48 protein-coding genes are annotated in these 55,841 nt (G+C 63.1%); 22 read left to right on the forward strand and 26 right to left on the reverse strand.

Features of this window, described 5'->3' with window-relative positions; all coding sequences use genetic code 11:
* Window positions 1–264 precede the first annotated feature (264 nt).
* From acs to BLR77_RS22100, 3 genes are all read left to right on the forward strand, one after another.
* Entirely contained in the window at window positions 265–2,226 is a 1,962-nt protein-coding gene (gene acs, locus BLR77_RS22090) for an acetate--CoA ligase (protein WP_074681923.1), read from the forward strand.
* 201 nt (window positions 2,227–2,427) lie between these two features.
* A complete protein-coding gene (locus BLR77_RS22095) occupies window positions 2,428–4,059 on the forward strand; it encodes a methyl-accepting chemotaxis protein (protein WP_074681925.1) in 1,632 nt (543 codons plus the stop codon).
* Between the two features lie 51 nt (window positions 4,060–4,110).
* Entirely contained in the window at window positions 4,111–4,890 is a 780-nt protein-coding gene (locus tag BLR77_RS22100) for an EAL domain-containing protein (RefSeq protein ID WP_074681926.1), read from the forward strand.
* 61 nt (window positions 4,891–4,951) lie between these two features.
* On the opposite strand, the gene BLR77_RS22105 is transcribed toward BLR77_RS22100, so the two are convergent.
* The gene (locus BLR77_RS22105) at window positions 4,952–5,629 is read right to left on the reverse strand and encodes a DUF4197 domain-containing protein (RefSeq protein ID WP_074681928.1); all 678 of its coding nucleotides are present in this window, start codon (window positions 5,627–5,629) and stop codon (window positions 4,952–4,954) included.
* A gap of 117 nt (window positions 5,630–5,746) precedes the next feature.
* Between BLR77_RS22105 and BLR77_RS22110 the strand changes: the two genes are divergently transcribed.
* Window positions 5,747–6,148: a hypothetical protein gene (locus BLR77_RS22110; RefSeq protein ID WP_074681929.1), complete on the forward strand. Its 402-nt coding sequence runs from the start codon at window positions 5,747–5,749 to the stop codon at window positions 6,146–6,148.
* A 74-nt stretch (window positions 6,149–6,222) separates the two neighbouring features.
* On the opposite strand, the gene BLR77_RS22115 is transcribed toward BLR77_RS22110, so the two are convergent.
* From BLR77_RS22115 to BLR77_RS22125, 3 genes are read right to left on the reverse strand one after another with little or no spacing between them, the layout of a single operon-like run.
* On the reverse strand, window positions 6,223–7,623 hold the full coding sequence (locus BLR77_RS22115; protein WP_083366113.1) for an efflux transporter outer membrane subunit: 1,401 nt from the start codon (window positions 7,621–7,623) through the stop codon (window positions 6,223–6,225).
* 4 nt (window positions 7,624–7,627) lie between these two features.
* A complete protein-coding gene (gene tmexD, locus BLR77_RS22120) occupies window positions 7,628–10,762 on the reverse strand; it encodes a multidrug efflux RND transporter permease subunit TMexD (protein ID WP_074681931.1) in 3,135 nt (1,044 codons plus the stop codon).
* 15 nt (window positions 10,763–10,777) lie between these two features.
* Window positions 10,778–11,950 (reverse strand): efflux RND transporter periplasmic adaptor subunit, encoded by a 1,173-nt coding sequence (locus tag BLR77_RS22125; protein WP_074681933.1) that lies wholly within the window; start codon window positions 11,948–11,950, stop codon window positions 10,778–10,780.
* A 172-nt stretch (window positions 11,951–12,122) separates the two neighbouring features.
* Between BLR77_RS22125 and BLR77_RS22130 the strand changes: the two genes are divergently transcribed.
* The gene (locus BLR77_RS22130) at window positions 12,123–12,674 is read left to right on the forward strand and encodes a TetR/AcrR family transcriptional regulator (protein WP_074681935.1); all 552 of its coding nucleotides are present in this window, start codon (window positions 12,123–12,125) and stop codon (window positions 12,672–12,674) included.
* Window positions 12,675–12,701: 27 nt separating this feature from the next.
* Here BLR77_RS22130 and BLR77_RS22135 read toward each other — a convergent pair whose 3' ends face one another.
* The 6 genes from BLR77_RS22135 to BLR77_RS22160 all read right to left on the reverse strand — a co-directional run bounded on the left by BLR77_RS22135 (window position 12,702) and on the right by BLR77_RS22160 (window position 18,168).
* Entirely contained in the window at window positions 12,702–13,412 is a 711-nt protein-coding gene (locus BLR77_RS22135) for an SDR family oxidoreductase (protein ID WP_074681937.1), read from the reverse strand.
* Window positions 13,409–13,942: a DUF3833 domain-containing protein gene (locus BLR77_RS22140; RefSeq protein ID WP_074681939.1), complete on the reverse strand. Its 534-nt coding sequence runs from the start codon at window positions 13,940–13,942 to the stop codon at window positions 13,409–13,411. Before BLR77_RS22140 ends, BLR77_RS22135 begins: the two co-directional genes overlap by 4 nt.
* An 8-nt stretch (window positions 13,943–13,950) precedes the next feature.
* Complete coding sequence (locus BLR77_RS22145; RefSeq protein ID WP_074681941.1) at window positions 13,951–14,496, reverse strand: chalcone isomerase family protein; 546 nt, start codon at window positions 14,494–14,496, stop codon at window positions 13,951–13,953.
* Window positions 14,497–14,627: 131 nt separating this feature from the next.
* Complete coding sequence (locus BLR77_RS22150) at window positions 14,628–16,406, reverse strand: acyl-CoA dehydrogenase C-terminal domain-containing protein (RefSeq protein WP_074681943.1); 1,779 nt, start codon at window positions 16,404–16,406, stop codon at window positions 14,628–14,630.
* A 209-nt stretch (window positions 16,407–16,615) separates the two neighbouring features.
* Complete coding sequence (locus BLR77_RS22155; protein ID WP_238380611.1) at window positions 16,616–17,308, reverse strand: SDR family oxidoreductase; 693 nt, start codon at window positions 17,306–17,308, stop codon at window positions 16,616–16,618.
* Window positions 17,305–18,168 carry an MBL fold metallo-hydrolase gene (locus BLR77_RS22160; RefSeq protein ID WP_074681947.1) on the reverse strand — a complete coding sequence of 288 codons (864 nt, stop codon included), beginning with the start codon at window positions 18,166–18,168 and terminating at the stop codon, window positions 17,305–17,307. The genes BLR77_RS22155 and BLR77_RS22160 overlap by 4 nt, the downstream gene beginning before the upstream one ends.
* A 102-nt stretch (window positions 18,169–18,270) precedes the next feature.
* Between BLR77_RS22160 and BLR77_RS22165 the strand changes: the two genes are divergently transcribed.
* The 3 genes from BLR77_RS22165 (at window position 18,271) to BLR77_RS22175 (ending at window position 21,499) form a co-directional block, all read left to right on the forward strand.
* Entirely contained in the window at window positions 18,271–19,170 is a 900-nt protein-coding gene (locus BLR77_RS22165) for a LysR family transcriptional regulator (RefSeq protein ID WP_074681949.1), read from the forward strand.
* A gap of 80 nt (window positions 19,171–19,250) precedes the next feature.
* Window positions 19,251–20,612 carry a putative bifunctional diguanylate cyclase/phosphodiesterase gene (locus BLR77_RS22170; protein WP_074681951.1) on the forward strand — a complete coding sequence of 454 codons (1,362 nt, stop codon included), beginning with the start codon at window positions 19,251–19,253 and terminating at the stop codon, window positions 20,610–20,612.
* 230 nt (window positions 20,613–20,842) lie between these two features.
* Window positions 20,843–21,499 (forward strand): TIGR04211 family SH3 domain-containing protein, encoded by a 657-nt coding sequence (locus BLR77_RS22175; RefSeq protein ID WP_074681953.1) that lies wholly within the window; start codon window positions 20,843–20,845, stop codon window positions 21,497–21,499.
* Between the two features lie 56 nt (window positions 21,500–21,555).
* On the opposite strand, the gene BLR77_RS22180 is transcribed toward BLR77_RS22175, so the two are convergent.
* The 6 genes from BLR77_RS22180 to ubiM all read right to left on the reverse strand — a co-directional run bounded on the left by BLR77_RS22180 (window position 21,556) and on the right by ubiM (window position 26,623).
* On the reverse strand, window positions 21,556–22,461 hold the full coding sequence (locus tag BLR77_RS22180) for a LysR family transcriptional regulator (protein ID WP_074681955.1): 906 nt from the start codon (window positions 22,459–22,461) through the stop codon (window positions 21,556–21,558).
* Between the two features lie 12 nt (window positions 22,462–22,473).
* A complete protein-coding gene (locus BLR77_RS22185) occupies window positions 22,474–22,728 on the reverse strand; it encodes a hypothetical protein (RefSeq protein WP_003462120.1) in 255 nt (84 codons plus the stop codon).
* Between the two features lie 30 nt (window positions 22,729–22,758).
* Window positions 22,759–23,532, reverse strand: a complete 774-nt coding sequence (locus BLR77_RS22190; protein WP_074681957.1) for an SDR family oxidoreductase — start codon at window positions 23,530–23,532, stop codon at window positions 22,759–22,761.
* Between the two features lie 106 nt (window positions 23,533–23,638).
* Window positions 23,639–23,872 carry a cbb3-type cytochrome oxidase subunit 3 gene (locus BLR77_RS22195; RefSeq protein WP_074681959.1) on the reverse strand — a complete coding sequence of 78 codons (234 nt, stop codon included), beginning with the start codon at window positions 23,870–23,872 and terminating at the stop codon, window positions 23,639–23,641.
* Window positions 23,862–25,295: a cytochrome-c oxidase, cbb3-type subunit I gene (gene ccoN / locus BLR77_RS22200; protein ID WP_074681961.1), complete on the reverse strand. Its 1,434-nt coding sequence runs from the start codon at window positions 25,293–25,295 to the stop codon at window positions 23,862–23,864. Before ccoN ends, BLR77_RS22195 begins: the two co-directional genes overlap by 11 nt.
* 155 nt (window positions 25,296–25,450) lie before the next feature.
* Complete coding sequence (ubiM, locus tag BLR77_RS22205) at window positions 25,451–26,623, reverse strand: 5-demethoxyubiquinol-8 5-hydroxylase UbiM (RefSeq protein ID WP_074681963.1); 1,173 nt, start codon at window positions 26,621–26,623, stop codon at window positions 25,451–25,453.
* Between the two features lie 320 nt (window positions 26,624–26,943).
* On the opposite strand from ubiM, the gene BLR77_RS22210 reads away from it, so the two are divergent.
* From BLR77_RS22210 to BLR77_RS22245, 8 genes are all read left to right on the forward strand, one after another.
* Complete coding sequence (locus BLR77_RS22210) at window positions 26,944–27,906, forward strand: glucokinase (RefSeq protein ID WP_074681965.1); 963 nt, start codon at window positions 26,944–26,946, stop codon at window positions 27,904–27,906.
* Window positions 27,907–27,962: 56 nt separating this feature from the next.
* A complete protein-coding gene (locus BLR77_RS22215; RefSeq protein ID WP_074681967.1) occupies window positions 27,963–28,697 on the forward strand; it encodes a response regulator in 735 nt (244 codons plus the stop codon).
* A complete protein-coding gene (locus BLR77_RS22220; protein ID WP_003462113.1) occupies window positions 28,687–30,129 on the forward strand; it encodes an ATP-binding protein in 1,443 nt (480 codons plus the stop codon). Before BLR77_RS22215 ends, BLR77_RS22220 begins: the two co-directional genes overlap by 11 nt.
* 199 nt (window positions 30,130–30,328) lie before the next feature.
* Window positions 30,329–31,582 carry an ABC transporter substrate-binding protein gene (locus BLR77_RS22225; RefSeq protein ID WP_074681969.1) on the forward strand — a complete coding sequence of 418 codons (1,254 nt, stop codon included), beginning with the start codon at window positions 30,329–30,331 and terminating at the stop codon, window positions 31,580–31,582.
* Between the two features lie 160 nt (window positions 31,583–31,742).
* Window positions 31,743–32,651, forward strand: coding sequence for a carbohydrate ABC transporter permease (locus BLR77_RS22230; RefSeq protein WP_074681971.1), 909 nt, complete (start codon window positions 31,743–31,745; stop codon window positions 32,649–32,651).
* Window positions 32,644–33,513: a carbohydrate ABC transporter permease gene (locus BLR77_RS22235; RefSeq protein WP_074681973.1), complete on the forward strand. Its 870-nt coding sequence runs from the start codon at window positions 32,644–32,646 to the stop codon at window positions 33,511–33,513. Before BLR77_RS22230 ends, BLR77_RS22235 begins: the two co-directional genes overlap by 8 nt.
* 24 nt (window positions 33,514–33,537) lie before the next feature.
* On the forward strand, window positions 33,538–34,683 hold the full coding sequence (locus BLR77_RS22240) for an ABC transporter ATP-binding protein (RefSeq protein ID WP_074681975.1): 1,146 nt from the start codon (window positions 33,538–33,540) through the stop codon (window positions 34,681–34,683).
* A 144-nt stretch (window positions 34,684–34,827) separates the two neighbouring features.
* A complete protein-coding gene (locus BLR77_RS22245) occupies window positions 34,828–36,066 on the forward strand; it encodes a maltoporin (RefSeq protein WP_074681977.1) in 1,239 nt (412 codons plus the stop codon).
* Window positions 36,067–36,262: 196 nt separating this feature from the next.
* Here the strand turns inward: BLR77_RS22245 and mapR are convergent, their stop codons facing one another.
* Both mapR and ccoG read right to left on the reverse strand, forming a co-directional pair.
* The gene (gene mapR / locus BLR77_RS22250; RefSeq protein WP_074681979.1) at window positions 36,263–37,675 is read right to left on the reverse strand and encodes a GntR family transcriptional regulator MpaR; all 1,413 of its coding nucleotides are present in this window, start codon (window positions 37,673–37,675) and stop codon (window positions 36,263–36,265) included.
* 247 nt (window positions 37,676–37,922) lie between these two features.
* Window positions 37,923–39,335, reverse strand: coding sequence for a cytochrome c oxidase accessory protein CcoG (ccoG, locus tag BLR77_RS22255; protein ID WP_074681981.1), 1,413 nt, complete (start codon window positions 39,333–39,335; stop codon window positions 37,923–37,925).
* Window positions 39,336–39,675: 340 nt separating this feature from the next.
* Here ccoG and BLR77_RS22260 point away from each other — a divergent pair, with 340 nt between their 5' ends.
* From BLR77_RS22260 to BLR77_RS22280, 5 genes are all read left to right on the forward strand, one after another.
* Window positions 39,676–41,343 carry a nitrite/sulfite reductase gene (locus BLR77_RS22260; protein ID WP_074681983.1) on the forward strand — a complete coding sequence of 556 codons (1,668 nt, stop codon included), beginning with the start codon at window positions 39,676–39,678 and terminating at the stop codon, window positions 41,341–41,343.
* Window positions 41,340–41,861: a DUF934 domain-containing protein gene (locus tag BLR77_RS22265; RefSeq protein WP_074681985.1), complete on the forward strand. Its 522-nt coding sequence runs from the start codon at window positions 41,340–41,342 to the stop codon at window positions 41,859–41,861. The genes BLR77_RS22260 and BLR77_RS22265 overlap by 4 nt, the downstream gene beginning before the upstream one ends.
* Entirely contained in the window at window positions 41,858–42,211 is a 354-nt protein-coding gene (locus BLR77_RS22270) for a CidA/LrgA family protein (protein ID WP_024308941.1), read from the forward strand. The genes BLR77_RS22265 and BLR77_RS22270 overlap by 4 nt, the downstream gene beginning before the upstream one ends.
* Window positions 42,208–42,891 carry an LrgB family protein gene (locus BLR77_RS22275; protein ID WP_074681987.1) on the forward strand — a complete coding sequence of 228 codons (684 nt, stop codon included), beginning with the start codon at window positions 42,208–42,210 and terminating at the stop codon, window positions 42,889–42,891. Before BLR77_RS22270 ends, BLR77_RS22275 begins: the two co-directional genes overlap by 4 nt.
* A gap of 297 nt (window positions 42,892–43,188) precedes the next feature.
* Entirely contained in the window at window positions 43,189–44,796 is a 1,608-nt protein-coding gene (locus BLR77_RS22280; RefSeq protein ID WP_074681989.1) for a malate:quinone oxidoreductase, read from the forward strand.
* Window positions 44,797–45,252: 456 nt separating this feature from the next.
* On the opposite strand, the gene BLR77_RS22285 is transcribed toward BLR77_RS22280, so the two are convergent.
* The 8 genes from BLR77_RS22285 to BLR77_RS25305 all read right to left on the reverse strand — a co-directional run bounded on the left by BLR77_RS22285 (window position 45,253) and on the right by BLR77_RS25305 (window position 53,836).
* Window positions 45,253–45,966: a S1 family peptidase gene (locus BLR77_RS22285; protein ID WP_074681991.1), complete on the reverse strand. Its 714-nt coding sequence runs from the start codon at window positions 45,964–45,966 to the stop codon at window positions 45,253–45,255.
* A gap of 227 nt (window positions 45,967–46,193) precedes the next feature.
* Window positions 46,194–48,677: a glycerol-3-phosphate 1-O-acyltransferase PlsB gene (plsB, locus tag BLR77_RS22290; protein WP_074681993.1), complete on the reverse strand. Its 2,484-nt coding sequence runs from the start codon at window positions 48,675–48,677 to the stop codon at window positions 46,194–46,196.
* Window positions 48,678–49,121: 444 nt separating this feature from the next.
* Window positions 49,122–49,964, reverse strand: coding sequence for an EamA family transporter (locus BLR77_RS22295; protein WP_074681995.1), 843 nt, complete (start codon window positions 49,962–49,964; stop codon window positions 49,122–49,124).
* A gap of 130 nt (window positions 49,965–50,094) precedes the next feature.
* Window positions 50,095–50,487 carry a hypothetical protein gene (locus BLR77_RS22300; protein WP_074681997.1) on the reverse strand — a complete coding sequence of 131 codons (393 nt, stop codon included), beginning with the start codon at window positions 50,485–50,487 and terminating at the stop codon, window positions 50,095–50,097.
* 500 nt (window positions 50,488–50,987) lie between these two features.
* The gene (locus tag BLR77_RS25300) at window positions 50,988–51,404 is read right to left on the reverse strand and encodes a DUF3617 domain-containing protein (RefSeq protein WP_139203072.1); all 417 of its coding nucleotides are present in this window, start codon (window positions 51,402–51,404) and stop codon (window positions 50,988–50,990) included.
* Between the two features lie 862 nt (window positions 51,405–52,266).
* The gene (locus tag BLR77_RS22310) at window positions 52,267–52,542 is read right to left on the reverse strand and encodes a hypothetical protein (RefSeq protein ID WP_074682001.1); all 276 of its coding nucleotides are present in this window, start codon (window positions 52,540–52,542) and stop codon (window positions 52,267–52,269) included.
* Window positions 52,543–52,708: 166 nt separating this feature from the next.
* Window positions 52,709–53,029: a putative signal transducing protein gene (locus tag BLR77_RS22315; RefSeq protein WP_074682003.1), complete on the reverse strand. Its 321-nt coding sequence runs from the start codon at window positions 53,027–53,029 to the stop codon at window positions 52,709–52,711.
* A gap of 468 nt (window positions 53,030–53,497) precedes the next feature.
* Complete coding sequence (locus BLR77_RS25305; RefSeq protein ID WP_139203073.1) at window positions 53,498–53,836, reverse strand: hypothetical protein; 339 nt, start codon at window positions 53,834–53,836, stop codon at window positions 53,498–53,500.
* Window positions 53,837–54,428: 592 nt separating this feature from the next.
* On the opposite strand from BLR77_RS25305, the gene BLR77_RS22320 reads away from it, so the two are divergent.
* Window positions 54,429–55,451, forward strand: a complete 1,023-nt coding sequence (locus BLR77_RS22320; RefSeq protein WP_083366114.1) for an IS110 family RNA-guided transposase — start codon at window positions 54,429–54,431, stop codon at window positions 55,449–55,451.
* Window positions 55,452–55,841 lie beyond the last annotated feature (390 nt).

Genomic DNA, 55,841 nt, shown 5'->3' on the forward strand with positions numbered 1-55,841 from the left:
TGCCGAATCTGCTCGGCATGTAGCCGCTCAAACCAACGCTGCTACTTCGGTACCTCGTGTACCCACTCCGCCCGGCCTTAGTGCCGGGCTTTTTATCCGCGCACCTCGACGTATCCATGGCGCTGCCATATTGGCTCGGCATGCGCCGGGCAGGGCCTCGAGACCATGGTCTTAGAGCGGTAAGACCATGGTCGAATGGCCTCACGAAGGGTCGGGGGATACAAAAGGCACCATACAAAAACAACTCCCCGTCGAGGTGATTCCATGAGTGCTGCGTCTCTTTACCCTGTGCGTCCCGAAGTGGCCGCGCGGACCCTCACTGACGAGGCCACCTACAAGGCCATGTACCAACAGTCCGTGGTCAACCCCGAGGGTTTCTGGCGCGAGCAGGGCAAGCGGATCGACTGGATCAAGCCTTACAACAAGGTCAAGCAGACCACCTTCGACGATCACCACGTCGACATCAAGTGGTTCGCCGACGGCACCCTGAACGTTTCCTACAACTGCCTCGACCGTCACCTGGAAGAGCGCGGCGACCAGATCGCGATCATCTGGGAAGGCGACGATCCGTCCGAGCACCGGGAAATCACCTACCGTGAATTGCACGAGCAAGTGTGCAAATTCGCCAACGCCCTGCGTGGTCAGGACGTTCACCGCGGCGACGTGGTGACCATCTACATGCCGATGATCCCGGAAGCCGTGGTGGCCATGCTGGCCTGTGCGCGTATCGGTGCGATCCACTCCGTGGTGTTCGGCGGTTTCTCTCCCGAGGCGCTGGCCGGGCGCATCATCGATTGCCAGTCCAAGGTGGTGATCACCGCTGACGAAGGGCTGCGTGGCGGTAAGAAAGTGCCGCTCAAGGCCAACGTCGACGACGCGCTGACCAACCCCGAGACCCGCAGCATCCAGAAAGTCATCGTGGTGCAGCGCACCGGTTCAGAGATCAAGTGGAACCAGCACCGTGACATCTGGTACGAAGACCTGATGAAGGTGGCTGGCAGCGTCTGCGCACCCAAGGAAATGGGCGCTGAAGAAGCCCTGTTCATCCTCTACACCTCCGGTTCCACCGGCAAGCCCAAGGGCGTGCTGCACACCACCGGCGGCTACCTGGTATATGCGGCGCTGACCCATGAGCGCGTGTTCGACTACCGTCCGGGCGAGGTCTTCTGGTGCACCGCCGATATCGGTTGGGTCACCGGCCACACCTACCTGGTCTACGGACCGCTGGCCAACGGCGCCACCACCGTGATGTTCGAAGGCGTGCCGAACTATCCGGACGTCAGCCGCGTTGCCAAGATCGTCGACAAGCACAAGGTCAATATCCTCTACACCGCCCCGACCGCCATTCGCGCCATGATGGCCGAGGGCAAGGCCGCGGTCGAAGGCGCCGATGGTTCCAGCCTGCGTCTGCTCGGTTCGGTCGGTGAGCCGATCAACCCGGAAGCCTGGCAGTGGTACTACGAGAACGTCGGTCAGAGCCGTTGCCCGATCGTCGACACCTGGTGGCAGACCGAAACCGGCGCCTGCCTGATGACCCCGCTGCCGGGCGCTCATGGCCTCAAGCCGGGCTCCGCCGCACGCCCGTTCTTCGGCGTACAGCCGGCGCTGGTGGACAACCTGGGCAACATCATCGAAGGCGCTGCCGAAGGCAACCTGGTGATCATCGATTCCTGGCCGGGTCAGGCGCGTACCCTGTACGGCGACCATGACCGCTTCGTCGACACCTACTTCAAGACCTTCCGTGGCATGTACTTCACCGGTGACGGTGCGCGCCGCGACGAAGACGGCTACTGGTGGATCACCGGCCGCGTCGATGACGTGCTCAACGTCTCCGGCCACCGCATGGGCACCGCCGAGATCGAGAGCGCCATGGTCGCCCACTCGAAAGTGGCCGAGGCTGCAGTGGTCGGTGTACCGCACGACATCAAAGGGCAGGGCATCTACGTCTACGTCACCCTCAATGCTGGTGAGGAAGCATCGGAGCAACTGCGTCAGGAGCTGCGTAACTGGGTGCGCAAGGAGATCGGCCCGATTGCTACGCCGGACGTGATTCAGTGGGCCCCCGGTCTGCCGAAGACCCGTTCGGGCAAGATCATGCGCCGTATCCTGCGCAAGATCGCTACCGCCGAATACGATTCTCTCGGCGACATCTCCACGCTGGCCGATCCTGGCGTGGTGCAGCACCTCATCGACACGCATCGCCAGATGCAAGCCGCCTGCGCCTGATCGGTAACGGCAAATAAAAACCCCGCCCGGCCAAAAGCCTGGCGGGGTTTTTCGTTTCCTGGTGTCAGGATTTGCATAAAGTTGTACATGAATGTTTATTTGTACAATTGTTGTATCGATATGCATAATGGCGCAATGCCAGTTGGTGCGCTCGAATAACGCACCTCTGTCCGTTAATCCCTGACGACTCAGAGGTCCTCCATGCTTGCCAATCTCAACATCTCCCAGAAGCTCTACGCGGGTTTCGGTGTCGTCCTGCTGATCATTCTCATGCTGGTGCTGTCCACCTGGCGTGGCTTCGATCAGGTCGAGCGCACGGTGCGGCTGAATATCCATACCTATGATGTGGTCAACGAGGCGGCCGATCTGCTGGTCAGCCTGCTCAACATCGAAACCGGTGCTCGAGGATTCGTCATCACGGGGGCTGAGCAGTTTCTCGGCCCCCTGGAGGCTGGCGAAAAGGATTTCCAGGTTCACATGGCCGAACTGCGTCAGCTGACCCGTGACAATCCCGCTCAACAGCGGCGCTTCGCCGAACTGCAGGCGCTGCACGACCAGTGGTTGAGCGAAGACATCAATGGATACATGGAGCTGCGCCGTCAGGTCAGTGCCGGGACGCAGCCTTTCGATGCCGTGATCGAACGTATTTCGGCAGGGGGCGCCAAGGTCAAGATGGATGCCATGCGCCGCATCCTGAGTGAGATACAGGCCGAGGAACGAGTCTTGCTGGAACAGCGTACGGCGTCGATGAATGCCGCCAAGTCCCTGTCCCTGTGGCTCCTTTGGATCGGTGGGCTGATCGCTGCGGTGCTCGCGATTAGTGTGGCTTTCCTCCTCTCGCACAGCATTGCCGGGCGTTTGCGGCAGGTGGTGGAGGTGGCGCGCAATGTTGCCCAGGGACGCCTCGACTCGAATATCGAGCGGGCCGGCCGTGACGAGATCGGTGTGCTGCTGGATGCCTTCGCCACCATGCAGGAGCGCCTGCGCGAGATGATCGGGCAGATCCGTGCCGGTGCGGTGCAGTTGGTTGAAGCTGCGCAGAACATCTCCAGTGCTTCCACCCAGTTGTCAGTTTCCACCCAGGAGCAGTCGCAGGCCGCTTCGAGCATGGCGGCGACGGTGGAGGAACTGACCGTGAGCATCAATCACGTCGCCGACAACGCCAACGAGGCGCACGGCCTTTCCAGTGATTCGGGGCGGCAGTCTGCCGAGGGTGGGGCGGTGATCCAGGAAACCCTCGCCAGCATGCAGCGCATCGCTGACACGGTGCAGGGCGCAGCGGTGCAGATCGCCGAACTCGGCCAGCATTCGGATCAGATCTCCTCGATCGTCAACGTGATCAAGGAAATTGCCGACCAGACCAACCTGCTGGCCCTCAATGCGGCCATCGAGGCGGCGCGCGCCGGCGAGCAGGGCCGCGGTTTCGCCGTGGTGGCCGACGAGGTGCGCCTGCTGGCGCAGCGTACTGCCAACTCGACCCAGGAGATCACCGAGATGATCAAGAAGATCCAGCTGGGGACGCGCAGCGCGGTGAGCAATATGGAAGTCGGCGTGCAGCAGGTCAGCAGTGGGGTAGAGCAGGCCAGCCAGGCCGGTGATGCCATCGTCGCCATTCGCCAGGCTTCCGCCAGTGTGGTCGGTGTGGTCGATCAGATTTCCCTGGCGCTGCGCGAGCAGACAGTCGCCAGTCAGGACGTAGCGCGCAATGTCGAGCGCATCGCGCAAATGTCGATGGAGAACAGTGAGGCGGTGGCCGATACATCGCGCACCGCACAAGGCTTGCAGCAACTGGCCTTGTCGCTGGAAAAACAGGTGGCTTCGTTTCGATTTTGACTAGGCTGAGAGCAGGGATGCCCCCACGCCTTGTTTCTGAAGGAAGCGCCTATGAGCAATGCCAGTCCGAGCATCTTTCCCCAGCCGTTTCGTGCTGTGGGGTGTGCCGAATGCCGTAACGTCGAGGCCCTGGGTTTCGATTTCACAATGGCTTTTCAATTGATCGTCGATATCGAGGAGCAGCGGCCGTTCGCCTATGAAGCCCTGGTGCGGGGCTGCAATGGTGAATCCGCCGGGGAAGTGCTCGGGCGGGTCAACGATGGCAACCGCTATCGTTTCGATCAGGCCTGCCGGGTCAAGGCCATCGAGCAGGCCGCCAAGCTCGGGCTGCTCGACATCCCCGATTGTCTGCTCAGCATCAACTTCCTGCCCAATGCGGTGTATCGCGCCGAGACCTGCATTCGCGCCACGCTGGAGGCCGCGCAGCGCTTTGACTTCCCGCGCGAGCGGCTGATGTTCGAGGTGACCGAGGGCGAGCAGATCCATGACGCCGAGCACCTCAAGCGAATCTTCGCCGAGTACGGCAAGCAGGGGTTCACCACCGCCATCGACGATTTCGGCGCGGGCTACTCCGGGCTCAACCTGCTGGCCGAGTTCCAGCCGCACGTGCTCAAGCTGGACATGGCGTTGACCCGCGGCATCGATCAGGACCCGGTGCGCCAGGCAATCGTTGCCGGTATCGTGCTGGTCGCGCAGCGCCTGGGCATTCGCATCATCGCCGAGGGCATCGAAAGTGTTGGTGAGCGTGATGCGCTGATCGAGCTTGGTATCCGTTACATGCAGGGCTTTTTCTTCGCCCGGCCGGCACTGGACCGGCTCTGTCTACCCTGAGTGGAAAAGAAAACGCCCCGGCAGCAGCAAGCCACCTGGGCGTGTCGGCTGGTGCCGTTTCTCAGAGTGCGCCGAACACCTTCTTCGCCAGGCTGGTAGCGGCTCCGGCCGGGTTCTGGCGGATGCTGGCTTCCTGTTGGGCGATCATCTCGAACAGGCCATCAAGCGCCTGTTCGGTCACGTAGCTTTCCACCGTGCTGCTCTTGGCATCGACCACGCCAAAGCTGGCGGCCTGGCCGGCGAAGGTGTTGTACTGCTGGGCCAGGCCGACCTGGTCGGTGGCCTGCTTGACGATGGGCAGGAACTTGGCGCGGATCTGCTCGCGGCTGCTCTTGTTCAGGTACTGGGTGGCCGAGTCCTGCGGGCCGCTGAGAATCGATTTGGCATCGGCCACGGTCATCTTCTTCACCGCGTCGACCAGCAGCGCCTGCGCCTGCGGTACGGCGGCTTCGGCGGCCTTGTTCATGCTCGCTTCGAGCTGATCGACCTGGGCGCCCATGCTCATCATCTTCATGGTCTTGGCTGCCTTGCCGAGTTTGCCGGGCAGCTCGATGCGCACGTCCGGGTTGTTGCTGAAGCCGCCGGGCGTGCCCAGTTGCTTGACGGCCACCTGAGCGCCCTGAATGAGCGCGTCCTTGAGGCCGCCACTGGCGTCCTGCTGGCTCAGGTCGGAGAGGGACAGGGCGAAGACGTTGGCCGAAAGCAGCAGGCCAGCGGCAAGAGTAGTGAGGCGCAGCATGGTGTTCATCCTTGCATCGGGGGGAAATGCTGTGAGCTTAACGGAGTCTGCCGCCCTGACAAGCCAGGCGATGGGCGTGGATGGGCAGCGCGCATGGCTATGGCTATGATCAGGGCCATGAATTCACCATTGCCCCTGCGTACTCCTTGCCCACCGGGTGCCTGCGACTGTCAGCGCGACGAGCTGCTGGACAGACTGGGTGCCGATACGCGCATCCTGCTGCTGACCCGCAGCGAGGAGCAGCGACTGCTTGAGCGCCTGGAAAGCCTGCAGAGCCTGGAAGACCTCGAGCGCATGCAGCAGCGAATGTTCGATCAGTTGGGCATTCGCCTGCATATCGAGCCGGCCCATGGCGAGGTGCGCAGCATGCGCGGCATCCACATGCATTTCGATGCCCATCCGGGGTTGTGCCGCAAGACGCGGCAGAGCATTCCGGCGGCGATCCGGCGGGCGATGGAGAGAAGGCCGGAAATCGCCTGGCGCCTGCTCGACGCCAACGATCTGCTGGGGGCTGGTTAGGTCGAATACGCTTCGATCGAAAACGACAAGGCCACGCATCAGCGTGGCCTTGTCGTTTGTGGCAGATGAACAGGCTAGCGCTGCCAGCCACCGCCCAGGGCCCTGAACAGATCCGCCAGCGCCAGTTGGCGGTCGGTGCTGATCTGGATCAGCGTGGTCTGGTCGTTGAAGCTGCTGCGTTGGGCATCCAGGTAGCGCAGGTGGTCATCCACACCACCTCTGTAGCGGGCTTCAGCCAAGGCTTCGGCCGCTCGGCTGGACTCGGCCAGGGCACGCCGCGCGGCTTCTTCACGGCGCAGCGTGTCGGTGGCGGCGAGGGCATCGGCGACTTCGCGGAAGGCGGTCTGGATGGTGCCTTCGTAGTCGGCCACGGCGGCGTCCTGGCGCACTTCGGCGAGATCCAGGTTGGCGCGGTTGCGGCCGCCGGCGAAGATCGGCAGCGACAGCGTCGGGGCGAAACTCCAGGCCCGCGAGCCGCCCTCGAACAGCCCGGACAGCTCGGTGCTGGAGCTGCCCACCGACCCGGTCAGAGTGATGCGTGGGAAGAACGCCGCACGGGCCGCACCGATATCGGTATTGCGCGCCTTGAGGCGATGTTCGCTGGCAAGAATGTCGGGGCGGCGCTCGATCAGTTCCGAGCTGGTGCCGGGGGCGATGTCTTGCAGCACCATCAGCTCGTCGCGTGGGGTCGACGGCAACAGTCGCCCTGCGTCTGGCGTGCCGAGCAGCAGCGCCAGGGCGTTGTCCGCCTGGCGCAGCTGACGTTCGGTACTTTCTCGCTCGGCCTTGGCCTGCTCGGCGAGGCCGACCGCTTCCTGATAATCCAGGGCGGTGGCGGCGCCGGCTTCGCGGCGCCTGCTGACCAACTCCAGCGAGGCCAGGCGGCTGTCGAGGGTCTGTTCCACCAGCGCCTTGCGCCGTAGCGCGCCATCGCGGGTCAGGTAGGCCTGGATCACTTCGGCAATCAGGCTGATCTGGGTGGCGCGGGTCGCTTCCTCGGTGGCCAGGTAGGTTTCCAGCGCTGACTCGGAGAGGTTACGCACGCGGCCGAACAGGTCGACCTCGTACTCGGCCAGGCCGAGGCCGACCTGGTAGACGCTGGTGACCTCCGAGCGGCCGGTCTGCGACTGGTCGGCCGGCAAGCGTTGACGGTTGCCGCTGGCATTGGCATTGAGCGACGGCAGACGGTCGGCGCGCTGGATGCGGTACTGCGCGCGCGCCGCCTCGATGTCCAGCAGCGCCTGGCGCAGGCTGCGGTTGTTGTTCAGTGCGGTATCCACCGCACGGCGCAGGTCGGCATCGACGATGAAGGTCTGCCAGTCCAGCGCTTGCGCGCGGGTGCCGTTGGCGTCGGCCACCTGCCAGTCGGCTGCGACCGGCGCCTCTGGCCGCTCGTAGTGAGGCGCCAGAGAGCAGCCGCCGAGGGTGATGGCCAGGGTCAGCAGAGCGGGGCGCAGCATGAGGTGAGAGGTCATCGCATTACTCCGCTTTGTGCAGGGGATGGTTGTCGGTTTGCTGAGGTTTGGTACGCAGCAGCGACAGCACCCAGACGAAGAAGATCGGCACGAAAATCACCCCGAGCATGGTCGCGCTGAGCATGCCGCCCAGTACGCCGGTACCCAGTGCGCGCTGGCTGGCGGCGCCAGCGCCGGTGGCGATGGCCAGCGGCACCACGCCGAGCATGAAGGCCATGGACGTCATGATGATCGGGCGGAAACGCAGGCGTGCTGCTTCGATTGCGGCATCGCGCAGCGAGTAGCCGTCTTCCCACAGATCCTTGGCGAACTCGACGATGAGGATGGCGTTCTTCGCCGCCAGACCGATCACGGTGATCAGGCCGACCTTGAAGTAGACGTCGTTGGGCAGGCCGATGGCGGTCACCGCCAGCACCGCGCCGAGGGCGCCGACCGGCACGATGAGCATCACGCTCAGCGGGATCGCCCAGCTCTCGTAGAGCGCCACCAGCAGCAGGAACACCACGGTGATGGCCAGGGCGAAGAGCATCACTGCCTGGCCACTGGCGACCCGCTCCTGATACGACAGGCCGGTCCACTCATAGCCGATGCCTTCTGGCAGTTCGGCGGCGATGCGCTCCAGTTCGGCCATGGCCTCGCCGGTGCTCACCCCAGGGGCGGCGTCGCCGGCGATGCGGATCGACGGATAACCGTTGTAGCGGGCGATCTGCACCGGGCCTTCTTCCCACTGGGTGGTGACGAAGGCGCTCAGTGGCACCAGGCCGCCGCTGTCGTTGGGCACGTGCAGCCGTAGCACGCTTTCCGGGGTCATCCGTTCGGCTTGCTCGGCCTGCACCACCACGCGTTGCTGGCGGCCTGCGTTGGCAAAGTCGTTGATCACCGAGGAACCGAAGGCGGTGGACAGTGCGCTGCTCACCGACTCGAAGCTCACACCGAGGGTACGCGCCTTTTCGCGGTCGATGACCAGGCGCAACTGCGGCGCCTCGGCCAGGCCTTCCATCATGGCGTAGAGGAACTTCGGATTGCCGTTGACCTTGCCCAGCACCTCGTCGCGCGCGGCGAGCAGGGCATCGCGGCCGAGACTGGCGCGATCCTGCAGGCGCAGGGCGAAGCCGCCGGAGTTGCCCAGGCCTTCGATCGGCGGTGGTGGCACGGCCATCATGGCGCCGTCGTCGAGGTTGGCGAAGTGCTGGTTGACCGCTGCCGACTCGGCCTCCGGTGATTGGGTGGAGTCACGCTCCGACCAGTCCTTGAGCAGCGGGAAGGCGATGGCGGCGTTCTCGCCCATGCCGGAGAAGCTGAAGCCGAGCACCAGGAAGGAGGTCTCGATGGCTTCGCGGCCCATCAGGAATTCTTCCAGTTCCTCACCGGCTGCCGAGGTGCGCTCACGGGTGGCGCCCGGTGGCAGCTGGATGTCGACGATCATATAGCCCTGGTCTTCGACCGGCACGAAGGACTCCGGCAGGCGCAGGTAGAAGAAACCCATCAGCACCACGATGCCCAGGTAGACGAACATGACGCGGCCCGCGCGTGGCACCAGTTTGCCGTTGAGCGCGGTGTAGCGCCCGGTCAGACGAGTGAACAGGCGATTGAAGGCGCCGAAGAAGCCGGTCTTCTCGTGATGCCCCTCTGGGATGGGCTTGAGAATCGTCGCGCACAGCGCCGGGGTGAAGGTCAGCGCCAGGAAGCCGGAGAACAGGATCGACACCGCCAGCGACAGCGAGAACTGCTGGTAGATCACCCCGACCGAGCCGGACATGAAGGCCAGTGGCAGGAACACCGCCGACAGCACCAGGGTGATGCCGATGATCGCCCCGGACACCTGGCCCATCGCCTTGATGGTGGCAGGCACCGGCGCCAGGCCTTCCTCGGCCATGATCCGCTCGACGTTCTCCACCACCACGATGGCGTCGTCGACCAGGATGCCGATGGCCAGCACCATGCCGAACATGGTCATCATGTTCACCGAGAAGCCCAGCAGGTACATGAAGGTCAGGGTGCCGAGCAGGCACACCGGCACGACGATGGACGGGATCAGGGTGTAGCGCACGTTCTGCAGGAACAGGAACATCACCAGGAACACCAGGACCATGGCCTCGACCAGGGTCATGATGACCTTGTCGATGGCCACGTCGACGAAGCGCGAGGTGTCGTAGGGCACCGAGAACTCGACGTTGTCCGGGAAGTTCACCGACAACTCGGTCAGGCGCTGTTTCACCGCCTCGGCGGTCTGGATGGCGTTGGCGCCGGGCGACAGCTGCACGGCGGCTGCGACGGCGGGCTTGCCGTCCTGGCGCGAGCCGAAGTTGTAGTCCTGGCTGCCGACCTCGATGCGCGCCACGTCGCCCAGGGTCAGGCGCGAGCCGTCCTGGTTGGCGCGCAGCACGATGGCGGCGAACTCATCCGGGTTGTCCAGGGTGCCCTTGACCGCCAGTGTCGCGGTTAGTTGCTGCTCGCTGGAGCCGGGCGTGCTGCCGAAGGCGCCGGCTGGCACCTGCACGTTCTGCGCGCGGATGGCGTTGTTCACGTCATCGATCGACAGGCCGTAGCCGACCAGCTTCTGCGGGTCGATCCAAATGCGCATGGCGGCTTCGGAGGCAAAGAACTGCAGCTTGCCGACGCCTGGGACGCGACGGATTTCGTTGTTGATGTTGCGCGCGGCGTAGTCGGCCAGCGCCGTGGTGTTGTCGTCCTTGCCGCCATCCTTGTAGCTCAGGGCGTAGATCAGCAGAAAGCCCGCCGTGGCCTGCTCGGTCTGGATGCCCAGGGTGAGCACGGCCTGCGGCATGCGTGCCTCGGCTTTCTTCAGGCGGTTCTGCACGTCGACCTGGGCCAGCTCGGGGTCAGTGCCCGGCTGGAAGGTGACGGTGATCTCGGCGATACCGTTGGCGTTGCTGGTGGACTCGAAGTACAGCAGGTTCTTCGCGCCGTTGAGCTCTTCCTCGATGACGCTGGTCACCGAGTCGGTCAGCACCTGCGCCGAGGCGCCTGGGTAGGTGGCGGTGACGGTGATCTGCGGCGGCGCCACGTTGGGGTACTGCGCCACCGGCAGGAAGGGGATGGCCAGCAGACCGGCCAGCGAGATGAACAGGGCGACCACCCAGGCGAAATTGGGGCGCCGTATGAAAAACAGGGACATGAGCTTCTCTCCGGCTTACTGCGCCTGGGATTGTGGAGCGTTCGCGTCGGCTGCCGCGGCAGCTTCCTCGCGCGGCACGACCTTGGCGCCGGGCTTGATGGCAGCCAGCGAGCTGGTGATCACCTTGTCGCCGGCCTCGAGGCCGGCGACGATCTGCCAGCGCGAGCCGTGCATGGCGCCGGTGGTGACCTGGCGAACCTCGACGGTGTCGCCTTCGCCGAGCAGCATCACGCTGGCCTGGCCGTCGGCGGCACGTTGCACGGCGCGCTGCGGTACCAGGATGGCGTTCTGATTCAGCCCCTGCGGCGTCAGCACGCGCACGTACATGCCCGGCAGCAGCACCCCTTGCGGGTTGTCGAAGCGACCGCGCAGGGCGATCTGACCAGTGCTGCGATCCACCGAGATATCGGTGAACAGCAGGGTGCCGCTGCTCTCGATGTCGGTACCATCGACGCGCAGCGACAACGGCTGATCGGCTGCACCGGCAACCTTGCCATCGGCGATGGCGGCGCGCAGACGCAGGGCATCGGCGGCCGGCTGGGTGAAGTCGGCGTAGACCGGGTCGAGCTGCTGAATACGGGCGAGCAGGGTGGCTTCACCCTGGCCGACCAGCGCGCCTTCGGTCACCTGGGCGCGGCCGATGCGACCGGCAATGGGCGCGCGCACTTCGGCGTAACCCAGGTCCAGGCGTGCGGTTTCCACACTGGCTTGCGCCGAGCGTTTGTCGGCCTGAGCGCTTTGCAGTGCCGCCTTGGCCACATCGAAGTCCTGCTTGCTGACCGCATCGATCTTCACCAGCGGCTCGTAGCGCTTGACCGTGGCCTGAGCCTGGAACAGCTGCGCCTCGGCGCGGGCCAGTTCGCCCTGGGCACGGGACAGGGCGGCCTTGAACGGCGCCGGGTCGATCTGGAACAGCAGGTCGCCGGCCTTGACGTCGGCGCCTTCCTCGAAGGTGCGTTTGAGCACGATGCCAGCGACTCGGGCGCGTACTTCGGCAACCCGTACCGGCTCGATACGGCCCGGCAGTTCGGCGATCACGGTGAATGGCTCGGTCCTGACGGTCAGCACGTCGACCTCGCGTGGTGGCGCTTCACCCCAGCCTTGCTCACCTTTGTCGCAGCCGGCCAGACCGATTGCGGCCAGAAGAGTGACCACTGAAAAAACGTAACGCCCGCGAATTCTGCTCATGCCTGCCACCTGGAGTGAGATCCATTTTCCTTGAAAGGCGCGAATGATCATGCTTTAGCTTAAATGAGTCAACATTGACTCATTTGGTGCTTCTGTGCGCAAAATTGTAAGTCCCCGTTGAGTCTGGGGACTTTTTCTGCACAATGCGCGCTGCTTAACCGGAGGGCCTGCGATGTCCAATGATGAAAAACTGCTCAAGGCCCTGGCCGTTGCCATCGTCGATCGCCCGCGCGCGACGCTGAAAGATCTGGCCGAAGCCGCGGGGGTCAGCAAGGCCACCCTGCATCGTTTCTGCGGCACGCGCGACAGTCTGGTCGAGCGCCTGATGAACCATAGCCAGGCAGTGCTCAATCAGGTCATCGAGGACGCCGACCTGCAGGTTGCCGACGTGGCGCAGGCATTGCGCAACCTGATCGAGAATCACCTCAGACACCGCGAATTGCTGGTGTTCATGATCTTCCAGTACCGCCCGGACAGTCTCGATCCGGACAAGGACGGTGCGCGCTGGATCGCCTACACCGATGCCCTGGACAGCTTCTTCCTGCGTGGCCAGCAGGAGGGGTACTTTCGCATCGACATCACCGCCGAGCTGCTGACCGAACTGTTCGTGTCGCTGGTCTATGGCGTGGTCGATGCCGAGCGCCGCGGGCGCGCCGCCAGTGCGCGCTCGCTGGCGGTGCTGGAGCAGTTCTTTCTCAAGGGCGCCGGCCAGCCGCGTCCCTGATGCCCACGCCCCGTTGCCTGGCTGCTGTTACCACGGCAGGTGCTGGCCGTCGTAGGCGTGGAAGCTGCCGCTGTGCTCGGGCCCCAGGGCATCGATCACTCGTAGCATTTCAGCAGCGGCCTGCGCGGCCGGTCGCGCCGCAGCCGCCCCGCGAAAGGGCTGTGACAAGGGTGAAATTACCGTGCCGGGGTGCAAACTGAGCAGACGCGCCCTGGGCTTGCTGCGCGCCAGTTCGATGGCGGCGGTCTTGATCAGCATGTTCAGCGCCGCCTTGGACGCACGGTAGGCGTACCAACCGCCGAGGCGGTTATCGCCGATGCTGCCGACCTTGGCCGATAGCATCGCCATGGCGCCCTGTTTGTCCAGCAGCGGCAGGAAGTGGCGCAGCACCAGAGCCGGACCCAGTGCATTGACCTGAAAGACTGCCTGCAGCGCATCGGCCTCGATGGCGGCCAGGCTTTTCTCCGGCGCGATGCCGGATCGGTGCAGCAGCCCAGCGCTATGCAGAATCAATTGATATGGTCCGTCCTCGGTCAGGGCCGCTGCGGCTTCGGCGATGCTGGCGGGGTCTTCGAGGTCGAGCGCCGGTGAGCTGCTGCGGCTCAGTTCGCGCACGCTGGCGCAGCGGGTGTCGGCACGCAGCAATTCGCAGAAGGCCTGGCCGATGGTGCCGCTGGCGCCGATCACCAGGGCCTTGTAGCCGCTGCCGAGGCTGCTCAGGGTCAGCGCTGCGCTCATGGCTGCGCGGCGCCGCGACGGAAGAACAGGGTGACCTGACCCAGCTCGATGCCGAACTTGCTCATGACTGAACGGTTGATCAGGGTGTCGTCGTCCATCAGGTACATCCAGTCGTCGAAGTAGACGACATAGGTGCTGTCACCCACCGGCAGGTTGAGGTGGTAACGCCAGCGCAGGGCGTTGCCGGCCACTTCGCCTTTGGCCTCGCCAACCACGTCGTCGGCGGTGCCGATCCAGCGTCCCGCACCGTCGGGCGTCAGTGTCCAGACCCGGCGCTGGCGGGTGCCGTCGCTGTACAGGAAACGCTCGTCGAGGATCAGCTTGTCGCCCTCGCGACGACTCTGGATATCGACATGAAAGCGCTTGATCACCTCACCGGAGCGGTCCTGAAACATGCCCCAGGCCTGCACCGGCCCGGAGAAGTAGGTGGGCAGGTCCAGCACGGGCTTCTCGTTGGCGTAACGCTCGACCGGGACCTGGCCACAGCTGATCAGCAGCAGGCTGGCAAACAGGATCATCAAGGCTTTCATGCGATACCTCATGGGTTAAGACCGAGCAATGCCGCACGCAGTTTCGGGCTGCGGGTCTGCGGATCGAGCCAGATGGAGAAGAAGGCGCGGGCGAACTCTGGATCATCGATGACGTGCTGCAGTTTTCCGTCGACGTAGAAGCGGCAGCCCTGGTCGGGGAGGAATACGCCGGTGATGCGCGTGCCGTCCTTGACGTCGACGAACGCCTGGCTCATCTGCTGCGTCCACTCGGCCTGCTGTTCGCGGTCGAGGGGTTCTCCGTTGATCCGGCGAATTTCGTCGAGGCTGGTGTCGACCAGGGTTTCCCGGCTGATGGTGCGCCTGTAGGTCAGTTCCAGAGCGAAGGGTTCGGTGAAATCCACCTGCTGCGCCGGGCTCCACAACTTGGCGTTGTAGACCGAGAACCCGAACCAGCTGAAGTCTCCGCTGCCAACCAGGCTGACCTGCGGCAACTGCTCACGCCAGCCTGCCTGGCTGTTGGCCTGCACCGAGGCACTGGCAAGTGCCAGCGTCAGCAGCAGGGCCGAACAGAGTCGTGATGTCAGGGCTGTCATGGACCATCCCTCCGCGGTTGAAGTTGATCGCGGCCAGCGATTGGCCGCGGGTAGCGAATAAAAAGATCCGGCAACCAAAAAAGGGGAGAAGTGGGTTGCCGGATTGCGCAGTCTGTCAGTACCGCCTGCAATCAGGCGGCGAACTCCTCGTCAGTGAAGGCCATCAGCGTCGCCTTGCCTGCCTTGATCTCGCTGAGCAGGGCGTCGGCTTCTGGCAGGATGCGGGCCATGAAGAAGTCGGCGGACTTGATCTTGGCTGCATAGAAATGGGTTTCCGAACTGCCGGCATCAAGTTGGCGCTGCGCCAGCTGGGCCTGCTGCGACCACAGCCAGGCCAGGCTGGTCAGGCCGAACAGGCGCAGGTAGGGCGTAGCCGCTGCAGCCGCCTGCTCCGGATCCTTGCTGCCCTCGCTGGCCAGCCACAGGGTGGCTTGCTGCAGTTGTTTCAGTGCCTGGGTGACAGCTGCTGCGTGCGGGGCTGCGGCGTTGTTCTTGAGCCAGCCCTCGACCAGGGCAAAGAACGCGCGCACGGCGCGACCGCCACCGAGGGACAGCTTGCGGCCCACCAGATCCAGCGCCTGGATACCGTTGGTGCCCTCATAGATGCGGGTGATGCGGCTGTCGCGCACCAGTTGCTCGATGCCCCAGTCTTCGGTGAAGCCGGAGCCGCCGAGTACCTGCAGGCCCTCGTTGGCGCAGGTGAAGCCTTCATCGGTGAGGAAGGCCTTCACCACCGGGGTGAGCAACTGCACCAGGTCGTCGGCGCGGGTACGGGTTTCGGCATCCTCGGCGCCGTGGGCGATGTCCTGCTGCAGGCCGGCGAAGTAGGCGAGGGCGCGGCAGCCCTCGATCATCACCTTCTGCCGCAGCAGCATGCGCCGCACGTCCGGGTGCACCATGATCGGGTCGGCCGGCTTGTCGGCGGCCTTGGGCCCGGCAATCGAGCGGCTCTGCAGGCGCTCGCGGGCAAAACCCAGGGCGATCTGGTAGGCGCTTTCGGCCACGCCCAGCCCTTGCATGCCGACCATCAGGCGCGCCGAGTTCATCATGGTGAACATGCAGCTCAGGCCCTTGTTCGGTTCACCGATCAGCCAGCCCTTGGCGCCCTCGAAGTTCATCACGCAGGTGGCTGAACCCTTGATGCCCATCTTGTGTTCCAGCCCGCCGCAGAAAGCCGGGTTGCGGCTGCCGTCTGCCAGCACCTTGGGCACCAGGAACAGGGAGATGCCCTTCACGCTATCCGGTGCATCCGGCAACTTGGCCAGCACCAGGTGGACGATGTTGTCGACCAGATCGTGCTCACCACCGGTGATCCAGATCTTGGTGCCGGTGATGGCATAGCTGCCATCGGCCTGCGGCACGGCGCGGGTGCGGATCAGACCCAGGTCGGTGCCGCATTGCGGTTCGGTCAGGCACATGGTGCCGGTCCACTCGCCGCTGATCAGGCGCGGTAGGTAGGTCGCCTGCTGCTCCGGCGTGCCATGGCTGGTCAGGGCGTTGATGGCGCCATGGGTCAGGCCGGGGTACATGCCCAGCGACAGATTGGCCGAGCAGGTCATCTCCTCGACCAGCATGTTCAGAACATGTGGCAGGCCTTGGCCACCGAACTCCGGGGTGCAGGCCAGGGCCGTCCAGCCCCCTTCGGCGAACTGCTGATACGCGGCCTTGAAACCGTCCGGGGTCCGCACGCTGCGCGTCTGTGGATCGTACTGGCAGCCTTGTTTGTCGCCGGGGCCATTGAGCGGTGCGAGCACGTTCTCGGCCAGTTTGGCTGCCTCCTCGAGGATCGCGCCACCGAGGTCGGCGCTGAACTCGCGGTGTTCAGGCAGCGTTTGCAACAGGGTGTAGGCGTCGAGCAGTTCTTCGAACACGAAGCGCATGTCACGCAGCGGAGCACGGTAGGACGGCATGGCGATATACCTAAAGCTGTACAAGATTTATATGTGTACAGTTTTTGTATAGCTGTTTGGATCGCTTTGCAAGACCTTTCACGTACGTTCGTGCAATGACCGTTGCGTCACGCCCACCGTTATGCAGGCAGTACAGGTTTTTTCTGTGCAGAAACGACGACGCCCGACAGGTGCTAGACGCTGTCGGGCGTTGCGGGGGACGTTGAGGCTCACCAGGGCAGCGGCTGGCCCTGATAATCGAGGAAGGCGCACTCGCGACGCCCGAGCTGCCCGGTGATCACCTGATGCAGAGCGCTGGCGCTTTGTTCCACGCTCAACGGCGCGGCATCGCCGCCCATATCGGTGCGCACCCAGCCAGGGTGCAGTGCCAGCAGGCTCCAGGGCAGTTGCGGCAATTGCATCTGCCAACTGCGCAGCAAGCTGTTCAGGGCGGCTTTGCTGGCACCGTACAGCGGCATGTCGGCGGCGAGCGCCAGTTGCAGGCTGGCCATCTGCGAACTCATGAAGGCCATTACCCCGCCATCGACCACATGCTCTGCCAACTGCTGGGCCAGGCGGATCGGCGCCACGGCATTGGCCAGGAATAACTGGCCGATGTCCTCGCTCTCTGCCTGGCGCGGGTCCTGGTGGCTGGGGCCGTAGACGCCGGCATTGAACAGCGCGCAATCCAGGCGCCGGTCCTGTAGCGCCGCCGCCAGGGTGCACCAGGCATCGCGGCGATTGAGATCGCAGGTGATCACCTGCAAGTCGTTTGCGCGCTGGCTGCGCAATGCCTCCAGCGGGCTGGCCGGGCGCAGTTCGCGCACCACCGCATGGACCTGCCAGTCGGCGTCGAGGAAGGCGCGCACCAGGCCGAGGCCCAGCCCGCGCGAGGCGCCGCAAATCAGGATCTGGCGTTTCACGGCCACTGCATCTCGCCCTTGAGCACCTTGGCGCTCAGCTCCAGGCTGCTGTCATCTTGCAGCTGAGGAAAGCGTGCCTTCATCGCCGTGATCAGCGCCTGGCTATCCTTGGCCTTGGTCAGTTCCTGCTCCAGAGTCAGCAGGTAGTCACGGGTGAAGCGCAGGTCGGCCAGGTCCATCGCCGGCTCGCCCAGGTAGTGGCCTGGTACCAGGCTGGTCGGTTGCAGGGCTTCGAGTTCATCCAGCGACTTCAGCCAGCGCTGCCGGGCCTCGATGCTCTGTGCATCGGCGACCCACAGGTGGATGTTGGCGCTGGTCAGCACGCCGCCGAGCACGGCCTTGATGCTGGGAATCCACAGGCTGGTGTGCTGCGGGTCATGGCCGACCACCTCGATACGCTGACCTTCCAGCTCCAGCAGGTTGCCGTGCAGCACTTCAGGCACCAGGGTGCGGGCAGGCGCGCTGTCTTTGAGGATCGGCCCCCAGTACGCCAGCTTGGGCGCGCGGGTTTTCTCGATGTAGGCGACGGTGGCCGGCGTGGCCAGCACCTTGGCTTCGGGATAGGCGCGGGTCAGCACGTCGAGGCCGAAGTAGAAGTCCGGATCGCCATGGCTGATGAAAATGGTGGTCAGGCGCTTGCCGCTGGCCTGAATGCGCTCGACCAGTTCCTGCGCCTCGGCGTTGGAGAATTGCGCATCCACCAGGATGACGTCCTTCTCGCCGCTGATCAGGGTCGAGCTGACCGGGAACACCGCGGCTTCACGCGGGTTGTAGGTTTCCAGGCTCAATGGTTGGGCGAGGGCGCTGCTGGCCGCGGCGAGCAGGCCGAGGCCAGCGATGAAACGAGTGGCGAAGGACATGGCGATCTCCAGACAGGTAAGGGTGCGGCGCATCTTATGTGCTATCTGGCGAGCGAAAAGCCCCGTAAGCTGGCCATACTTGTTGCATGGATCGAGCGAATAATGGATCGACTGATGGCGGCACGCGTGTTCGTCGAAGTATTGGAGCGCGGTAGCCAGACGGCTGCCGCTGACGCGCTGGATATGTCGCGGGCGATGGTTTCGCGTTATCTCGCCGAGCTGGAAGCCTGGGCCGGTGTGCGCCTGCTGCACCGCAGCACACGGCGGCTGAGCCTGACGGCGGCAGGCGAACAGATGCTGCCGCAGTGCCGCGAGATGCTGGCGCTGGCCGAGCGCATGCAGGCAATCGGCCAGGGGCTGGACGACACGCCGCGCGGCACCCTGCGCATTACCTGCAGCCAGTCCTTCGCCCAGGCCTGGCTGGTGCATGCGCTGCAGGCCTTCACCGAGCGCTACCCGCAGGTCAACATCGATCTGCTGGTGGGCAGCGAAGCGGTCAACCTGGTGGAGGCGCGTATCGACCTGGCGCTGCGCATCACCAATCAGCTCGACCCGAATCTGATTGCCCGGCGCCTGGCCGTATGTCGCTCGGTGGTCTGCGCCAGCCCTGCCTATCTGGAGCGGCATGGTACGCCGCAGCGCCCGGAGGATCTGGCCCGGCACAACTGCCTGGCCTATGCCTACTTCGGTCGTAGCCTGTGGGAGTTCGAGCATCGAGGGGAGGCGAGTGCCGTTTCGGTGTCCGGCAGCCTGAGTGCCAACGAGTCGATGGTGCTGCTGGAGGCGGCCTTGGCTGGCGCCGGTATCAGTCTTCAGCCGCTTTATTCGGTGGAGGCACCGCTGCGCGATGGGCGTCTGGTGCGCCTGTTGGCGGACTACCGGCCGCCAGAGCTGGGCATCCATGCCCTGTATGGCACACGCCGGCAGATGCTGCCGGCGATGCGTCTGCTGCTGGACTTCATCGCCGAACGGCTGGCCAGCGAGGCGCACTGGCAGCATTGACAGCCTGTTAAAAGCTGCGCCGGAAACTTGCATTCGGCCAGGCAGCTTCGAGAATGAAGTGATCGAATCAGGATTTCACCATGCCATCACTCTCGAGCTTCGGCAGGCGCGTTCGCAAACTCTGGCATGGTGCAGACCTGGCTCTGGTCGGTCAGCGTCGCGAGCGCCGCATGCGCATGCTGTCGAGTCTGATGATGATCGTGATGGGCCTGCTCTGGGGGCTGTTCTTTTCCTCTCGCGGCTACTGGGCCATCGTCGTCATGGACGTGACGATCATCCTCAGCGGTGTGGCGGTCTTCGTGCTGACCCTGCGCAACCAGGCACGCAGCGCCAACCTGATTCTGTTCATTGCGCTGATCCTTATTGTCGTCGCCTCGACCCTGCTGCTCGATCCGCCGACGCTCACGGCGCCGCGCGCGACGCATCTCTATCTGCTACCGGTGGCCGTCGGCGCGTTGATGGCCTTCCGTGACGAACCGTTATGGCTGCGTTACGGCGTTTCTCTGTTCTGCCTGCTGTTGTTCGTTGCCCTGGCGGCGTCCAACTGGCGACCTACAGATCTTTACGCGTTACCGGACGACGTGCGCATCGTCGGTTCCTGGGTGCAGGGCTTCGCTGCCATGGCGCTGTTCTTCCTGCTCCTGCATATTCTGCAGAGCGACACCGCCGAGCGCTCGGAGCTGGATCGCGACCTGCGCGCGGCCATTCGCGAGCGGCAGTTCGTGCTGTATTACCAGCCGCAACTCAATGGTGCCGGGCGGGTGATCGGTGCCGAGCTGCTGATTCGCTGGCAGCATCCTCAGCGGGGGCTGCTGGCGCCGGGCGAGTTCATCGACCACGCCGAGAACACCGGTCTGATCATCCCCATTGGCCAGTGGGTGCTGGAGCAGACGGCAGCGCGTCTGCGGCAGTGGAAGGACGACCCGCTTTTCGGCGACCTGGGCCTGGCCGTGAACATCAGCCAGAAGCAGTTCTCGCAGGCCAGCTTCGTCGCCGAAATCCTCGGTTTGATCGAGCGTCATGAAATCGATGCCGAGCGCCTGGAGCTGGAGCTGACCGAGACGCTGATCGTCCATGACATGGAAGACCTTACGCGCAAGATGGCGGCGCTGGTCGAGCAGGGCGTGCGCTTCTCGCTGGATGACTTCGGCACCGGCTTTTCATCCCTCAGCCACCTCAAGCGCCTGCCGCTGAGCAAGCTGAAGATCGACCGTTCGTTCATCTGCGACGTGCTCACCGATGCCAACAGCGAAACCATCGTGCGCACGGTGATCGCCCTGGGGCAGAGCATGGGCATGACGGTGATCGCTGAAGGTGTGGAAACCGAGGCGCAGCGGCGTTTTCTGGCTGACAACGGTTGCAGTCTGTTCCAGGGTTATCTGCTCGGCCGGCCGATGCCGCTGGCGGATTTCTGTGACTTCGTGCAGCGCCACAACGGCTGAAACCACCTTCCGCCCATCTACCATCTCCTGCCTGGAGTGAACTCGAAGCGAGTGGCCAATGTCTGTCTGCTGTCGGCCCGTACCGGCAGGAATAGATGGCTATTGGCCGCTAGCGTGGCGTCTACGTCGCGGATTCTGCCTGCATCATGCTCGAGCGTGTTGTTCAGCGCGTGGCCGGCAACGTCCATCCCGTTCGCCGGGTTCGTCTGACTGCCACGTGAAGATTGCCCATGTTTTTATCTCGTCATGCTCCATTCCAACCCCGCATTCTCGGTGCCTGCCTGCTGCTCGGTGGCCTGCTCGGCGGTGCTCAGCCGTCTCTGGCCGAAGAGGCGTCTGGCAACCAGCGCTGGGTCAGCGACAGCCTGAACACCTATGTGCGCAGCGGCCCCACCGATGGCTACCGCATTGTCGGCACCCTGGTTTCCGGGGAGAAAGTGGAGCTGTTGCGCACCCAGGGTGACTACAGCCAGGTGCGTAGCGCAAGCGGCGCCAGCGTCTGGATTCCCAGCCGCGACCTGCAGTCGGTGCCAGGCCAGGCCGAGCGCCTGCCGCAACTGGAACAGAAAGTCGCTGACCTCAGCGCTGAGCTCAAAGGCATCGACGACGCCTGGAAGGTCCGTGTGCAAGGCATGCAGGAAACCCTGGACTCGCGCAAGAAACTGATCGACGAGCTGCAGGCCGCCCGCGGCGCGCTGGATGCCGAGCTGACCACCACCCGTTCGCAGCTGCGCGATGCCCAGGCGCAACTCGGTGAGGAACAGCAACAGGTGCTGATGCGCTACATGGCCTATGGCGGCAGCATCGCCGGCGCCGGGCTGCTGCTCGGGCTGATTCTGCCGACCATGCTGCGGGTCAAGCGCAAGCGTAACGATCAGTGGGTGTAGAACCTGTTTTCAACCACGCCAGGCCGAGGCGCAGCAGAACATAAGCAGGTTCTGAGTCATTCCAGATGAGGCGCCATCAACTGCTCCAACCACTCGATCAGCACCGCCAGGCGCCGTGAGCGCTGGCGGCGGTGCGGGTAGAGCAGGGCGATCGGCATGGCGGCGGCACGCTGTTGTGGCATCACCTCCAGCAGTTCGCCGGAGGCCAGCAGGTGCTGCACGTCGAAGCGTGGAATCTGGATCAGGCCCAGGCCGGCCAGGCAGCAGGCGATGTAGTTCTCCGCGTTGTTGACGATCACGCGGCTGGCCGGGCGCAGTTCGCACTGCTCGCCATTCTCGTCGACATATTCCCAGGGCATCTCGCGGCCGCTGGTGGGTGAGGCGTAGCCAACCATCCAGTGATTGCCTGCCAGGTCATCGGCCTGCTGCGGCTCGCCATGTTCACGCAGGTAGGCCGGGCTGGCGCAGTTGATCAGCGCCAGGCTGCCCAACGGCCGGGCGGCCAGGCTGCTGTCGCTGAGCGTGCCGACACGCAGCACGCAGTCGACGCCTTCCTTGACTAGGTCGATGGCGCGGTCGGTCGAGCTCAGCAGCAGTTGCAGCTGCGGATGGCGACGCAGCAGGGTCGGTAGCGCCGGTGCGATCAGGCGCCGGGCGATGCGGCTGGGCACGTCGATCTTCAAACGTCCGCTGACCTGGCCTTGGGTGCCTTGCGCGCTCTGCTCGATGTCCTCGGCCAATGCCAGCAATTCACGAATGCGTTCGAGCAACTGACTGCCATCAGGCGTCAGGCGAACATTGCGCGTGGTGCGGTGCAGCAGGCGTACGCCCAGCTGAGTTTCCAGTTGCTGCAGTGCAGCCGATGCCGATGCGCGTGGCAGTTCCAGGGCGTTTGCCGCCTTGATGAAGCTGCCCATCTCGGCGATGTGCAGGAAGACGCGGTACTGCTCGAGCTTATCCATCGATCGATCCGTTCAACCTGCCCGATGCAGCCACCACCAGGCGAGCCAGGCGGCAGCTGAGGGAACGCCGAACAATACAGCGTGGATCGGCAGCTCCTCGGCCAGGGTATAACCATGGGAAAGCCCGGTACGCAGGTTGAGCGCGCAGACGCCCAACCACAGCAGGGTGAACAGCGTGACAGCCAGCGTGCGCTGCGCCGCCGGTGCGAAGCGCAGGGCCAGGGCGGCCAGCGCCAGGCCCACTACCACCAGAATCAGGGTTCGCATCCGCTCACCTCCCAGGCGTTTTTCAGTTGCTTACTTAGTGGTATAGCCGCCATTGATCAGAATGGTCTGCCCGGTGATCCACCAACCGTCGCTGACCAGGTGACGGATGAAGGGCACCACGTCCTCGATATCGGTCAGGCCGGTCTTGGAGAAGGGCGACAACGCCGCCGCGCTCTTGTGGTAGGCCACTGCATCGGCGCCTTCCTGGCCATAGAAGAACGGCGTGTCCATCGGGCCTGGGCCGACGGCGGTGACCGAGATGCCGCGCGCGCCGAATTCCTTGGAGGCTGCTCGGGTGTAGTGCTCCACCGGCGCCTTGGTGCCGGCATAGGCGGCGTAGAAGGGGGTGTAGGCGCCCAGTAGCGAAGTCACCAGGGTGCAGATCTTGCCGTTGTCCCTGACGTGCTTGCCGGCTTCCTTGAGGAAGAAGAACGCCGACTTGGAGTTGACCGCGGTCATCTCGTCGTACTCGTCTTCGCTGATCTCGCTGAAGGGTTTCTTCAACACCTTGCCCACGGTGTTGATGGCGATATCGGGGCGGCCCATGGCGGCCACCGCATCGGCGAAGAGTTTCTCCACGGCGGCGGCGCGCGTCAGGTCGCCCTGCAGCGCCACGGCCTTGGCACCGAGTTGCTGCACCGCTTGCACGGTGGCGTCGGCCTCCGCCTTGCTTGCCGCGCTGTTGTAGTGAATGACCACCGCACTGGCGCCGTGCGTGGCCAGGTCGCGGGCCAGCAGCCCGCCGAGGTTCTTGCCGCCACCGGCGATGAGTACCGTCTTGCCTGCAATGGAATGATCGACCATGAGATGTCTCCCGACTCGGGTTGAGGAAACCCGAGTCTAGGTAGCCATCCGGCTCTGATCAGCGCCTCGTTTCTGGATGCATTGTCCAGAAATGGCGACCAATGTTTCAGAATTCCCGGCGTCCGAGATGCTCGCAGTGCCCGTCACAGGTACCGGGACAGGCGCAGCCGCGGGTGCTGCGCCCGGTGTCACGTTCGACCCGGCGCGCTACTTCGGGATCGTCGGCGAAGGGCAGCATCGTCGCCTCGTCGAGGTCGCGCTGGCTGCCGCGCCCCAGGCTGAGTTGCACGCCGAGGAAGAACACCATAACTGCGATCATCCACCAGGCTTCAGCCGGCATGGGCGGCGTCTCCGGCATCGTGCCGCTCGGTGGTCGGGTTGCGCAGGGTCAGCCAGGTGTTGAGGGCCATCAGCAGCATGCCGGTGAGGAAGCACAGGCCGCCGACCAGGCGCACCACGAAGCCGGGGTGGCTGGCCTCCAGCGCCTCGACGAAGGAGTAGGTGAGGGTGCCGTCCTCGTTGACCGCGCGCCACATCAGGCCCTGGGTGATGCCGTTGACCCACATCGAGGCGATGTACAGCACGGTGCCGATGGTGGCCAGCCAGAAGTGCGCGTTGATCATGCCGGTGCTGTACATGCCATCGCGGCCGAAGACCTTCGGAATCAGGTGATAGAGCGAGCCGAAGGTGATCATCGCCACCCAGCCCAGTGCACCGGCATGTACGTGGCCGATGGTCCAGTCGGTGTAGTGGGACAGGGCGTTGACGGTCTTGATCGCCATCATCGGGCCTTCGAAGGTGCTCATGCCGTAGAAGGCCAGGGACACCACCAGAAAGCGCAGGATCGGGTCGGTGCGCAGCAGGTGCCAGGCGCCGGACAGCGTCATCATGCCGTTGACCATGCCGCCCCAGCTCGGCGCCAGGAGGATGATCGACATCACCATGCCGAGGCTCTGCGCCCAGTCAGGTAGCGCGGTGTAGTGCAGGTGGTGCGGGCCGGCCCAGATGTACAGGGTGATCAGTGCCCAGAAATGCACGATGGACAGGCGGTAGGAGTACACCGGCCGGTTCACCTGCTTGGGCACGAAGTAATACATCATCCCGAGGAAACCGGTGGTGAGGAAGAAGCCCACCGCGTTGTGCCCGTACCACCATTGCACCATGGCATCGGTAGCGCCCGAATACACCGAGTAGGACTTGAACCAGCTCACCGGCACCGACAGGTGGTTGACGATGTGGAGCATGGCGATGACCAGGATGAAGGCGCCGAAGAACCAGTTGCCGACGTAGATATGGCGGGTCTTGCGGCGGGTCAGGGTGGTGAAGAAGACGATGCCGTAGGCAACCCAGACGATGGCCATCCACACCGCGCCGGTGAATTCGATCTCGGCGTATTCCTTGGTGGTGGTCAGGCCCATGGGCAGGGTGACCAGCATGATCAGGATGGTCGCCTGCCAGCCCCAGAAGGTGAAGGCGGCCAGCCTGTCGGAGAACAGCCGCGTCTGGCAGGTGCGCTGCACCGCATAGTAACTGGCGGCGAACTGGGCACTACCGGCAAAGCCGAAGATCACCAGGCTGGTGTGTAGTGGGCGCAGGCGTCCGAAACTCAGCCAGGGCGTGTCGAAGTTCAGTTCCGGCCAGACCAGCTGGGCGGCGATGAGCACGCCGGTGCACATGCCCACCACGCCCCAGAAGAGGGTCATCAGGGTGAACTGGCGGACGACCTTGTAGTTGTAGGCCGGGTGGGGAGCAGCAGATTGCATCGCGTTAACCTTCCATACAGATGCGGGCGCAGCCGCGCGAGTGGCCAAACTGTAGGGAGGCGGGGCAAAACAAAACAGACTCAGAAACTGCTGTCTGATGCGTATCAGATGAGGTTGGCCGGTTGCGCGCCGAGTCCGGCGCGCTTGCGGGAGTTTCAGGCCTGGGCGGTCAGATGACGGGCGATGCCCTTCTTCAACGGCAACAGACCCTGCGCCACGCGCAGGCCGGCGCCGCGCAGCAGGCGCGCCGGTAAACGGTCGTTGGTGTACAGCTCCACCAGCAGGTTGGTGGCCTGGTACAGCGGCCAGGTGGCCAGGCGCAGCTGGCGCTCATAGCGCGCCAATGGCGCAGTCGCACCGATGTCCTGACGTTTGCCGTGAGCGGCCAGCAGTGCGTCGCTGAGCAGTTGCACGCCGATCAGGCCGAAGTTGAAACCATGCGCGGTGACCGGGTGCATGCCGACGGCGGCATCGCCGAGCAGGGCGCAGCGGGTGCCGACCATGCGCCGCGCATAGGCGCCCACCAGCGGATAGGCGTGGCGGCTGCTGACCAGTTGCATGGCGCCCAGGCGGCGATCGAAGCGCTTTTCCATCTCGCGGGCGAAGGTGGCTTCGTCCAGTTGCTGCAGGCGTTCGATCTCGCGCGGCGGCAGGGTCAGCACCATCGACGACTGCCGGCCGTTGAGCGGCAGCAGGGCCAGGGTCTGGCCATAGCCGAACCACTCCCAGGCCACCTGTTGGTGGTCCTGTTCGTGCTGCATGCGGCACACCAGCATGGTCTTGCCGAAGTCCTTGAGTTGCGCGCCGATGCCGAGCTGGCGACGGGTCTCCGAGAAGCGGCTGTCGGCGGCGACCAGCAGACGCGGTTGCAGCACCTGGCCGTCCTGCAGCACCAGTTTTATCTCGCTCTGGCCTGGTTCGACGGCGCGTACGCTGGTTTCGCACAGCAGCTGCACGTCGGCGCATTCGCTTACCGCCTGATAGGCGGCGCGGCGGATGGCCTGGTTGGCCACCAGATGGCCGAGGCGCTCGGCGCCGGCCTGCTCGGCGCGGATCTTCAGGGCGAACAGCGAGGGGCCGTTGAACACCTGGGCATCGCGCAGCACGGCGATGTCCTCGGCAGGCAGGCGCGACCACAGCCCGAGACGCTCGAGCAGGGCCTGCGAGCCGTGGGTGAGGGCAATCTCACGGCCGTCGAAGGCCGGTTCGGCCAGTGCCTGCTCGGCCTGGCGCTCCAGCACCACGATGGACAGGCCTTGCCCGGACAGGGCGCGCGCCAGGCACAGGCCAGCCGGGCCGGCGCCGACGATGAGGATATCGGGTGACATGCTGCAGCTCTCCGTGCGAACTCGGGAAGGCCCGAGTCTAGGCCGGCAGACAGTGCTGGATATTGTCCGGGATCATGCTGGGATAGAAATGCGCCGTGGCGAGCCTGTTGTTCCGTAGTGGCGGTTGGGGGGGCAGGGATGCGTGGTGGAATATTGTTGTTATTACCACTTTGATCGGGTTGATAGGCGAAATTTTCGGGTTTACTGTTGTGCGCGTTGTTTGAACTACAAAAATAATCGGATTTTGGAGTCGGTAAGATGCAACCTCGTTCTTCTGCGGTAGCCGTTGCGCCAATCGTCCTGGCTACGGAGGCATTCAGGTGAAACTGGCTCTGGTGGGTGATATCGGTGGTACCAACGCACGCTTTGCGCTGTGGCGTGACAACCATCTGGAGGCGGTGCAGGTTCTGCCGACCGCCGATTTTCCTGGGCCGGAGCAGGCCATCGTCGCCTATCTGCAAGCCCAGGGGCTGCCGCTGGGGGCCATAGGCTCGGTCTGCCTGGCCTGTGCCGGGCCGGTCAGCGGAAATCTGTTTCGCTTCACCAACAACCATTGGCGCATCGATCGTACGGCGTTCTGTGAGGCGCTGCGGATCGACGAGCTGCTGATGATCAACGATTTCTCCGCTATGGCCCTGGGCATGACCCGCCTGGCCGAGCACGAGCGGGTGCCGGTGTGTGAGGGTCAGGCGCAGGCAGACCGTCCGGTGCTGGTGATCGGCGCCGGCACTGGCCTGGGCGTCGGCACGCTGCTGGAGCGCCCGGATGGCAGCTGGCTGGTGCTGCCGGGGGAGGGCGGGCATGTCGACCTGCCCATCGGCAGCCCGCGCGAGGCCGATCTCTGGCAGGTTCTCTATCGGCAGTTGGGTCATGTGCGGGCCGAGGACGTGCTCAGCGGTAATGGTCTGTTGGCCCTGTACCAGGCCATCTGTGAGCTCGACGGCCAGCCACGGCAGCACGCGACGCCCGCTGCGATCACCGCCGCCGGCCTGGCGGGCGAGCCCGTCGCCGCCGAGGTGCTGGAGCAGTTCAGTCGCTGGCTGGGACGCGTTGCCGGCAACAACGTGCTGACGCTGGGGGCACGCGGTGGGGTGTACATCGTCGGTGGTGTGGTACCGCGTTTTGCCGAACGCTTTCTCGCCAGCGGTTTTGCCAAGAGCTTCAGCGACAAGGGCTGCATGAGCGAATACCTTCACGGCATCCCGGTGTGGCTGGTGACGGCCGAGTATCCCGGCCTGACCGGCGCCGGTGTGGCCTTGCAACAGAGGGCCGAGGCCGGGTAGAACCTGCACCGACCCAGGCCCGCATTGCGGCATGAAGACAACAAGGACGGCGGACCATGAGCCAGCCCGGCAAATCGATTCTGCTGGTCGATGACGACCAGGAAATTCGCGAACTGCTCGATACCTACCTGAGCCGTGTCGGCTTTCAGGTGCGCGCCGTTGCCGACGGCGCCGCCTTCCGCCAGAGCCTGTGCGCCGAACAGGCCGACCTGGTCATTCTCGACGTGATGCTGCCCGACGAGGACGGTTTCAGCCTGTGCCGCTGGGTGCGTGAGCATCAGCGCTTCGCCCAGGTGCCGATCATCATGCTCACCGCCAGCTCCGACGAAGCCGACCGCGTGATTGGCCTGGAACTGGGCGCCGATGACTACCTCGGCAAGCCGTTCAGCCCGCGCGAGCTGTTGGCGCGGATCAAGGCGCTGCTGCGCCGCGCGCAGTTCACCCAGGAGCGCAGCGGCGAGGTGCTGGCATTCGACGACTGGCGCCTGGACATGGTCAGCCACCGCCTGTTCCACAGCGACGGCGAGGAAGTGATCCTGTCCGGTGCCGACTTCGCCCTGCTCAAGCTGTTTCTCGATCACCCGCAGCAGATTCTCGACCGCGACACCATCGGCAACGCCACCCGTGGTCGTGAGGTGATGCCGCTCGAGCGCATCGTCGACATGGCGGTGAGCCGCCTGCGCCAGCGCCTGCGCGATACCGACAAGCCACCGCGGCTGATCCGCACCGTGCGCGGCAGCGGCTATCAACTGGCAGCCACCGTCAGCGTGCAGGCTGGCGATGGGCGTTAACCCACGGCGCTGGCTGCCGCGTTCGCTGCTCGGGCGCATGCTATTGCTCACCCTGCTGGCGATATTGGCGGCGCAGACGCTATCCAGTGCCATCTGGCTGTCGCAGTTGCGTGCCACCCAGCTCGAAGGTTTGGTCACCACCGCACGCAGCCTGGCGCATTCGATGTCCGCCAGCGTGCGTTACTTTCGTTCGCTGCCGGTGAATTACCGGCCGCTGGTGCTCGATCAGTTACGCAGCATGGGCGGCACGCGCTTCGTGGTTAGTCTCAATGACCGTCCGTTGCAGATGAAGCTGCTGCCAGCCACGCCACGCAAGCAGGCGGTAACCGAGGCGGTGACCGAGGTGCTGCGCCAGGCGCTGGGCAGCGCCGCAGACATTTCGGTGACCTTCGTCAGCCCCGATGATCTGCGCATCTTCAATGGCGGCCTGAAACTCGACGAGCTGCCGCGTTCCTGGGCGCACTATGCCCTGACTCTGGAGCCGATCAACCCGCCGGTACTGGTGACGCAGATCCAGCTGGCACCGGGAGAATGGCTGTATATCGCCTCGTTGCTGCCCGAGCCCTACACCAGCCTGGAGGAGCCCATCCTGCCCACCCAGCAGCTGTGGTTCATCCTGCTGACTACCGCCTTCCTGCTGTTGTTCATCGGCTTGCTGGTGCATCTGCAGAGCCGTCCGCTCAAGCGTCTGGCGCGCACCGCGCGGCACCTGTCGCTGGGTGCGGAAGTGGAGCCGGTGGCCGAAGGCGGCGGCCGCGAGGTGGTGGAGGTGGCACGCGCCTTCAACGCCATGCGCGAGCGCATCAGCCGCTACCTGACCGAGCGCAGCCAGCTGTTCAGTGCCATCTCCCATGACCTGCGCACACCGATCACGCGCCTGCGCCTGCGCGTCGAACTGCTTGACGACGAGAGCCTGCAAAGCAAGTTCGGGCGTGACCTGGACGACCTGGAGCTGCTGGTCAAGGGCGCGCTGCAATGCGTGAAGGACACCGACATTCACGAGAACATCGAGCCGGTCGACCTCAATTACCTGCTGCATGGGCTGACCGAACCCTATCTCGGCACCGGCCGGGTCACCCTCGATGGCGCGGCGCGGTCTCTTTATCCCGGCAAGCCGCTGGCCCTGCGCCGCTGTATCGGCAACCTGCTGGACAACGCGCTGAAGTACGGCGAGCGCGCGCACCTGCACATCGAGGACGACGCCGAGGCGTTCGTCCTGCACGTCGATGACGAGGGGCCGGGCGTGCCCGAGCAGAAGCTCGAGCAGGTGTTCGAACCGCATTTTCGCCTGGCCAGCCAGCAGCAGGGCTACGGCATGGGGCTTGGCATCGCGCGTAATCTCGCGCACAGCCACGGTGGCGAGCTGAGCCTGCGCAACCTGCGTGACGGAGGGCTGCGCGTCACCCTCTGGCTACCGCGTCAGGCCCGCTGAACTCGCTGTCCTCAAGCGTGGGCGCAGCGCCGCAGCACGCGCCGTGGTGCCCATGTAACTCGCCGGCGCCGCTTTGTAACGGTCTGGTGACTTTCCAGTACCCTTTGTTACCCCGAGTGCATCGGGGGCTGGGTAGACTCGTTCGCAATGCAAGCACCACGACTTGCTCGCGAATAACAACAACAAGGTGTCTTATCCCATGAAAGCGATCTCTCGCCTGTCCTGTGCCATCTCCCTCGCTGTCCTGCTGCCCCTGTCCGCCACTGCCGGTGAAGTCGAAGTGCTGCACTGGTGGACCTCCGGTGGTGAAAAACGCGCCGCCGATACCCTGCAGAAACTGGTCGAAGCCCAGGGCCACAAATGGAAGGATTTCGCCGTTGCCGGTGGCGGTGGTGAAGCGGCCATGACCGTGCTGAAGACCCGCGCCGTGTCCGGCAACCCGCCCGCCGCAGCGCAGATCAAGGGCCCGGATATCCAGGAGTGGGGTGAGTTGGGCCTGCTCGCCGACCTCAACGACGTCGCCGCCGAGCAGAAGTGGGATGACCTGCTGCCGCCGCAGGTGATCGAGGTGATGAAGTACCAGGGCGATTACGTGGCGGTGCCGGTCAACGTGCACCGGGTCAACTGGTTGTGGATCAACCCACAGGTGTTCGAAAAGGCTGGCGCCACGCCGCCGACCACCCTCGACGAATTCTTCGCCGCCGCCGACAAGCTCAAGGCCGCCGGCTTCATCGCCATCGCCCATGGCGGCCAGCCCTGGCAGGACGGCACCGTGTTCGAGGACCTGGCCTTCAGCATTCTCGGCGCCGAGGGCTTTCGCAAGGCCTTCGTCGAGCTGGACCGCGCCACCCTGACCGGCGACAAGATGGTCGAGGTGTTCGCCGCCCTGCAGAAGCTGCGCGGCTATATCGATGCCGACGCCGCCGGGCGCGACTGGAACAGCGCCACCGGCCTGGTGATCGACGGCAAGGCCGGCATGCAGATCATGGGCGACTGGGCCAAGAGCGAGTGGACCGCCGCTGGCAAGGTCGCCGGCAAGGACTACGAATGCCTGGCCTTCCCAGGTACCCAGGGCAGCTTCGCCTTCAACATCGACTCGCTGGCCATGTTCAAGCTGAACAACGCCGACAACCGCAAGGCCCAGGAAGACCTGGCGCGCACGGTGATGGGCAACGAGTTCCAGGAGTTCTTCAACCAGAACAAGGGCTCGATCCCGGTGCGCATGGACCAGGACATGAGCAGCTTCGACGCCTGCGCGCAGAAGTCCATGGCCGACTTCAAGGAGGCCGCCGCTGACGGCGGTCTGCAGCCGAGCCTGGCCCACGGCATGGCCGCTTCCAGCTACGTGCAGGGCGCGGTGTTCGACGTGGTGACCAACTTCTTCAACGACGCCAAGGCCGACCCGAAACGCGCCGCCCAGCAGCTGGCGGCGGCGATCCAGGCGGTGCAGTGAGTCTGCGGGCCGCCTAGGCGGCCCTTGCCGTAGGGCGGGTGCAACCCGCCGGTTTCAAGCCTTCTATCCCTGGCGCATGCCCACAGGCATGCGTCATGGGATCGGCCGCGCCGCGTTTCCCTCTCAGGGGGCCGCGCAACCTGCAACGACGGAGTGATCCATGAGTTCAAATGCAGTCTTCGCCAAAGCCTCACCGCTGGACGCCCTGCAGCGCTGGCTGCCCAAGCTGGTGCTGGCACCGAGCATGGTCATCGTGCTGGTGGGCTTCTACGGCTACATCGGCTGGACCTTCCTGCTGTCGTTCACCAACTCGCGCTTCATGCCCAGCTACAACTTCGTCGGGCTGCAGCAGTACGCACGGTTGTGGGACAACGACCGCTGGTGGGTGGCGAGCCAGAACCTGCTGGTCTTCGGCGGCCTGTTCATCGCCATCAGCCTGGTCATCGGCGTGTTTCTGGCGGTGCTGCTGGATCAGCGCATTCGCCGCGAAGGCTTCATTCGCACCATCTTTCTCTACCCCATGGCGCTGTCGATGATCGTCACCGGCACCGCCTGGAAGTGGCTGCTCAACCCCGGCCTGGGGCTGGACAAACTACTGCGCGACTGGGGCTGGGAAGGCTTTCGTTTCGACTGGCTGGTGGATCCGGATCGCGTCGTCTACTGCCTGGTGATGGCCGCCGTGTGGCAGTCCTCGGGCTTCGTCATGGCGCTGTTTCTCGCCGGCTTGCGCAGCGTCGATCAGTCGATCATCCGCGCCGCCCAGGTCGATGGTGCCAGCCTGCCGAGCATCTACCTGCGCATCGTGCTGCCGAGCCTGGGCCCGGTGTTCTTCAGCGCGCTGATGATCCTCGCCCATATCGCCATCAAGAGCTTCGACCTGGTCGCCTCGATGACCGCTGGCGGCCCCGGCTACGCCTCCGACCTGCCGGCGATGTTCATGTACGCCCATACCTTTACCCGCGGCCAGATGGGCCTCGGCGCCGCCAGCGCGATGCTGATGCTCGGTGCGGTGCTGGCGATTCTGGTGCCCTACCTGTATTCCGAACTGCGAGGCAAACGTCATGACTAGCCATGCCATTAATGCGCAAGTCGCGCCGCGCCGGATAAGGGCGTTCAGCCTCAGCCGGCTGGCCATCCATGCCACCCTGATCCTGGCCTGCGCGGTGTATCTGGTGCCGCTGCTGGTGATGCTGCTGACCAGCTTCAAGACCCCCGACGACATCCGCAGCGGCAACCTGCTGTCGATCCCGGACGTGTTCACCCTGATCGGCTGGGTCAAGGCCTGGGACGGTGTCGGCGGCTATTTCTGGAACTCGGTGAAGATCACCATCCCGGCAGTGCTGATCTCCACGTTGCTCGGCGCGCTGAACGGCTACGTGCTGGCCATGTGGCGCTTTCGCGGCTCGCAGCTGTTCTTCGGCCTGCTGCTGTTCGGCTGCTTCCTGCCGTTCCAGGTGATCCTGCTGCCGGCGTCCTTCACCCTCGGCCAGCTTGGCCTGGCCAACACCACCGAAGGCCTGGTGCTGGTGCACGTGGTCTACGGCCTGGCCTTCACCACGCTGTTCTTCCGCAACTTCTACGTGAGCATTCCCGAGGCGCTGGTACGCGCCGCACGCCTCGATGGCGCCGGCTTCTTCACCATCTTCGGGCGCATCCTGCTGCCGATGTCGGTGCCGATCATCATGGTCTGCCTGATCTGGCAGTTCACCCAGATCTGGAACGACTTCCTCTTCGGTGTGGTGTTCGCCAGCGGCGACACCCAGCCGATCACCGTGGCGCTGAACAACCTGGTCAACACCAGCACCGGGGCCAAGGAATACAACGTCGACATGGCCGCCGCGATGATCGCCGGGCTGCCCACGCTGCTGGTCTACATCCTGGCCGGTAAATATTTTCTGCGCGGTTTGACGGCCGGCGCGGTGAAAGGCTGACGCCTTCAAGATTGGAGAAACGACATGGCTACCCTCGAACTGCGCAACGTCAACAAGTCCTATGGCAGCGGCCTGGCGGACACCCTGAAGAACATCGAACTGGCCATCGACTCCGGCGAGTTCCTGATCCTGGTCGGTCCTTCCGGCTGCGGCAAATCCACCCTGATGAACTGCATTGCCGGTCTGGAAAGCATCAGCGGCGGGGCGATCCTGGTCGATGGCGCCGACATCAGCGGCATGAGCCCGAAGGATCGTGATATCGCCATGGTGTTCCAGTCCTACGCGCTGTACCCGACCATGACGGTGAAGGACAACATCGCTTTCGGCCTGAAGATGCGCAAGCTGCCGCCGGCCGAGATCGAGGCCGAAGTGGCGCGCGTGGCCAAGCTGCTGCAGATCGAGCATCTGCTGGCGCGCAAGCCAGGCCAGCTCTCTGGTGGCCAGCAGCAGCGCGTGGCCATGGGCCGGGCGCTGGCGCGGCGGCCGAAGATCTACCTGTTCGACGAACCGCTGTCGAACCTCGACGCCAAGCTGCGCGTGGAGATGCGCACCGAAATCAAGCTGATGCACCAGCGCCTGAAGACCACCACGGTGTACGTCACCCACGACCAGATCGAGGCCATGACCCTGGGCGACAAGGTGGCGGTGATGAAGGACGGCATCATCCAGCAGTTCGGCACCCCGCAGGAAATCTACAACGACCCGGCCAACCAGTTCGTCGCCAGCTTCATCGGTTCGCCGCCGATGAACTTCATCCCACTGCGCACGCAGGTGCGCGATGGCCAGTGCTTCGGTCTGCTCGACTCTGGCCAGGCGCGCTGCGAGCTGCCACTGGGCGCGGCGGCCGAGCTGCAAGGGCGCGAGCTGATGCTTGGTATGCGTCCCGAGCAGATCCTGCTGGCGCCCGCGGAGTCGCCACTGCCGAGCGTGCGCGCCGAGGTCGAGGTGGTCGAGCCGACCGGCCCGGACACCCTGGTGTTCGTCAGCCTCAACCAGACCAAGGTGTGCTGCCGCCTGACTCCGGACGCCGCGCCGCAGGTTGGCGCCAGTCTCGATCTGCAGTTCGATCCGGCACGCGTGCTGCTGTTCGATGCCACCAGCGGCGAGCGCCTGCGCCCGGGAAAGCGTCAGGCCACTGACAACAAGGTGGCCCAGTTCAAGCTCGGTTAGCCATGTAGCCCGGATGAAATCCGCGGGCTGCCCAATCAACCCCCCGGATTGCATCCGGGCTACACGGCGCACCAAGGCAATGAAAAAACCGTCGCTGCGGCGGTAATCCGCAGCATCGCTCAATAAAAACAATCAGGAGCAACGATGAAGACCACACAGCAAACCCTCACCTGTTCGCTCGGCGTTCCCTGCCTGCTGGCACTGGCTTTGGCCACGCCGCAGGCACAGGCTGTCGAGTTCAGCGGTTATGTGCGCAGCGGCATCGGCGGCGCGGACACTGGCGGCACGCAGCAGTGCTTCCAGTTGCCGGGCGCGCAGTCCAAGTACCGCCTGGGCAACGAGTGCGAGCAGTACATCGAGCTGGATCTGCGCCAGGATCTGTTTCGCCTGGACGACGGTTCGGTGATCAGCGTCGAGGGCATGGCGCAGCTCTACAACCAGTACGGCCACACGCCCAAGTTCACCGGTGACTATGGCTTCGCGCGGATGAACCAGATGTACGCGGAATGGAGCAATATGCCGGCACTCAATGGCGGCTCGCTGTGGGCCGGGCGGCGCTTCTACAAGCGTAACGACATCCACATTTCAGATTTCTACTACTGGAACCAGAGCGCCACCGGTTTTGGTATCGACGAGATGGTCATCGGCGACCTCAAGTACAGCTACGTGTTTTCGCGCAAGGACAACTACAATCAGGACCCCTACATCAACCGCCACGATTTCAACGTCGGCGGCTTCAAGGTCAACCCCGGCGGCGAGCTGGAAGTGGGCGTCAGCTACATCGACAAACCGGACAGCACCGACAGCCACAGCGGCTGGGCGGTGACCGCGCAGCACAAGCAGCAGGACTTCCTCGGCGGGGTCAACACCTTTGCCCTGCAATATGGCCGTGGGCCCGGCACCGGCCTGGGTTATACCGGCGACCCGACCCTCGACAACAGCAACCGCAGCTGGCGCCTGGTGGAGTTCTTCGACTTCCAGATGACCCCGCGTCTCGGTGGCCAGGTGCAGCTGGTCTACCAGAAGGACAAGCGCCCGGACGGCGCGGACCAGAACTGGCTGTCCATCGGCGGTCGTACCAGCTACGCCTTCACCGAGCAGTTCAAGCTGGTCGGCGAGATCGGTCGCGATCAGGTCGAAGCGCCCGGTGGTACGCGCAAGCTGACCAAGTTCACCATCGCCCCGACCTGGTCGCCAGCCGGCCCCGGTTTCTGGGAGCGCCCGGAAATCCGCCTGTACTACACCTACGCCAGCTGGAACCGTGCGGCGCAGCAGGCCGCCAACCTGCTGGCCGACGGCTCGGCATTGTCCGAGAACGGCGCCTTCGGCAGCGCGCGCAACGGCTCCAACTTCGGCGTGCAGGTGGAGTACTGGTGGAAGTAGAGCAATCGTAGACTGTGCCTGCTGCAAATCAGTCGGTGCGCACGGCGCACCCTACGTTAGGTGGCGCAGGTCATCCGTAGGGTGCGCCGTGCGCACCAGGACCGTAGCCCGGATGCAATCCGGGGCGATTCCTGCATCCGCCCCGGATTTCATCCGGGCTACAACAGCTTGTAGGGTGCGCCATGCGCACCAGGCGTCAGAGCAAACCCGCCACCAGGCGCCCGAGCACCTCCATGGCCTGTTCACTGCGCGGGTTCCACGGGTGGCCGTAGTTCAGCCGCGCGCAGTGACGAAAGCCCTGGCTGGCGGAGAAGATCGGCCCCGGCGCCAGGCTTATGCCCTGGGCCAAGGCCAGGCGCAGCAGTTGCAGCGAATCCAGGCGCTCGGGAAATTCGAACCAGAGGAAGTAGCCGCCCGCTGGCCGCGTCACTCGCGTGCTGGCGGGAAAGTGCCGGGCGGCCGAGGCGAGCATCGCGCTCTGCTGCATTTCCAGGGCGTGGCGCAGCTTGCGCAGGTGGCGGTCGTAGCCGCCGTGCTGTAGATAGTCGGCCAGCGCCGCCTGGGCCGGCACCGACGGCGAGATGGTGGTCATCAGCTTGAGCCGGGCGATCTGCTCGGCATAGCGCCCGCCGGCCACCCAGCCGATGCGATAACCCGGCGCCAGGCTCTTGGAGAAGGAGCTGCAATGCATCACCAGCCCCTCGCGGTCGAAGCTCTTCACCGGCTTGGGCGGGTGGCTGCCGAAGTACAGCTCGGCGTACACGTCGTCCTCGATCAGCGGCACCTGATGCTCGACCAGCAGCTCGTACAGCGCCTGTTTCTTGGTCTCGCTCATGCTCGCGCCGAGCGGGTTCTGCAGGCTGCTCATGAACCAGCAGGCCTTGATTGGCAGTTGTTTCAGGCTGTCGGCAAGAGCGCCCAGATCGATGCCCTCGCGCGGATGCACGGGGATTTCCACCGCCTTGAGCTGCAGGCGCTCCAGCACCTGCAGGCAGGCGTAGAAGGTCGGCGATTCGATGGCCACCAGGTCGCCCGGCTGGGTCACGCACTGCAGGCAGAGGTTGAGCGCCTCCATGGCGCCGTTGCTGATCACCAGCTCCTCCATCGGCAGCATCACGCCGCTGACCATGTAGCGCAGGGCGATCTGCCGGCGCAGGTCGGCGTTGCCGGCGGTCATGTCGGCGATGATCTCGTGCGGCGATAACCTGCGAAGGGCATGCGCCATGCTCTTGGCCAGGCGCGGCAGGGGAAACAGGTCGGGGCTAGGAAAGGCCGAGCCGAAGGCTACGGTGTGCGGGTCCTTCAGCGAGGCGAGCACGGAGAACACCAGCTCGCTGACGTCCACCTCGGTGGTCTGTGCCGCCTGGGCAGTCAGCTCCGGCTCGTGCAGCGGACGCTTGGCGTGCTCACGCACGAAGTAGCCGGAACGTGCCCGCGCCTGGATCAGCCCGCGATCTTCCAGCAGGTAATAGGCCTGGAACACGGTGGACGGGCTGACGCCGTAGGTGCGACTGGCATGGCGCACCGAGGGCACTTTTTCACCGGGGCCGAGCACGCCGGTGCGGATCAGCTCGGCGATCTCGTCGGCAAATTTTTCGTAGCGTTTCATCCTGTCCTGGTTCACCGCCGCAAAGGGTACGGGCGAACACTTTACGGGGTGAGCGGCAGACATGGCAGTGCCTCGTTAATAGTGGGCAGGCTTCGGATGTAGGAGCGGATTCATCCGCGATGAATGCGGCGCAGCGGTTTCGCGGCTGAAGCCGCTCCCACAGGTTCGGGCTACGCTACATGCCCATTCGCCGCGGGGCGGGGCTCCTACACGGATATCTGTAGGAGCCCCGCCTCGGGGCGAAGCGCTAGCGCAGCGGTGCGAGAAAGGTGCTCTTGGTGCTCACATGGCTCTGCGAATCGGCCTGGTCACGTACCTCGAAGCGCACGGTTTGCGGCCCAGCGCCGTTGCTCGTGGCCGTCAGCGCGACGCTGACCGGCAGATCACGAATCTCGCCCGGAGCCAGATTCAGCGTGCTCGGGCCGTGCAGTTCGAAGTCACCGGGCTCGACCAGCGTGATGGCGTAGCTGCGTGGCTGCTGGGTCTTGTTGATGATCTTCAGGCTGTAGATGTTCTCGATCTGGCCCAGGGCGTTCTCGCGGAACAGGCCACGGTCGCGGGTCACGTCCAGGGAGATCAGCGGGCGCTCGGCCAGGGCCCAGACGAAGGCACCGATCATCAGCGCCAGCATCGCCGCGTAGCCGATCAGGCGCGGGCGCAGCCAGTGGGTCTTGCCGCCGGCCAGCTCGTTCTCGGAGCCGTAGCGCACCAGGCCGCGGGCATAGCCGAGCTTGTCCATCACGCTGTCGCAAGCGTCGATGCAGGCGCCGCAGCCGATGCATTCCAGTTGCAGGCCATCGCGGATGTCGATGCCGGTGGGGCAGACCTGTACGCACATCGTGCAGTCGATGCAGTCGCCCAGGCCTTCGGCCTTGTAGTCGGCGTCCTTGCGGCGCGGGCCGCGGGTTTCGCCACGGGCGGCGTCGTAGGAGATGACCAGCGTATCGCTGTCGAACATCACGCTCTGAAAGCGTGAGTAGGGACACATGTCGCGGCACACCTTTTCACGCAACCAGCCGGCGTTGATGTAGGTGGCGGTGGTAAACGACAGCACCCAGAACGCGGTGGTCGCGCCCATCTCCAGGGTCAGCAGGTCAGTGGTCAACTGACGTACCGGCGTGAAGTAGCCGATGAAGGCCATCGCCGTGATCAGGCTCACCGCCAGCCAAAGTCCATGTTTGGCGCTACGGCGCAGAAACTTCTGCAGCGACCAGGGTGCGGCATCGAGCTTGATGCGCTGGCCACGGTCGCCCTCGGTGATCTGCTCGACGCGCATGAAGACCCAGGTCCACACGCTCTGCGGACAGGCATAGCCGCACCAGACGCGACCGGCCAGCACGGTGATGAAGAACAGGCCGAAGGCGGCGATGATCAGGATGGCCGAGAGCAGGATGAAATCCTGTGGCCAGAAGGTCGCGCCGAAGATGTGGAACTGGCGGTTATCCAGATCCCAGAGTACGGCCTGGCGGCCGTTCCAATCGATCCAGGCGGTGCCGAAGAACAGCAGGAACAGGAGGCCGGCGCCGAGCAGGCGCAGGTTGCGAAAGCGTCCGGTGAAGCTGCGGGTGTGAATCGGGCCGCCGGCCTGGGCCGGTGTCAGGCGAATGGGTTTGGCAGGGTCGATGGTCTCGACGGCCCGCACGGGGATCAGATCGGTCATATGGTTGCCCTCATCAGGCGTTTATCAGGCTGGCGCCATGATCCGAGGGCAACTGATCGCGAAACAGACTCAGGTTTTCGATAAAAAAGCGGATCAGATGCGCCCCTAGGACTGTAAAAAAGCACCTGATACCTCTGCAGGTCACGCAGCGTCTGACCTCATGAGCTTTCAACCAGAGCCGTGCAGGCGTCGCCCTGCGACATCGCGCCGCGCCAGTCAGTGCCCTGCGTCGGCCACTGTCGCCTCTATCTGATCCGGTTTTTTAAGGCTTTTCTGGCGCTGTTTTCGGTGCACGCCTGGCAGGCATAGTCGACGCCCCGTGATCAGGAGGCCTGCCGGCATGTACCAATACGACGATTATGACCGTGCGCTGGTGCGCGAGCGCGTCGCCCAGTTCCGCGACCAGGTACAGCGGCGCCTGGCCGACGAGCTGAGCGAGGAGGAGTTCCTGCCGCTGCGTCTGCAGAACGGCCTGTACCTGCAGAAGCACGCCTACATGCTGCGGGTGGCGATCCCCTACGGCACCCTGTCGGCCAAGCAGATGCGCGCCCTGGCGCACATCGCCCGCGAGTACGACCGCGGTTATGGCCACTTCACCACGCGGCAGAACATCCAGTTCAACTGGGTCGAACTGGAGCGCGTGCCGGACATCCTCGACTGGCTGGCCGAGCACGACATGCACGCCATCCAGACCTCCGGCAACTGCGTGCGCAACATCACCACCGAGGCCTTTGCCGGCGTCGCCGCCGACGAGTACCTCGACCCACGGCCGCTGGCCGAGATCCTCCGCCAGTGGTCGACGGTAAACCCGGAATTCCTCTTTCTGCCGCGCAAGTTCAAGATCGCCCTGTGCGCCGCCGAACAGGATCGCGCGGCGATCCAAGTGCATGACATCGGCCTGCAGCTGTATCGCGACGCGGCCAACGAGCTGCGCCTGCGCGTGCTGGTCGGCGGTGGCCTGGGGCGCACACCGATCATCGCCCAGCCCCTGCGCGAGGGGCTGCACTGGCAGGACTGCCTGTCCTACGTCGAGGCCATCCTGCGCGTGTACAACCGCCACGGCCGGCGCGACAACAAGTACAAGGCGCGTATCAAGATCCTGGTCAAGGCGCTGGGCATCGAGGCCTTCGCCGCCGAAGTGGAGCGCGAGTGGCAGCCGATCAAGGACGGCCCGGCGCGCCTCACCGAGGATGAATACCGGCGCGTCGCTGCCTCCTTCCACAAGCCGGCCTACGTGCCCCAGGACGCCCTCGACCTCGACTTCGGCAGCCACCTGGCACGTGACGAGGCCTTCGCCCGCTGGGTGTCGCGCAATGTCATGGCGCATCAGGTGCCCGGCTACCTCAGCGTGGTGCTGTCGACCAAACCCGGCATCAGCGCGCCGCCCGGCGACGTCAGCGCCGAGCAGATGGAGGCGCTGGCCGACTGGAGCGAGCGCTACGGCTTCGGCGAGATTCGCGTTGCCCACGAGCAGAACCTGGTACTCCCCGATGTGCGCAAGGCCGATCTCTACGCGCTATGGCGGGAGGCCCAGGCGGCCGGGCTGGGCACGGCCAATGCCGGCCTGCTCACCGACATCATCGCCTGCCCCGGTGGTGACTTCTGCTCGCTGGCCAACGCCAAGTCGATCCCCATCGCCCAGGCCATCCAGCAACGCTTCGATGACCTCGACTACCTGCATGATCTGGGCGAGCTGAGCCTGAACATCTCCGGCTGCATGAACGCCTGCGGCCACCACCATATCGGCAACATCGGCATCCTTGGCGTCGACAAGAACGGCAGCGAGTGGTACCAGCTGACCCTCGGCGGCAGCCAGGGGCGGCAGGCGGCGCTGGGCAAGGTGATCGGCCCGTCGTTCGCCGCCGAGCAGGTACCCGAGGTGATCGAGCGTATCGTGCGCACCTATGTCGATTACCGAGAGGTCAACGAAGGCTTTCTCGACACCTTCCAGCGCATCGGTCTGGAACCCTTCAAGGCGTGCGTGTACAGCCGCGAGGAGGTGGTATGAACAACCTGATTCGCCTGGTCGAGGGCCAGGCCTGCATCGTCAGCGACGATCCCTGGCAACTGCACGAGGCTGAGGGTGACGCGCCGCTGATTCTGCCGCTGGCGGCCTGGCGCGAACGGCAGCCGGCCGAGGTGCTGCAGGGCAGGGCGATGAGTACCGATGGCCTGCTGCTGCAGGTGGACGACGAGCCGGAAGCGCTGCAGCCATTTCTTGCCAGCCTGCCGCTGATCGCCATCGACTTCCCCAGCTTTCGCGATGGTCGTGGCTACAGTCAGGCCTACCTGCTGCGCACCCGCATGGGCTGGCGCGGCGAACTGCGCGCGGTGGGCGATGTGCTACGTGATCAACTGGCGCATATGCGTCAATGCGGCTTCGATGCCTTCGCGGTACGCGCCGACAAATCGCTGGAGGATGCACTCAAGGGCCTGCAAGGGCTCAGTGTGTTGTATGGTCGCTCGGTTATCGAGCCGCGTCCGCTGTTTCGTCGGGGACGCCATAAGGAGGAATCGAGATCATGATGGTGCGTGGCCTGTTCTGGCTGGTAGTGCTGCAGTTGTTCGGCGTGGCCCTCAATCACTGGCTGTTGCCGATGCTGCCGGCGTCCATCATCGGCCTGCTGCTGCTCTCGGTCTGGCTGATGTGGCGCGGCGCCGTGCCCGAGCCGCTGCAACAGGCCGCCGGTGGTTTGCTGCCGTATCTGCCGTTGCTGCTGGCCGTGCCGGCGTCGGGGATCATGACCAGCAGCGACCTGCTGCTCGGCGAACTGCCGGTGATCGCCACGGCGCTGGTGCTGTCGTTGCTGGTCACCGTGCCGTTCTGCGGCTGGCTGCTGCAGACGTTGATCCGCCGTCAGGAGCGCAAGGGATGACGCAGCTGACTCATCATCCGCTGTTCGCCATCGCCCTGACCCTGGCCGCTTTTCTCATCGCCGCCTGGCTCTATCGCCGCAGCGGCTGGCTGGTGCTGCAGCCGGTGCTGGTTTCGGTGACGCTGATCGTCGCCACCTTGCTGCTGTGTGGGGTCGACTACGCCACCTACCGCGCCGGCGCCGAGCCCGTTGCCTGGCTGCTGGGGCCGGCCACCGTGGCCTTGGCGGTGCCGCTGCAGCACAACATCAAGCGCATCCGTCAGTTGTTCTGGCCGGTGATGATCACCCTCACGGCCGGCGGCGTGCTGTCGGTGGCGCTGACCCTGGCCATCGGCTGGGCGCTGGGCGCCGACTGGAGCGTGGTGATGAGCCTGGCGCCGAAATTCGTGACCATGCCGATTGCCATGCCGGTGGCCGAGCAGATTGGCGGCGTCGCTTCGCTGGCCGCGGTGATGGTGATGCTCACCGGGGTGATTGGCACAGCCATGGGACCGCTGCTGCTGCGTTGGGCGGGCGTGGATCACCCGGCTGCTCGTGGTCTGAGCTACGGCATCAATGCCCATGCCATCGGTACAGCTCACGCCCTGCAGGAAGGCGAGGAGTGCGGCGCCTTCGCCGCCCTGGCGATGAGCCTGCTGGGCATCGGCACTGCCTTGCTGTTACCGCTGCTGCTGGCCTGATTCGGGCGGGATTCCGCCATTTCCAAGGGGCTCCTCCCGTGGATCTGGCGAGTTCCCGCCAGTCTCGAGCCTGATGTGTGGCAGAAAGCCGCATTTGGGCTGCTGAATCCTTTCAGCGGCACGCATATTGCTCCTCCCGGCGACGCGACTGGAATACGCCCGCCAAGAGGCCTGGAAATACCCTTCCTCCCGCCGCGCCGCAGATCTGCGGCTATCGCCCATGTGCGGCCCAAACGGCCGCTGCCCGAAACCTTGCCTGCACGGCTGTTGTCGTCGTGCGACGAACTGGACTGTCCCATGAAGAAAATCCTGCTGACGCTGCTTTGTTTCAGCGTGATCGGTTGCTCCAAGCCCCGCGAGCCCGAGAAAACCGTCGACGTGCTGCTGATCGGCGCTGGCGTGATGAGCGCCACCCTCGGCACCTACCTCCACGAGCTGCAGCCGGACTGGAGCATCGAAATCTACGAGCGCCTCGACAAGGTAGCCGCCGAAAGCTCCAACGGCTGGAACAATGCCGGCACCGGCCACTCGGCGTTCTGCGAGCTGAACTACACCCCGGAAACCGCCGACGGTGGCATCGACATCAGCAAGGCCATCGCCATCAACGAGTCGTTCGAGATCTCCAAGCAGTTCTGGGCCACCCAGGTCGAGCGTGAGGTGCTGAGCAAGCCCAAGAGCTTCATCAACATCACCCCGCACATGAGCTTCGTCTGGGGCGACGACAACGTCGAGTACCTGCGCAAGCGCCACGCCGCACTGCAACACAGCAACCTGTTCCGCGGCATGGAGTTCACCGAGGACCACGGGCAGATCGCCCAGTGGGTGCCGCTGGTCATGCAAGGTCGCGATTCGCAGCAGAAGGTCGCCGCCACGCGCATGGCCATCGGTACCGACGTCAACTTCGGCGAGATCACCCGTCAGCTGATCGACTCGCTGATCGGCAAGCAGCAGGCCAGCCTGCATCTTGAGCACGAAGTTCGTGATCTGCAGCGCAACGATGACGGCACGTGGCGCGTGATCGTCGCTGACCTGGCCAAGGGCGGCGCCGAGCAGAGCATCAACGCCCGCTTCGTCTTCATCGGCGCTGGTGGTGGCGCACTCAAGCTGCTGCAGAAATCCGGTATCGAAGAAGCCAAGGGCTACGCCGGTTTCCCGGTCGGCGGCCAGTTCCTCATGACGCGTAACCAGGACGTGGTCGCCCAGCACCTGGCCAAGGTCTATGGCAAGGCTTCGGTCGGCTCGCCACCCATGTCCGTACCGCACCTGGATACCCGTGTGATCGATGGCGAGAACGTGCTGTTGTTCGGCCCGTTCGCCACCTTCTCCACCAAGTTCCTCAAGCAGGGCTCGCTGCTCGACATGTTCAGCAGCATGACCACCGACAACTTCATGCCGATGGTCAACGCCGGCATGGACAACTGGTCGCTGAGCACCTACCTGATGGGCCAGCTGATGCTCAGCCAGGAAGACCGCATGGCCTCGCTGCGCGAGTATTTCCCGGAGGCGCAGGACGCAGACTGGGAGCTGATCAATGCTGGCCAGCGCGTGCAGATCATCAAGAAGGATGCCGAGAAGGGCGGCGTGCTGCAGTTCGGCACCGAAGTGGTGACCTCTGCTGACGGCAGCATCAGCGCACTGCTGGGCGCCTCGCCAGGCGCGTCCACTGCCGCGCCGATCATGTTGCACCTGATCGAGAAGGCCTTCGCCGACGAGGTTGCGACTCCCGAGTGGCAGGCGCGTCTGAAGGAGATCATTCCGTCCTACGGGCAGAAGCTGAACGATGACCTGGCGCTGACCAACCGCATTCGCCAGTGGAGCAGCGAGCGTCTCGAACTGCCGCACATCGAAGTGGCGCCGGACGTGGAAATGGCCGCCGAGCCCGAGCCGGCTGCCGTGACTCTGTAAGACGTTTCACGCTTTGAAAGAACCCGCCCTGCGTTGTGCGCATGGCGGGTTTTTTATTGGGCCGTTGAAATTCGTGAGCTGAATCTTTTGCGGCTGAAGCGCAATGCCGCCCAGCCGCTCCTACTCGACGGATAAACACCTGTAGGAGCGGCTTCAGCCGCGATGTTCTTGTCCGACTCCGGCATCCACGTTTCGTAGCCCGGATGCAATCCGGGGCCGTTCGATCACCAGAAAAAACTGTCGCGGCTAAAGCCCCTCCCACAGGTACGGTGGGATCTGTGGGAGGGGCTTTAGCCGCGACTGGACATGGAGTGGCTCCCCGGATTACATCCGGGCTACTCACTGGTTATCGCCCGCAAGCGGGCCCTACGGGGCGTGGCTTGTTCTGTAGGCGCTGGATTGCCTGCGAGCCTGGAGATCATGCTGTCAATCATCCCTCCAGATGATGCCGGGCATTCACTCCGTCAGCGTCATCAGGATATCGGCATACCAGGTGCAGTTAAGGCCCAGGGCTTCGTCCTGATCCTCATCGCGATCGCCCAGCAGGCGCGTGGAGTGGATGCCCAGCAGGTGCCAGGGCAGTTCACCATCGACGCTGGCGCGTGTGACCACCGGCGCGCCGCTGATGCCGCGATGGGTGCGGCCGTCGGTGAGAAAATAGCCCAGCCCCTGGAAACGCAGCCCGAACGACGACGCCAGCCCGGCATGGCGCGCCACCGGCATGCGGTGCAGGGTGTCCTGAAAGCCCAGAGGGAAGCCCACCACCAGCAGGGTCGAGCCGATCTCCACATGCTCATCGGCCTGTAACAGGTGCTGCTCGGTGAAGGCCTGGTAGACGCTGCCTGACGGCAGCGCCGAACGATCCAGTTCGATCACTGCCACGTCGATCTCGCCGGCACCATCGATGCCCTGGCGCCACAGACGTTCGTCGCCGTCGTAGAGAGCCACGGTGAAGTCGGCGGTGCTGGCCAGATTCTCGGCATCGGTGTGCAGTTCGATCTGCAGGGCGTCGGGTTGATGGCCGCTGGGCTCGTCGAGCACCACATGGCGGCTGGTGACCAGAAACAGCCGCTGATCACGGCTGAAGAAGAAGCCGCTGGCGTTGGTCAGTACCTGCCCAGCCGCCAGGGTGGAAATGCGTGTTGCGCTCAGCATCAGGGAGTCGATCATGGCCGGGGCCTCCTGCCGGTCAGTGGCCTATCGACTGACTGCCAAATCCGTGACTGGTTCGCCTGATTGCATCGGCCCTCTGCCATGGTGGATGTAAAAAGCGACATCCACCTTACGAGGCTGACGCGACACGCAGCATGGGGCGGTAGGGTGCGCCGTGCGCACCGTGGTGGCTACGGCGATTCGACGGTGCGCAGGGCGGCCCCGCGACACCCTACGTCCAGCGATTACGGCGCGGTCGGCTCATCCTCGTTGCGATCGAGCGCCACCTGGCGGATCGACAGGCGAATCTCCGCTGGCAGCACGCGCTTGGCGGCGCCTTCGGCCAGCTCGCTGAGCAGCGGGTGATGGCTGAGCTTGCCGGCTTCGTCCTGGCGCAGCACGCCCTGATCCAGCAGGCTCTGGATGAAGTGGCGGAACAGGCTCTTGTCGAAGAACTCCGGCGCATTGAGGCCATGCAGGATCGACAGGCGCTGGGCCATGACCGTGCACAGGTCTTCCAGCTCCTCGGCGCTGATCGCGTTCTGCCCGGCGTTGAGCAGCAGGGCGATGGCCATGTAGAAGCGCTGCAGGGTCTGCGCCACCGAACGCGACAGCAACGTCAGCAGCACGAACTGGCGCGAGCTGGGCGCCGGACGCACGTACACGTCGCCCTCGACCTTGAGCAGGCCCTGCTCGACGAAGGCGGCCAGCCACTGGTCGATCACGCCTTCCAGCTCGCTCTGTTCCCAGCGGATGAACAGCTCGGACTGCAGATAGGGGTACAGCGCGCCGGCATAGCGCAGGATCTGCTCGCGGCTGATCCGTGCGCTGCTCTGGAAGAAGCTCGCCAGCAGCGCCGGCAGGGCGAAGATGTGCAGCACGTTGTTGCGGTAGTAGGTCATCAGGACGGCGTTCTGCTCGTCCAGATAGAGAATCTTGCCCAGTGCGTCCTTTTGCTCGGCCAGCAGATCCATGCCTTTGACGTGCTCGATCAGCGCCGCGCCGTCGCCTTCCGGCAGGGTGGTGTGCGGCGAGTAGGGCACCGCGCGCAGCAGCGCCAGATACAGGTCGAGCACGCGCGCCAGGGCACGGTCGTCCAGGGCCAGCTTGCTGGTGGACAGCAGCGCCAGGGCCACCAGATTGACCGGGTTGATCGAGGCGGCCTCGTTGAGGTGACGCGCCACGCGCTCACCCAGGCGATTGGTGGTGTCATTGAGCCAGGCCGGGCGGTACTGCGGGCCCAGCTCCTGCTGGCGCCAGCCGGGCTGCTGCTGGTCGAGGAATTCGGCCAGCTTGATCGGCTCGCCGAAGTTCACCGAGACCTGGCCGAAGCGCTGCTTGAGTGCGCCGAGCACCTTGAACAGGTCGAAGATCGACTCCTTCTTCTTGCTCGCGCCACGCAGCTCGCCCAGGTAGGTGCGGCCTTCCAGGACGCGCTCGTAGCCGATGTACACCGGCACGAAAACGATGGGCAGGCGGTTGCTACGCAGGAAGCTGCGCAGGGTGATGGCCAGCATGCCGGTCTTCGGCCGCAGCATGCGCCCGGTGCGCGAGCGGCCACCCTCGACGAAATATTCGACCGGGAAGCCCTTGCTGAACAGGGTGTGCAGGTACTCGTTGAACACCGCGGTGTACAGCGGGTTGCCCTTGAAGGTACGGCGCATGAAGAAGGCGCCGCCACGGCGCAGCAGGCCGCCGATCACCGGCATGTTGAGGTTGATGCCGGCAGCGATGTGCGGCGGCGTCAGGCCATTGCGGAACAGCAGGTAGGACAGCAGCAGGTAGTCGATATGGCTGCGGTGGCAGGGCACGTAGATCACTTCGTGACCCTGGGCGATGTCACGCACGCCTTCGATGTTGTGCACCTTGATGCCGTCGTAGATCTTGTTCCAGAACCAGCTCAGCACCAGTTCGAGGAAGCGGATCACCGTGTAGGTGTAGTCCGAGGCGATCTCGTTGCCATAGCGCAGAGCCTGGGCTTCGGCCTTTTCCAGGCTGATCTTCTCGCGCTCGGCTTCATCAATGATGGCCTGGCGCACCATCGGGTCATGCACCAACCCTTTGACCAGATTGCGCCGGTGCGACACGTCCGGGCCGATCACCGCCGCCTTCTGGTTGCGGAAGTGCACGCGCAGGATGCGGTGCACCATGCGCAGGGTGCGTTCCTGGCCCTTGTCCTGCTCGACCAGCTCGCGCAGGTGAATCGGCGTGGAGAACTGCACGCGGGTCTTGCGCCCGAGGATCAGGATGCTGACCAGCCGGCGCAGGCGCCCGGTCACCGCCCAGCTGTCGGCGAACAGCAGTTTCCAGGGGCTGGTTTCGCGATCCGGCGACTGGCCCCAGAACACGCTGACCGGCACGATCTGCGCGTCATCCACCGCATGCTGGCTGAGGGCGGTGACCACGCGATCCAGGGTCGGCGAAATGCCGCGTTTGTCCTGGCGGCCGAACCAGTCCGGCTCCGGCGTCAGGTAGAAGAAGGCGGCGGGCTCGATGTGTTCCCCGACCGCTACCGGCAACACCGGGCGCGGCAGGCCGGCCTTGGTGCACTCGCGGTCGACCACCGCCAGGTCGCTCACCGACGGCTGCTGCAGCACGTAGAACACCGGCTTGCTGCGGTCGAGCTTGAGGGTGAAGGCGGACTGGTTGATGGTTTCCGAGCGTACCCAGAGGTACAGCAAGCGGCGCAACGATCCGAAGACGAGGCGGCGGAAGGGGGAACGGGTCATACGGACTCTGCTTGTATGGCAAAACGAGCGGTGGCTCGGGAAGGGCGCTAGTGTGCCGCAAGCCGCGTCTGGCGGGCAAAAAACTCTCGCGTCCAGGCGGTCAGCCCGACCAGCATGTCTGCGGCGTATGACGAAAAAACGGTCGACGACTCAGCACCCGTTGATCAACAGAACTGTAAAGCGGGTCTGGGGTTCCCGATCAGAATGCCGAGTCAGGCCGCCCCGATGGTGCGGATCCTCTCCTGACCTGCTGGTTGCGCCCGGGTGCCGGGTAGGAGCGAGCTCTGCTCGCGAAGCTTTTGTGCTTGGGGATTCGCGAGCAGAGCTCGCTACTACAGATGACCCTGTCGGATGGGCCGGGCGGCGATTCGCTTCAGCGTAGTAGGGTGGGCTTCAGCCCACCAAGTTGTGATTTCGCAATCCACTTGCTGCACCGCGAATCCCTCACGCCAACTTCATCACCACCACACCAGCCGCGATCACCGCGCACGCCAGCAGGCGAATCGGCCGCAGCGTCTCCTTGAGCAACACCACCCCCAGCAGCACGGCGAACACCACGCTGGTCTCGCGCAGGGCCGAGACCAATGCCACTGGCGCCTGGGTCATGGCCCAGATGACGATGGTGTAGGCGGCCATCGACATCGCTCCACCGGCCAGCCCGCCACGCCAGTGCGGGCCCAACTGCAGGAAGGCGCGCGGCCCACGGCTGATGAACAATACCGCCGCCATCACCACGCCGTTGACGGTGAACAGCCACAGCGAATAACTCAGCGTATCGCCATTGCTGCGTGCGCCCATGGCATCGCTGAGGGTGTAACCGGCGATGAATAGTGCCGTCATCAACGCACAGACCAGCATCGCTCCCTGTGGCGCCTTGTGGTGGCCGCCGCGCAGCGCCATCAGCCAGATGCCCAGCACCAGAACCAGCAATCCCAGCAACTGCAGGGCGCTGAGCCCGTCATGCAGGAGCAGCAGAGAAAGCAGGGCGACCATCAGTGGTGAGCTGCCTCGCGCAATCGGGTAGACCTGGCCGAGGTCGCCGTACTGGTAGGCGCGGGCAAGAAAGAAGTTGTAGCCGATGTGCAGCAGCGCCGAGAGTGCGATCCATGGCCAGGCCGAAGCCTGCGGCAGGGCCACAAATGGCAAGGCGCAAAGCGCCATCAGCCCTGCGCCTATCTGGATCAGCGTGGCGGTGAGGAAACGGTCGAGACCGATCTTGAGCAGGGCGTTCCAGCCGGCATGCAGGGCGGCGGCGGCGATGACGGCGAGAAAGACCGTGGTTTCCAAGAAAGGCCTCTGGCTCGGGAGACAAGCGGTGCTGTGCGAAGCGCAGCAGCATCGCTGACGGCTGTGACAGGAAGAAGACTACTCCCTACTCACTGGCAGCGTCGACGCCGCGCATCGTTGCCAGAGCGCATCAGACTAAAGCGTGGCGTCGCGTGCTGAGCAGATAGAGCAGGGTAGATGCGATGACCAGGAGATCAAGCGCGATCACCGCAGCAGCGCTGGGCAGATACGGCTGGCCATGAATCATCACCAGCGTGACGAATATCGCCTTGCTCAGCGCAGCAATGACGGCGCAGAGAACCCGGTGTTGCGGGCTCAGCGCACCATAGATCAACAGCACGCCCATCAGCCCCACCAGCGCCGACCAACTGCGAATGACCAGAGATTGCAACTGCCCGTCGAAGGAAGCGTCGAACATCGACTGCAGCGCTGCTTGCGGTGCAAATAGGCCGTAGAACATGGTGGCTGTGAGAACGCCGGATACCAGCATCAGCCATTTGAAATTGCGCGCAATGAAGTCCATCAGCGTTTACGTCCTTGTTGGTATGGGCGGGGTGGAGCATAGCCTCAAAGCGAAGGCAATGGTCGCCGGTAGGATGGCGACTCATGGCTCCCCAGCACGCCGGAGAAGCGTAAGCGCTACATAAACCCGCCAGCTGATAGCCAGCAGACCATAGCCCGCCTGACGTCGGGGGTAATCAAAAGGCGTGATGGTTTCTTGTGGCTGTGATTGTGATGAGCAGCAGCACTGTCGGAACAGGCAAGTCCTGCTGCGGAACAAGGCCGATCACAATGATGATCCTTATGATCGATTGAACGCTTGGCCCCCGAATAGCCAGGCCAAGCATCCCCCGGAAGGCCGGATATACGGATGCAACCGCGCTGACGACAAGTGCAACGGAAAAGCGTTGCTCACTACTTGTGGGGAGAGTCCATACACGTTGTGAGGCTGGCCATAAGCAGTAGTTTACTGCCGTACAGCGCCGGAAGAGACATTGATGTTAAACCCCCATGCCGTCCCCTTTATTTGCAATCGCTTACGCGCAGGGCATCGAATTGATACTCCATCTCAATTCTTCCCATCGTAAGAAAGGCGCTGCCGCTGAAATGAGTATCGTCCCACATGATCGAACCAACCGTAGTTCGGGTAACAAAGTCTGTCTTGCACTCTGTACGCCACTCAGCCTCTCCATCAGCCTCTGATAAAATCTCAGCGTCACAGTTTTTTTGCATCAATTTATCTTCCATTTTTAGTAAAAGCGTAGGAAGGTCTTCCACATCTGTATCGCTATAACAGGTCTGGGTCTTGACTGAATTGTCGGCAATGCCAGAAGTGATTTCATACATTCCAGGACGCACGATTTGCCTTTCTGTCGAAAATACTAAGCTAGAAACAGAACATAGTAAGCATGTTGTTACAGCTACGAATAACTTATCCATTTCACTTCCTATGAAAAAAATTGATGGGCAGATGGAGGGCGAGCAGTATAATAAATTATACGCTGGCAGCAGTGTAGGTAATCTAGTTTGCGCGAAAGAGTTGTAATTTTCTGCGTATCAAGAATGCCTGGAGTTTCGGGGGGCTGGGAGTTCACGTCTGTCTGATGATACCTGATGTTTGGTTAAGGGACAGGCTTTGACCAGTCCCAGATAACACAGCGATTGGTTCAATCACTTGTTAGGTAGACAACGAAAAGTCTATCTGTGCGTGATAACAACAAGCCAGCGTTTCCTTGAGGGTATACGGATGATCATGGTTTGTACACTTAGTACATTTGGTGAATAACTCGCAATTTGCAGCCTATGGCTGATTCCAGTTCAATGAGGAGATGGTCGGATATCTCACATCCTAGGTCGCTAAAACGTATAATGAATCGACTAAAGCCCATGGGCCACTTATAACGAAAATCGTTTAGTGTTGATATTTGTCCGCAACAGGGCATTGATATTGTACTGAGTCGGAACCCATCCTCATTTGAGTAATCTTGATCCATGAGGTCTTGCCAATATTCGACCTGAACTTCATTGCTACAATGTGGGCAATGGATAGACTCAAAATTTTCCCCGCAATCCCTGAAGGCGATGTGCTCATCGGTCTCGAGTGTGATTTCTGGTACGTTTTGACGCCATGTTTTTTGAATCAGCGCAACTGCGGCTGTTTGAGACGCCTTGCTTGGGATGAATTCCGGGGTGGTAGGAATTAAACAAACATAGTGATCCGACATTTGTACACCTAACGTTTGGCTAAGAGGCGGGCTTTAGCCCGTCCCAGTGAGCGATTTCAGCAAGTTGTTATGCATGTCTAGCTGAACAAGCCAGCGATTGCACTTGTTATACCTTCGATAATTGCTAAAATCCCGTCGATCATGGCTTCAAAGGTGCCGATAACTATCTCCAGAATTCCCTCGTTGCTCTGAACAGAAAGTGCAGCTGCTCCGGCAACGGAAATAGCCATAGCTGCCATAGCAACGGAGCTGAAGCCCACAACCATAATGTAAATTGCAGAACTTATAAGCAGGGCAGCGCAAAGCGAATTAAAGGCTCTCAGTAATTTTGATCGCTCTACTTTCTTTTTCATTTTCAGATCCGTTTGTAATTGAGTGAGAAATACTAAATATGCATGGTCTTTGGATAAGGGTGGTTAGCTCATTTCATTTCGCGCTGCGAACGGTTTGAGCCACTAGCTAGACCCATGCAATCGAATGCTCCAGCGGCAAGGGCAGGCCTATATAAGCTGGGTAGGGTCATTTTGAATCTCCACAGCTCCAGCAAGACATGAAATTGCCAGGGTTGCTTTCCTTACATCTTTTACACAACCACTCAATTTCACTATGTGAATTATTTGATTCTTGTTCGTGCTGATAACGCCCTACTAATTTAGCAGCAATCTCAAATTGCTCAGGGTGTACCCAGAGTTCAGGATGTATTGATTTATTGAAAGAAATAATTGAGCGAATAGAACTCTGGTGCTCATTTAATATTTTTGTGGTGACGCCATTGCTTTGCAGATAGCCGGCTATCAAGTTGACCTGAATGAGGCTGTCAGACTCTAATAGTTTTCGCACAATTAAAGCACCTAATGTTTGAGTAAGGGGCGGGTTTTAGCACGTACCGGTGAGCGAGGTGAGCGGTTTTAACCACTAGCTAGGTGTACGCTTACGCCGGCCATATTTTTTCTGAAGGCTTTTCCATTGCATTTTTTCGTGCCACCGCAACCAAAGGCAAATGGCAATGGCGACGGCACACACCAGTACAAAAGCAAGAAAGCCATACCAATTAAACTGTACTAGCCAGAAGGTTCGATATGTTTCTAGCCCTTTGCCAGCGATGATCATGTGGATGGCTGTATAGGTCATGTGTATGAGCCATAAGATGCCACCTAGACCACAGGTGGCAACGCCGTAGAAGACCAGTTTGCCTCTGGATCTTGTCTGCGAAGGTTCCGCAGGTTCTTCCATGAGTGCACCTAACGTTTGTTAAGGGGCGGGCGTTGGCCCGTCCCAGTGAGCGCAGCGAACGGTTTGAACCACTAGTCAAGGGGCACTATTCTTTAGTTTTAATTTTATGGCTAAGAAGTAAATTCCGCTAGCAAGGCTTAATTTGGAAATGCCCCCCGTTATTCCAAGAATAACTGCACCTGTTGCTGGCCATGGTTTGCCTAATTCAAAGTTTGTCTCTAAAAATATTTGTGCTAAAAATCCAAGGCCTAAAACGTTATTAAATGAGAGTTGCATTGTTAGTGAATAAATGGCGTAGATGCCTATTAAAGTTCCTGCTGTTCTATTTATGGATGCAAAAATAAGCAGCGCCAACCCAACAAAAAACAGCCCCGCAGAATAGTGGATTGCTATTTCGATATTTTGAAGAAGCAATGTAGGGCTCCTGATCTTTAGTTAAGGGGGCGGCTTTAGCCCGTCCCAGTAAGTGCAGCTAGCGGTTTGAACCATTTGTTAGGCGTTTTTGAATAATTTCATTTCTACGTATGAGAGCAATAGCGGGGCAGTAATGATAAATATTATTGCTGCCGAAACCGAGTAGTGCACTGCGGTTGATTTGTAGATTGCAAGGCATAGGAAGTAAATTGAAATTATCAGTGTCGCAAAAAATTTCCTTCTTGTATTTAGATAAAATAGCGCGGTCATGGCAATTGATATTGCAACTACTGTAATGATGAAGCCGGTTGACCCGTAACTTGGATCTCTTGCAGTTAATTTGAAACTAATGAATGGGTAGCTGAGTGCGAGCGCCCCAAAAAATAGGCACGCAACCCAGCTTAGAATGTCTGAAACTTTGAATGTGATTTTTATGGCTATTGAGATCATGATGTTGCCTAACATTTGGTTAAGGGGGCCAGCTTTAGCCCGTCCCAGTGAGCGCAGCGAGCGGTTTGAATGCTGTAATGGACTCTCTCCGCGCCACAGTTCTATACCGAGAACGGTGGTGACTGAAATTGGGAGTGTCGTGATGAAGCGAATCGCAGTTGATCTGGCCAAGTCCGTTTACCAAGTTGCCGAGAGTGTCCGTTCCGGCCAGGTGGTGCAGCGCAAGCGGCTGAACCGAGAGGCGTTCCGGCGATATATACAGGAGCAGACCGAGTCGGTCGAGTGGGTGATGGAGGCCTGTGGCACAGCGCACTATTGGGGTCGACTGGCGCAATCGCTCGGCCATCGGGTGAAGTTGCTGCATCCACGTTACGTGCGGCCCTACCGCCGTCGCAACAAGACCGACCGCAATGACTGCGATGCCATGCTGGAAGCCGAGCGTTGCACCGACATCCATCCTGTGCCAGTGAAGAGTCACGACCAGCAACAGCTTCAGCAATTGCACGGGCTGCGGGAAACCTGGAAGAAGAGCCGCACCCAGCGGATCAACCTGCTGCGCGGCGTCCTGCGTGAAGCGGGTATCGAAGCGCCTACCTCGACCGTCGCCTTCCTCCAGGCAGCCGGTGAGCTGCTTGAGCAACCTGAAGTTGCGCCCTTGAGCCGTCTGCTGCATATCGTTCTGGCCGAGATCAACCTGTACGAACAGTGCATGGCCGAGTGCGAGCAGCAGATAAAACGCTGGCATGCCGATGACGACATCGTGCGCAAGCTGGATGAAGTCAGCGGTATTGGGCTACTAACCGCCAGTGCCCTGACAGCGGCTGTCGGTAAGCCTGAGCGCTTTGCCAATGGCCGCCAGCTCAGCGCCTGGCTGGGCATGACGCCGCGCGAATTCAGCAGCGGCGACCGCCGCAAGCTTGGCCATATCAGCCGACAGGGCAACGTCTATGTGCGCACGTTATTGATTCACGGTTCGCGAGCGGCCTTGCTGGCGGCCCAGCGATGCCAGTCGCGCACGCCGGAGAAGCTGACCCAATTGCAGCGTTGGGCTGTCGAGACTGTCGCGCGCATTGGGCATAACAAGGCGGCTGTAGCGCTGGCCAACAAATTGGTCAGGATCTGCTGGGCAGTGTGGTGCCACGAGCGGCGCTTCAATGGCAATTGACAGAGCACAAAGCCCGCCTGACGGCGGGTGTAATCAGTAAGGAGTGATGGTTTTCTTGTGGTTGTGGTGAGCAGCAGCACTGTCGAAACAGGCGAGTCCTGCAGCGGAACAAGGCCGATAACAACGATGATCCCGGGGATCGATTGAACGCTTGGCCCCCGCTGCGCGAACTACAGAATGGCCAGGGCGGAAAGCCCAGAACAGGCCGGATATACGAATGCAACCGCGCTGACGACAAGTGCAAAAGAAAAGCTTTGCCCACTACTTGTGGGGAGAGTCCATATACGCTTGTTAGGCTGGGCTTTACGGTATGCCCCATATTGTTCCTTTGATTTTGAAGTCTGCAACATTTGAAACAATTTCTGCTTTTTGTATTTTTATATCTGCTCC

The sequence above is a fragment of the Ectopseudomonas alcaliphila genome (assembly GCF_900101755.1).
GTDB lineage: Bacteria > Pseudomonadota > Gammaproteobacteria > Pseudomonadales > Pseudomonadaceae > Aquipseudomonas > Aquipseudomonas alcaliphila.

Coding starts and splice junctions, on each gene's coding strand:
- BLR77_RS22110 (WP_074681929.1), top strand. CDS start 5,747: ATGAATTCACCATTGCCCCTGCGTACTCCTTGCCCACCGGGTGCCTGC.
- BLR77_RS22115 (WP_083366113.1), bottom strand. CDS start 7,623: ATGACCTCTCACCTCATGCTGCGCCCCGCTCTGCTGACCCTGGCCATC.
- BLR77_RS22240 (WP_074681975.1), top strand. CDS start 33,538: ATGGCTACCCTCGAACTGCGCAACGTCAACAAGTCCTATGGCAGCGGC.
- plsB (WP_074681993.1), bottom strand. CDS start 48,677: ATGACCCGTTCCCCCTTCCGCCGCCTCGTCTTCGGATCGTTGCGCCGC.
- BLR77_RS22260 (WP_074681983.1), top strand. CDS start 39,676: ATGTACCAATACGACGATTATGACCGTGCGCTGGTGCGCGAGCGCGTC.
- ccoG (WP_074681981.1), bottom strand. CDS start 39,335: ATGACCGATCTGATCCCCGTGCGGGCCGTCGAGACCATCGACCCTGCC.
- BLR77_RS22235 (WP_074681973.1), top strand. CDS start 32,644: ATGACTAGCCATGCCATTAATGCGCAAGTCGCGCCGCGCCGGATAAGG.
- BLR77_RS22185 (WP_003462120.1), bottom strand. CDS start 22,728: ATGCGAACCCTGATTCTGGTGGTAGTGGGCCTGGCGCTGGCCGCCCTG.
- acs (WP_074681923.1), top strand. CDS start 265: ATGAGTGCTGCGTCTCTTTACCCTGTGCGTCCCGAAGTGGCCGCGCGG.
- BLR77_RS22300 (WP_074681997.1), bottom strand. CDS start 50,487: ATGGACTTCATTGCGCGCAATTTCAAATGGCTGATGCTGGTATCCGGC.
- BLR77_RS22095 (WP_074681925.1), top strand. CDS start 2,428: ATGCTTGCCAATCTCAACATCTCCCAGAAGCTCTACGCGGGTTTCGGT.
- BLR77_RS22150 (WP_074681943.1), bottom strand. CDS start 16,406: ATGCCGTCCTACCGTGCTCCGCTGCGTGACATGCGCTTCGTGTTCGAA.
- BLR77_RS22135 (WP_074681937.1), bottom strand. CDS start 13,412: ATGAGCGCAGCGCTGACCCTGAGCAGCCTCGGCAGCGGCTACAAGGCC.
- BLR77_RS22145 (WP_074681941.1), bottom strand. CDS start 14,496: ATGACAGCCCTGACATCACGACTCTGTTCGGCCCTGCTGCTGACGCTG.
- BLR77_RS22285 (WP_074681991.1), bottom strand. CDS start 45,966: ATGATCGACTCCCTGATGCTGAGCGCAACACGCATTTCCACCCTGGCG.
- BLR77_RS22245 (WP_074681977.1), top strand. CDS start 34,828: ATGAAGACCACACAGCAAACCCTCACCTGTTCGCTCGGCGTTCCCTGC.
- BLR77_RS22280 (WP_074681989.1), top strand. CDS start 43,189: ATGAAGAAAATCCTGCTGACGCTGCTTTGTTTCAGCGTGATCGGTTGC.
- BLR77_RS22275 (WP_074681987.1), top strand. CDS start 42,208: ATGACGCAGCTGACTCATCATCCGCTGTTCGCCATCGCCCTGACCCTG.
- BLR77_RS22130 (WP_074681935.1), top strand. CDS start 12,123: ATGTCCAATGATGAAAAACTGCTCAAGGCCCTGGCCGTTGCCATCGTC.
- ccoN (WP_074681961.1), bottom strand. CDS start 25,295: ATGCAATCTGCTGCTCCCCACCCGGCCTACAACTACAAGGTCGTCCGC.
- BLR77_RS22165 (WP_074681949.1), top strand. CDS start 18,271: ATGGATCGACTGATGGCGGCACGCGTGTTCGTCGAAGTATTGGAGCGC.
- BLR77_RS22230 (WP_074681971.1), top strand. CDS start 31,743: ATGAGTTCAAATGCAGTCTTCGCCAAAGCCTCACCGCTGGACGCCCTG.
- BLR77_RS22310 (WP_074682001.1), bottom strand. CDS start 52,542: ATGAAAAAGAAAGTAGAGCGATCAAAATTACTGAGAGCCTTTAATTCG.
- BLR77_RS22195 (WP_074681959.1), bottom strand. CDS start 23,872: ATGCCGGCTGAAGCCTGGTGGATGATCGCAGTTATGGTGTTCTTCCTC.
- BLR77_RS22125 (WP_074681933.1), bottom strand. CDS start 11,950: ATGAGCAGAATTCGCGGGCGTTACGTTTTTTCAGTGGTCACTCTTCTG.
- BLR77_RS22265 (WP_074681985.1), top strand. CDS start 41,340: ATGAACAACCTGATTCGCCTGGTCGAGGGCCAGGCCTGCATCGTCAGC.
- BLR77_RS22140 (WP_074681939.1), bottom strand. CDS start 13,942: ATGAAAGCCTTGATGATCCTGTTTGCCAGCCTGCTGCTGATCAGCTGT.
- BLR77_RS22215 (WP_074681967.1), top strand. CDS start 27,963: ATGAGCCAGCCCGGCAAATCGATTCTGCTGGTCGATGACGACCAGGAA.
- BLR77_RS22100 (WP_074681926.1), top strand. CDS start 4,111: ATGAGCAATGCCAGTCCGAGCATCTTTCCCCAGCCGTTTCGTGCTGTG.
- ubiM (WP_074681963.1), bottom strand. CDS start 26,623: ATGTCACCCGATATCCTCATCGTCGGCGCCGGCCCGGCTGGCCTGTGC.
- BLR77_RS22175 (WP_074681953.1), top strand. CDS start 20,843: ATGTTTTTATCTCGTCATGCTCCATTCCAACCCCGCATTCTCGGTGCC.
- mapR (WP_074681979.1), bottom strand. CDS start 37,675: ATGAAACGCTACGAAAAATTTGCCGACGAGATCGCCGAGCTGATCCGC.
- BLR77_RS22160 (WP_074681947.1), bottom strand. CDS start 18,168: ATGTCCTTCGCCACTCGTTTCATCGCTGGCCTCGGCCTGCTCGCCGCG.
- BLR77_RS22180 (WP_074681955.1), bottom strand. CDS start 22,461: ATGGATAAGCTCGAGCAGTACCGCGTCTTCCTGCACATCGCCGAGATG.
- BLR77_RS22320 (WP_083366114.1), top strand. CDS start 54,429: ATGAAGCGAATCGCAGTTGATCTGGCCAAGTCCGTTTACCAAGTTGCC.
- BLR77_RS22190 (WP_074681957.1), bottom strand. CDS start 23,532: ATGGTCGATCATTCCATTGCAGGCAAGACGGTACTCATCGCCGGTGGC.
- BLR77_RS22220 (WP_003462113.1), top strand. CDS start 28,687: ATGGGCGTTAACCCACGGCGCTGGCTGCCGCGTTCGCTGCTCGGGCGC.
- BLR77_RS25300 (WP_139203072.1), bottom strand. CDS start 51,404: ATGGATAAGTTATTCGTAGCTGTAACAACATGCTTACTATGTTCTGTT.
- BLR77_RS22225 (WP_074681969.1), top strand. CDS start 30,329: ATGAAAGCGATCTCTCGCCTGTCCTGTGCCATCTCCCTCGCTGTCCTG.
- tmexD (WP_074681931.1), bottom strand. CDS start 10,762: ATGTCCCTGTTTTTCATACGGCGCCCCAATTTCGCCTGGGTGGTCGCC.
- BLR77_RS22170 (WP_074681951.1), top strand. CDS start 19,251: ATGCCATCACTCTCGAGCTTCGGCAGGCGCGTTCGCAAACTCTGGCAT.
- BLR77_RS22270 (WP_024308941.1), top strand. CDS start 41,858: ATGATGGTGCGTGGCCTGTTCTGGCTGGTAGTGCTGCAGTTGTTCGGC.
- BLR77_RS22105 (WP_074681928.1), bottom strand. CDS start 5,629: ATGCTGCGCCTCACTACTCTTGCCGCTGGCCTGCTGCTTTCGGCCAAC.